Source organism: Paenibacillus sp. 1A_MP2, from assembly GCF_052244825.1.
In the GTDB taxonomy this organism is placed as follows: domain Bacteria; phylum Bacillota; class Bacilli; order Paenibacillales; family Paenibacillaceae; genus Paenibacillus; species Paenibacillus vandeheii.
Genome location: NZ_JBQQCS010000001.1, coordinates 6,687,539 through 6,745,209 on the forward strand (window position 1 = coordinate 6,687,539; position 57,671 = coordinate 6,745,209).

The following is a 57,671-nucleotide window of genomic DNA, read 5'->3' on the forward strand; positions in this document are numbered from 1 at the left end:
GCCGGACAACTCTCCAGCTGCTTCATTGATACCGTGGATGATTCCCTTGAGGGCATCTTCGATTCCAACACTGATGTAGCGCGTCTCAGCAAAATGGGCGGCGGCATCGGCGTTTACCTCGGTAAAGTCAGAGCTCGCGGTTCGGACATCCGGGGTCACAAAAATACAAGCTCTGGCGTAATCCCTTGGATTCGCCAACTAAATAATACTGCGGTCAGCGTAGACCAGCTTGGAACACGTAAAGGTGCGATCGCCGTTTATCTGGACGTTTTCCACAAAGACATCTTGGCCTTCCTCGATCTGAAGCTGAACAATGGTGACGAGAGGATGCGAGCGCATGACGTATTCCACGGCATTTGCCTGCCTGACCTGTTCATGGAGCGAGTAGCCAGCCGCGGCGAATGGAGCCTGTTCTGCCCGCATGAAACGAAAAAAGTGATGGGCTGGAAAGACGAGAACGGTCGTCCACTCGGGCTGGAAGATTTCTATGATGAGTCCGTAGGCGAAGGCGCGTTCCGTCAGAAATATGAGGAAGCGGTGAACCACCCGCTGCTGTCCCGGATCACGGTTCAGGCGATTGACATCATGAAACGTGTCATGAAATCCCAACTAGAAACGGGTACGCCTTACATGTTCTACCGGGATACCGTCAACCGTTCGAACCCGAACAGTGCACACGGCATGGTGTATTCCTCCAACCTTTGTACCGAAATCATGCAGAACCAATCTGCAACGGTAGTTGAAAAGGAAGAGCTCGTAACGAAAGATGGACAAACCCGCATCGTGATTTCCAAAGTGCCGGGCGATTTCGTAGTCTGCAACCTGAACTCCATTCACTTGGCACGTGCCGTGCCTCATGATGTATTGGAGCGTCTGGTACCGATTCAGGTTCGTATGCTGGACAACGTAATCGACATCAACAACATTGAAGTGCTGCAAGCCCAATACACCAACAGTCAATACCGTGCGGTTGGTCTGGGAACATTCGGACTTCATCACCTGCTTGCTCTCGAAGGCATTCGCTGGGAATCGGAAGAAGCAGTCACATATAACGATAATCTGTATGAAAAAATTAACTATCTGCTCGTGAAAGCCAGCATGGAACTGTCCAAGGAAAAAGGACATTATCCGAAATTCCAAGGTTCCGATTGGCAAACAGGCAAATACTTCGACCAACGGGATTACACGTCAGGTGAGCGCGTAGGCGAATTCGTTACAACTGAACAATGGAAAGAACTGCAAGCCCAAGTACAGCAAAACGGTGTACGTAACGCCTGGTTGTTCGCCATTGCACCAAATGGTTCAACGTCCATCATTGCCGGTTCAACAGCCAGCATTGATCCGCTTTACGAACTGTTGTCCTATGAAGAGAAAACGACATACAAGATTGCCAACCCGGCACCTGACCTGTCCGAAAAAACGATCTGGTACTACAAAACAGCGTTCATGGTGGATCAACATGCTTCCATCAATATGGCTGCTGCCCGTCAACGCCACGTCGATCAGGGTCAAAGTTTCAATCTGTATGTTCGTCCCGATATCAAAGCAACGGAATTTCTGGAACTGCACCTGCACGCCTGGAGAGCCGGCATCAAATCAACTTATTATGTCCGCAGTCGGGCATTGACTATTGAAGAATGCGATTCTTGCGCAAGCTAATGTTTATCGTGATGCTGAAAGCTCACTAGATCTACGATGACTACCAGGGCATCCTGTTTTGAATGCAAAATGGCGTTGCCCTGGTACTTTTTTGCCTAAAACACGATCACAACATTATGAGATGTTGATATAGATGCCAGATTACAGCCCCAAATATATAAGTTGAAATATTATTACAGTGTAAATTCATTCAAGGAGTGAACGGATTATGCAATTGCAGAAAATTTTCAATACCGAAGCGCCTAACCAGTCTACCCGTATCATTGAAGGGGAATGCTCAGGCATTCTGAACTGGAACGATATTCGTATGCCTCATATGTACAAGCTGTACAAAGTACTGCTGCTCAACCACTGGATTGCCGATGAGATTCCGATGTCCAAGGACGCTTCCCAATTTGCCCAATTGGACCCGGAAGAACAGCGTACATTTAAAGTAAATATCTCCCTGCTCGCTGTACTGGACTCCATGCAAACGATGTTTGTAGGTGACGTGAAACGTTATTTCACCGATTCATCGCTCGAAGCGATCTCGGCAATTATCGGACAACAGGAAGTTGTACACAACCAATCCTACTCCTACGTCCTGTCCTCCATCGTATCTGATCGGGAGCAAAAGGAAATTTTTGAATACTGGAAACATGATCCAGTGCTGCTTGACCGTAACCGGTTTATCGCCGACATCTACCAAACCTTCCGGGATAATCCGTCTCCACAGACGTTCTTCCAGGCCATGGTAGCTGATTTGGTACTTGAAGGGATCTTCTTCTATAGTACATTTGCCTTCTTCTACAACCTGGCCCGTGACCAGAAAATGATGGCAACCAGCCAAATGATCTCTTATATTCAGCGTGATGAGAACCAACACTGCTACTTCTTCGCTGAAGTGTACAAACAGCTGCTGGTCGATTTCCCTGAACTGAACACACCAGAGAACATGGACTATGTATACAAAACGATCAACCGTGCCGTTGAACTCGAAACCAACTGGGCACACTACACCCTCAGCAACGTACGCGGCATTGACTTGAACGAGTTGGAAGACTACATCAAGTATATTGCTAACAAACGTTTGCGCCTGATGGGTATGGAAAAAGCTTACGAAGGCGTGGATGTGAACTGCATGCCTTGGATCAAACCTTTCTCCGATGAAGCGCTGAATGCTACGAAACAGACTTCTTCGAAGCCAAGTCCCGTAACTACGGCAAAGTCGGCGACGATAACGGATTTGACGATCTGTAAGCTGGACGATCTGTAAGCTGATGAATCAGTGAACACAACCTAAAATAAATACTCAACACTCCCCTTCTTGGAATGCTTAATGGCTTTCTGCTTGTGGGAGTGTTTTTTCTATACGCCTGGATATTAAAACCATCCATCCCGCTAGCTTGTAAGATATAATGGAAAAAGGTTCACATTCCCCTGTCGAAATGAGGCATAGTGATGGCAAACGAACTGCTGGAACAACTAAACAAGTGGCATGAACAGGACGAGTTCGGTCTTATTATTGAACGTATTCAGGATATTCCTGAAGTGGACCGGGATTATGAGCTCATTGGTCAACTAGCCAGAGCGTATAACAATGAAGGACGATACCGTGAGGCTGCCCAACAGTTACTAGCCGTGAATGAGCAAGGAACAAGCGACCCTCTCTGGCAGTACCGTTTGGGTTACGCTTATTATCATATGGCCATGTATGAACAGGCGCTCCATGCGTTTGAGATGGCTAACGAGCTCTTGCCCCATGACGAATCAACCAACGAATTTCTCGAATGGACACGGCCCAAAGCTGAAAAAATGCAGCAGAACCGACTGCGCCACCAAGAGATATTGTTGGAATTGGAGCAGAGTGGCAGGCTAAATCACCTTAGAGCCGCTTCCGGGTCCTACGATCCGGCTTCCTTCTGGGAACAGAGTGAATATGCGTTAGAAAGTTATGTATCTCCACCTTTTGACGAAGAGTTGATCCAAACCATTGAACAGGAGCTAGGCTATCAATTACCTGCCTCCTATATCCAGTTAATGAACACACAGAATGGCGGAATCCCTGCACACACCGTTTTCCCAACCAATGAAGCTACTTCATGGGCTGAGGATCACATCGCCATTACGGGGATAATGGGCATTGGGCGGGATAAATCCAATACACTGGCCGGAGAATTTGGAAGTCGATTCATGATTGAAGATTGGGGATACCCTGATCTCGGTATCGTCATCTGTGATTGCCCTTCTGCAGGACACGATGTGGTGATGCTGGATTATCGATTCTGTGGCCCAGAAGGCGAACCTGCTGTGGTTCATGTGGATCAGGAAGACGATTATGAGATTACATATCTGGCACCTAATTTTGAAGCTTTTATTCGCGGACTGGTTGATGCAGATACATTTGATCTGTCAGGTGAAGAGGACGAAGACTGAAATTGCAGGAGGGGCTTATGACAACCCGTATCTATTTTGGCTCCAATAAACTTGGTGAGATTGAGGAAGCATCGTTGCAAAAGGCGCTTCTTGATTTCAATCTGGGAACGCTTATAGATTATAAGCGAACCGATGAGGGGGTGATGGGCCAGACACTTCTTATTCACTCTTCAGAGGGAGAATATATTCTGAAAGGTAACCCATTATATGCAGGACAACTCCAGGAAGAGCAATTTTTCGTAGAACAGCTCATCAAGCACACCAATATTCCTGTACCTAATCCATATTTGCTGCATGAAGATTCCGACATGCTGGGCTGGAGTTATGCCATCATGCCCCGATTACCCGGAATACACCTGCATGACCCGATATTACAGGCCTCCCTGTCACAGGAGGATCAAGCGAATATCGCTACGATGCTTTCCCATTCCTTAGCAGAACTGCACCGTTGGAAGGTCCCTGACGCCGGAGAGTATGATCCTGTAGCGAAGCAAATCGTTCCCTTTGCGGGCAAATATCTGGACTGGTTGTATGGAACTATCCACCACTGGCTGCAGGATGCTGCAAAATACTCTGTGATTACCGATGAAGATATACAGTGGGTGGACGAGCAATTAAACAATGCTGAATCTGCATTCCAATCGATGCCTGTTCCCGGATTTGTGATGGGAGATTTTAAAGTGGAGAACTTCCTGATTCACAAACGAGATGATCTTGGATCAGAATGGCAGATTAGTGGTCTGTTCGATTTTACGACCGCCTATTTTGGAGACGGCACAGCTGACCTAACCAAAATGACAGCCATGTATATCCGTGAAGGCCAACCCGAGCTTGCCAAACGATTCCTTCAAGGGTACCGGGAACTTGTCTGCACAGCGGATTCAGAGCGATACCAACGCTTCGCTGCACGGCTTAGGGTGCATCTGCTCTATCAGCGCATTTTGTTGTGGGGTGAATGCAAAGCAACAGGCCGAGTGACCTGGGCAGCGGATCTGACTTTTGCACATTGGGCGGAGCAGTACATGGATGCGGTTATTGCTTTGCTGGATTAGTACACCAAAAAACCGCCAGAAAGATGAAGATATCTCTCCTTCTGGCGGTTCTTCTTAAACTATGAATCTATATTTAAATAGTTAATACGCCCATATGCATTACGGTTGTGCGACCGGTGCTTCCTGATGTTTCTGCAAAAACTCCAGCATCCGCCGATAAACGAGAATCTCATTCGTTTTTCTGGAGAAGCCATGACCTTCATCATCCAGAACGATGTATTCCACGTCTACCCCTTTCCCCAGCAACGCAGCCACGATCTGATCCGATTCCGCCTTGACGACCCTTGGATCATTGGCCCCCTGAATGACCAGCATCGGGTTCACCATTTGGTCCAAATACGTAATGGGCGAATCCTTCGTTAAACGTTCGCGGTCACGGACCGGATCACCCAACCAGTTGTCCATCATTGGCTTCCAGTCTTCGGGCACGGATTCCAGGAAGGTAAACAGGTTGCTTGGTCCAAAAATATCAACCGCAGCCCGGAATAATTCGGGGTGACGTCCTGCCAGAAGCAAGGTCATATACCCACCATAACTGCCTCCCACCACGAACAGACGATCCGGTGACGAGATACCCTCGTCAAACAGCCAGTTTATACCGGCAACGCAGTCCAGCCTTGGGCCCTCGCCCCAATCTCTCTCAACCATTTTGACAAATTCGGCGCCATATCCCGTGCTTCCCCGGAAATTGGGTGCAAAAATATGATAGCCCTGCGCCAGCATCAATTGGAACATCGGGCGGAAGAATTTCGCTTCCGATGCCTGCGGCCCGCCATGCGGCCAAAATACTGTGTAGCCATTCGCCTGCTCCGGCTTCGCCTTGAAGAAGAGTGCTTCGATCTCCAGTCCGTCGTAGGAGTTATATCGAATAACATCCGGGTAGACGAGATCGCTTGGATCAAGCCCTGTTACCCGATTAGCGGTCAACGGCTCCCATGACTCACTGCCTGACATTAACCGATAGATATTATGCGGCTGGACGGCTCCACGCCCCAAATATACACATTGCCGGCCTTGGTAACCGTTACATGTTCTACGGTATCCAGTGGCATGTCCACACGCCGAGGCTGCTCCGAATCTTTGTCCAACGCGTACATCCGATTCTCAGGACCTGTAAACGTCCAGAAGTATAACGTCTCTGAATCCTTGTGCCAGCGGATGATCTCCACGTCCTCGCCTTCCATTTTGCACAGAGGACGGAATTCATGAGTGTCCAGTCTGTATTCAGCCACATAGGAGTACGGTTCGTTATCATTCGTAATCATCAGAAGCCGATTATTGTCTGCAAACAGGACATATGGGACCTGACTCTGCCGATCGGAGACCGGAATAATGGATTCTGACTCACCGTTCCGATACACGTATGCTGTCTGGTAGGTATTGGAGTATACATTCAGGATTACGTAGGCTTGTTCATCCGAACTCACAGCAGCCAGATTGCTTGTAACCTCTTCCCCTGATGCAGAAGCTCATCCTCTCCCGTTGCCAGGTTAATCCGGCGTGAATTGAGATAGTTCGGGTTATCCCTGCTTGTCATATAATACAGACGCTGTCCATCCTCGGACAGATGGGAGAAATAACAACGATCATTGGGCTCTGCCGGAACAACAGGAAATGGAACTCCACCTTCCGGTTGAAGTGCATACAGATGATAATTCTCATCACCATCCCGATCAAACGCGGTGAGAATATGACGTCCTTCCGGGTCTGGTTTGATAAACTGGCTGCTCTGATTCAAGTACGTCAAAGGATACGGGTAGCCACCCGGCAGATCCATAGCCCAGATATTGGGCTGGCCATTCAGATTGCTGTCAAAAAACAAACGCTTCTCGTCGGCCGATACGGCAAAATGGGAAATCCAATACGTCTGGAAATACTGTTCAACATCCGGTTTGGGAAACTGAATCATGACAAACCTCCTTAAGTATGAATGAAGTATCAAACAGTGGTAAATTAAGGGTGTATTTGTCCATATTATATGTACATCCATTGTTTGTACAATAGATATGGCATATTTTTTTCCAATTTAGATCTTTCTTCGATTACGTATAAAAGGTCATATGAGGTTTGTCCTCCCGGTAATAATCCAGCCTTTGCTTCATAGTTCCGGTATGCAGCTCGAACAGATGACCATCCGGATCGGTAAAATAAACGGATAATGCATCCTTGGGATCACGTGGTCTTCCGGGAAGAATGTCAGCCCCGGCTGCTCGCAGCTGCTGCACGGACTCATCGAATTCCTCTTCTTTTACGGTAAATGCAATATGTGTATACGTTCGTTCCGTATAGTTGCGAATGACGTCGTCTTCCTGATTTAAAGCGATCCACAGACCGGCAAGTTCGAAATACGCCAGCTTCCGGCCTTTTACTTGAATACGGGCACCGAGAGCCTGCTCATAAAAGGTAATGGACCGATCCAGATTGGATACGGAAAAGCACAGATGATTAATTCCCTGAATATTCATTTGGCTTCTGACACCTCCACAATTTAATGACCTGCTGCAATAGCTACATCCTTATTATGGTATATTTTGCCCTAAAAACAAATGCCCTTCTTCCTCCTGTCGCACCTTCTTCTGGGCGAATGCATAGTTTAGGCGTATGAACGAACGTGCGAGGAGGATGTAAACCAAATGAATCCTGTCTATCCTTTTTACGGTGAGAAGACGGTGTGCAAGGAGAAAAAGCTGGCGTTCCCACCCCAGCATCAGGATCAGCAGCCTGGTCTGGAAACCCTGATGGTACCTGAACCCATCAGCGAAGATCCTGCCTGATATTGGCAGCTGCAAGCTGGAAGGCAAGGTGGCGATTATTACCGGTGGTGACAGTGGAATCGGCAGAGCGGCAGCGATTGCTTTTGCCAAAGAAGGTGCAGATATCACCATCGCTTATCTATATGAACGGACCGACGCCGAAAGGACACGTGATCGCATTGAAGAGCTGGGTCAACGGTGTCTGTTGATCGAGATTGATCTCCGCTTGAAGAAAAACTGCGAGGCGGTCATCCGTACAACCATGGAGACGTTCGGAAAGATCGACGTTCTGGTCAACAATCATGGCGTGCAATACGTACAGCCGAGCATCGTCGATATTACGGAAGAGCAGCTGTACCATACGTTCCAGACGAATGTGTTTGCCTACTTTTTTCTGATTCAAGCGGCTCTCCCGCATCTGTGTAAAGGCGCATCCATCATCAATACGGCTTCCATTACGGCCTACAAAGGTGAAGTGCAGCTGATCGATTACTCTTCCAGCAAAGGGGCTGTAGTCTCTCTGACTCGTGTACTCGCCAAATCGCTCGCAGCTCAGGGTATTCGGGTCAATTGCGTCGCACCCGGTCCGATCTGGACACCGCTTATTCCTTCCAGCTTCTCCGCTGAAGATGTGCAGGTATTTGGAACTGAGACACCGATGGGCCGTGCAGGCCAACCTTATGAACTTGCTCCAGCCTACGTCTATCTCGCTTCCCGCGATTCTTCCTATGTCACAGGAGAGTGCATTCATGTTAATGGCGGGGATATGGTAACCACCTAATCACCTAGAGGTATCTCCATTCAAAGCAACGCAACTCACATAAATATGGGTTTAACCCCCTGTTTGTCAGTCATGTCAGGTTGGATTTCATACGGTCAGCAGGAGAACGCAACTTCGCTGCGAAGAGGGTTAGGAGTAATTGATCCGGCAAGCCGGAACCTGACATCTTGCGACAAGGAGCTGAACAACCTGATGAACTTCGATCCACTCTACCAACCGTATCCGTCATACCGTGTGCCCGTCTACGCCAAACAAGGTATGGTCGCCACTTCACAACCTTTGGCTGCGCAAGCCGGTCTGGATGTGTTAAAAAGGGCGGCAATGCCATTGATGCCGCTATCGCAACTGCTGCTGCACTAACCGTGCTGGAGCCAACGTCCAATGGCATTGGGGGCGATGCCTTTGCCCTCGTCTGGACCGAGGGCAAGCTGCATGGCCTGAATGCCAGTGGGCCTGCGCCTCAGAGTATTTCAATTGAGGCGCTCAAGGCGGCAGGCCATACGGAGATGCCGAAGCTGGGGGTCATTCCGGTGACGGTGCCTGGCGCACCGGCGGGTTGGGCCGAGCTGAGCCGCCGATTTGGACGGCTCACGCTGGCGGAAGCGCTGGAACCGGCTGTCCGCTACGCGGAAGAAGGTTACCCGCTTGCGCCGGGGCTGGCCCGCCATTGGGCACGGGCAGCCGATATCTATGCACGCCAGGGTGATGCGGAAGCCGGGCGAGCATGGTTTGATACATTCGCCCCAGGTGGACGTGTTCCGGCCGTGGGCGAAATGTGGCGTTCGCCGGATAATGCGGCTGCACTGCGCCGGATTGGCGAGAGCGGAGCGCGAGACTTCTACGAAGGTGAACTCGCGGAGCGTATTCATTCTTTTATGGCAGAGCACGGCGGTTATTTGACGAAGAAGATCTGGCCGCATTCCAGCCTGAATGGGTTGATCCGATTTCGGTCTCTTATCGCGGATATGACGTGTGGGAGATCCCACCGAACGGTCAGGGGTTGATTGCTCTGGCAGCGCTCAATCTGTTGAAAGGCTTCGATTTTGACGAGAAAGAATCCGTACTGGGGTACCATCGACAACTGGAAGCCATGAAGCTGGCATTTGCCGATGGTGAGAAATACATTACCGAGGAACGCAAGATGGGCGTAACCGTACAGGAGATATTGTCCGAAGCGTATGCAGACGAACGGCGCAAGCTCATTGGTGATATGGCACTTCCGCCTGAAGCAGGCGATCCGCGGGCAAGCGGAACGGTCTATCTGGCTACAGCGGACGGTGAAGGCAACATGGTTTCTTTCATTCAGAGCAACTATATGGGCTTCGGCTCCGGGCTGGTTGTGCCGGGAACAGGCATTGCCCTGCAAAACCGGGGACATAATTTCTCGCTTGATCCGGATCACGCCAATGCGCTGGAGCCGGGTAAACGGACGTATCATACGATCATTCCGGGCTTCCTCACATGCGGCGATGAAGCGGTCGGTCCATTCGGGGTCATGGGCGGTTTCATGCAGCCCCAGGGTCATGTGCAGGTCGTCATGAATACGGTGGACTTCCACCTCAATCCGCAGGCTGCGCTCGACTCTCCGCGCTGGCAGTGGACCAAAGGCAAAACGATCCTGGTTGAGCCCGGATTCCCTCAGCATATTGCACAGGCACTCGCCCGCAAGGGGCATGATATACAGATCGCCCTCGACCCGTCGATGTTTGGACGCGGTCAGATTATATGGCGAGATCCGGGCAGCGGTGTATTATGCGGTGGCACGGAAAGCCGGGCTGATGGCTCCGTAGCAGCGTGGTAATCCGTTGTATGTGCAGCTAACTAAGAGCGGAAAAACCTGGAGCACTGCATATGCTGGGTGAACGGGGAAAACCATTCATATATATGAATGTATTGATTCATGCGAAAGTGTAGTTCATATGAAATTATGTTTGGATCACAGGCAGAGAAGAGATCAAATCGGTCTCTTCTTTGCCTTTTTTGTCTATCTTTTTTCTCGTTGACCCGCAAGATGCACAGGTACTGTCGAGAATGCATACCCCTTCTAATGTAAATCCAATGTATAATTCATGGTTTTCATTGAAATTTCATTGTATTTTCATAGTATTTTCGTAAATTTTCATCATTCCCCATTACGGAGACTCTGCTCCCGTCCGATATAAATATAGGGGAATTGCTCACCTCATACATCATCTCCATCTTATAGAAAAGAGGTCATAAAGCACATGAAAACACAGTGGAAATACAAACTCGGGTTCACCATGATGATGATTCTGGTTGTCCTGGTGCTGGGAGCGTGTTCGACAACCGATAAGGCCTCCCCCGCAGATCAGCGAACCAAAGTCGGCATCGTTCTTACCGATGTCGGCCTGGGTGATCATTCTTTCAGTGATGCAGCATTTGAGGGTTTGGTACAGGCCAGAAACGAGAACAGCATTGTTTTTGATTACAAGGAACCGGGAAAGGATTTGACATCCGAGGCAGCCTTTGAGCAATTTGCGGCGGATAAAGTCGATTTGATCATTGGTCTGAGCGACACGGTAAAAGCCGATCTGGAGAAGGTTGCTCAGAAATATCCAGATCAACATTTCCTCATCATTGACGGGCATTCCGATCTCCCCAATGTGACCTCCATGTCCTTCAAAGCAGAAGAAGGCAGCTATCTTGCGGGCATTATTGCCGGCTTTGCAACAACCGAAGACCATGTAGGCTTTTTGGGTGGAATGGATATCCCCGTACTCCACAATTTTCAGCAAGGCTTTGAGCAAGGTGTCCAGGCTGCTAATCCGAATGCCACAGTCCATGTCGTGTACGCCGGAGATTTCGGCAATCCTGATCTTGGAGGACAGCTCGCAGCACAGATGATTCAGGAACAGCGTGTTGATGTCATTTACGTCGCTGCCGGACTTACGGGCATAGGTTCACTTTCAGAGATTCAAAAATTAGGGAAATACGCCATTGGCGTGGACCAGGATCAGTTTTTTTTAGCAGAAAAAGCCGTACTCACGTCCATGCTCAAAAATGTAGATATCTCTCTTCATAACGCCATCAATACATTCATTCAGAACCAGCATTCATTCCCGCAAAAAGAAATGCTCTTCGGTCTGGCAGAAAATGGAGTAGGTCTAACCGCTCTACATAACATCACCCTTACGAAGGAACAAGAGCAAACTTTTGATGATTTGAAAGCACAGATTGCTTCCGGCAAAACCAAGATTACCCTAGATCAATAAACCAATTGCTAAAATGGAGGCACGCTTATGAAATTGCAGGGAAAGCTGATATTGAATGCCATAGTTTCGTTACTGTTATGCCTCGCGCTGGTCGCTTATATCATTATTCAATTATTGAGCATGAATGCCAAAAACCAAAACCTGGTGCCTGCCATGCTAAAGGTTACTGAGCTGAACGCAAACCAGATACAGACCGAGCAGGCGCTCGATGTATATTCGTTCTCCATGACAGCTGGTAATCAGGATAACGTAGCCCGATTGCTGAACGAAGGTAAAACGATGGTGAAAGAGCTCACGGAAGGCTTGCTGGATACGGATGAACAGCTTCGTCTAATCCAATCAATCCAAACGAAATTGACAGCTCTGGACAATGGTGCCACGGAGGCCATCACAGCCATGAACAGTTCGGACGCCAAACGTTTCAGCTCACGGGTCAAAGGTATACAAAATGATATCTATATGCTGGATGAGGTGACCCGGGATCGATATGAGCAATATACGGTGGATCTGGAACAAGACATCCAGCGAACCTGGCAAATTGCTCTCGTCGGAGCCATCGTCCTGCTGATTGCTGTCCTGCTGTTCAACATGAACGCTTCACGACAATTGGCAAGACGCATTCGCACCTTGAAGGAAGCGGCAGGACAAATTGCGAACGGTGACCTTACCCAGCAGCTTCCGGAGGCCCGAGGCAAAGATGAACTGGATGACTTAAACCGCTCCTTCCGCCTTATGACGGGTAATATTCGCAGTATCATCCAATCCATCGGTGAGGCAGGAAACCGTGTTGATGGAATGGCACAGGACATTGACCGCGGTAATGATACTGTTCAGGCCATTGTGCAGCAAGTGTCCCGAACGACCGAAGAACTGTCGATTGGCAGTCAGAAAATTGCTGAGGATCTAAGTGACACGGTCATGGTCGTAGATAAGATGCAGCATACGTTCGAAAGCAATCTTCAGGCGACTTCACAATCGGCCATATATGGCAACGAGGTTCTGAGTTCCGTGAAGGAAGGACACATTGCTGTACAGGAACAGCTTCGTCTGGCTGAAGTCAACCGGATTGCCATGTCTGAGGTAGAGCAGACGGTCCAGGAATTAGAGGAGAGCGCCTCCCGGATTGCCACCATGACTGCCTATGTGTCGGGCATCGCTACACAGACCACCCTGCTGTCTCTGAACGCCTCCATTGAAGCGGCACGCGCAGGTGAAGCCGGACGCGGCTTTGCTGTCGTCGCAGGGGAAGTGAAGAAACTGGCCGAGCAATCGGAGCAATCGGTACAGCATATCTTTGCAGCAGTCAGCGAAATTACAACGGCTATGGGCAAAGTAAAAAGCTCGGTGACGCAGAGCATTCAGCTCTTTGCGGAACAGGAGAAGGCTACTGGAAAAACCGGCGAATCCTTCTCCGGAATCCGTCACAGTGTGGAGCGGATCAGTACAAGCATTAACCAGCTTGCGGAAGACATGAAGCAGTCCAGTGAACTTAGCGCACAGGTTCAGCAGGCGATTGAAAACATCAGCGCCATTACGGAGCAATCAGCTGCAAGCAGCGAAGAAATTACCGCTTCAACAGCTGAGCAGCAGCGTTCGTTCAATGAAGCAAGCACCAAGGTGAAGTCTTTGCGGGATATCAGTGCGGAGATGCATCAGGAGCTATTACGGTTCCGGTTGTAGTGGAGGCGTTATAAAGAAGAGGCTGTGCCTGAAGCTGGAAGTGGCCTTCCCTTCTCGGGTCGAAGCGCTAATCCATTCTAACGAATCGACCACACCTTAATTGGAGGGTTTGAGTCGAATGCACAGTTTACGAATTCCAGGCAAGCTATTTGGAGCTAGAATAAAAAGTGGACACCCATTAACGGACAGAAGGATAATAAGACTAACGGAGGTGTGTCCACATGGGAGAACAACGGCAACGATACAATGAAGAATTCAAAAAACAAACGGTCAAGTTTATTCAAGAACAGACGAAGACACTCAGTGATCTGGCAGAAGAGCTTAACATCCCGAAAAGTACGTTACATCAATGGATGAGCCAATATCGTGAGCTCAAAAACGAACCGGCTGCCAGTATGGACCGAGTTAAGGAACTCGAAGCAGAGCTGAAAGAGATGCGTCGCATGCTCCAAGAGAAAGAACATCGACTTGCCGATACGGAAGAGGAACTAGCTATTGTAAAAAAAGCGGTGCACATCTTCAGCAAACCAAAGAACTGAGATTCCAGTTCGTGGAGAATCATCGCTCCGAGTTCCACTTGGAGAAGATGTGCGAAACCCTGCAGGTCTCACGGAGCGGGTACTACAAATGGCGGAAGAACGAAACAAGCATGCAGGAGCTTCGGAAATCCCAGATCATGAAGCGAATTCAGTACCATTTTTCCGACCACAACAAGCGATATGGTAGCCCCAAAATTACACGGTTACTTCATCTGGAGGGGTTTAAGATCACCGAACGTACAGTGAGTGTGTACATGCGCCAAATGAAGCTCCGTTCCGTCGTTAGCCGCATATATCGTGTCCAGACCACGGACTCCAAGCATAACCATCCGGTCGCACCCAACACGCTGAATCAACAGTTTAAAACGCTCAAACCGAACACCGTCTGGGTTACAGACATCACATACATCCCGTGCCGAGGAGGACGCTTGTATCTCGCCAGTGTCCTGGATTTGTGCACGCGTGAAATTGTTGGTTGGCGTTTGTCGAACCATATGGAAACTAGCTTGGTGCTGGATGCTTTGAAGGCTGCTTACACTGCCAAACGACCTGGTAAGGGTTTGCTCCATCACTCGGATCGCGGCTCCCAATACACCTCCAAAGAGTACGTCGAGCAATTAAGTGCCTACGGTATGGAATCCAGCATGAGCCGCCGGGGAAACTGTTACGATAACGCCTGTATCGAGTCTTGGCACAGTATTTTGAAGAAGGAACTCATTTACTGTAATCCGCGCTTTAAAACACCGGAAGAGGCCTACATGGCTATCTACCAATACATTGAGTTTTACTACAACCGCAAACGAATGCATGGCGCACTGGGTACCTTTCCCCTGCCCGTTTTGCACAGCAATTCACCGGAAATTCCGTAGCGTAAGTGTCTACTTTCTTGACAGAGGTCCAATTCTCATTATACGGATACAAACTTGGGCCAGAACCTGCCGAGCAGCGAAAATAACGCCGCTGTGATTCGTTAAAACGCAGATCAATGGAAAATGCAGATCATAGCGTATGCTCGGTTCGTTAAACGGTATTCACACTAAAAAGGGATGTCCACGTCATGTTTGATGACTATGGGACATCCCTTTCTTTATGTTATGAATGATTTATATCATTGTTGTGTCAGAGGCATGCAGCACAGGAAGGACACGTACTCTCTAAATGCACCTATCACACGAACTCAAAGCAACGTAAATTTAGCTTATGAAATAACGAATGTACCCAGAGTGCAGCAACAAGCGTGCCCTTGGTTTACAGGGCATCCATGATATCCCCGGCGAGCAGGGATGCCGGATCACCTCGCAGCAACGCGGCTCTCTCCGCTGCCTGGCCGTGCAGGAACACGCCAAAGGCAGCAGCTTGCTCCGCGCTCAGCCCTTGGGCGAGCAGACCGGCAATGATGCCGGTCAATACGTCTCCCGCACCGCCGGTTGCCATGCCAGCGTGCCCGGTGGTGTTGATGTACGCCTCGCCGGATGGCGTTGCGATGACCGTGCGTGCTCCCTTGAGCACCAGGGTTAGGCCCTGCTCGCGGGCGTACCGTGCAGCGTGTCCAATTCGGTCACGCTGCACTTCGGGGGTCGACATGCCCAGCAGTCGGCCCATTTCCCCGGGGTGCGGCGTCAGAATGGTCGCCGCACTTCGTTTGCCCAGTCGCGAGGCCCGGTTGGGCCAGCGTCTGCAAGCATGTTGAGGGCGTCCGCGTCGATGACGAGCGGGCGATCCGTCTGTTGCCACAGACGGCGCAGCCAGTCTGTGTCGCCCTTGAAGCGGCCGAGGCCCGGGCCGGTCGCGAGCACGTCGCGGCTCTCCGCGAGACGCAGCACGGCGTCGGCGGAAGCCGCGTTCCACTCGCCGCTGTCGCCATCGGCGGCGGCAGCGAGCATGAGCTCGGGCACGGTGCCGATGACATGCGGTAGCAGTGCCGCGGGCAGCGCCCATGTGGCGAGCCCGCAGCCAGCGCGCAGCGCGGCCTTGGCCGAGAGCAGGCCTGCGCCGCTCATGGGCAGACTTCCTGCGGCCAGCAGCACGTGGCCGTAAGTGCCCTTGTGGCCGTCCGGTGCCCGGAGACGGCCCGTGTCCACGCGCAGCGCACCACGCAGCACCTCATCCGTCAGCAGACGGACCGAGGGGCCATGCTCCGGCGCAAGCCGCGCAGGAATGCCGATGGAGCGCACCACGATGCGCCCCGCAGCAGATGCGCCCGGGTACTGAACCAGCCCGCGCTTAAGCAGCGCGAGACATACGGTCACCCGGGCCTGAATGCAGGGCTCATATACCTCCCCAGTGTCGGCATTCAGCCCGCTTGGCACATCGGCGGATACGATCGGCTTGCCGCTATCGTTCGCCGCCTCAATCAGCGCCGCGTATGCTCCGCGCGGCGCCCCACTGGAGCCGGTGCCCAGCAGCGCATCCACGATGCCTGTGCACCGGCTGAAGTCCACGGCTTCGCGCCCGTGGACAAGGGCAGGGATGCCGAGCTGTGCTGCGGCATCCCGCTGCACTGCGGCTTCGCCCCGCAACGCATCAGGCACATCGGCGTATACCAAAGTCACGCCGAGCCCCGCTTCAACCAAATGGCGCGCCGCAACCAGCCCGTCGCCGCCATTATTACCCTTGCCGATCAGCATGTACCACTGCTGATCACCAGGTTGCCCCATCACGAGCGCCGGCTCGGCGATGATGTCGCCACCATGACCTTGCCGATCCCCGGGCCCGGTGTGCGCCCGCTCCCGGTTACCATCGTTCCGGCCGTCCTGCTGCTCCGGACTGCGGCCAACGCCCTCTTTCCGGCCTTCCCGGCACAGCCGGATAACTTCCTCGGCGATGGCTCTGCCTGCGTTCTCCATCAGACTGGCAGCCGGAATGCCAAGCTTGTGAATCGTATGCTTATCCACAGCTCTCATCTGTTCAGCGGTTACGATAAACAATGTTCATCCCTCCCCGGTGAATTTCTCCGAAAATTGCATTTGCGAATAGCTTATACTCTCACGATGATTCTTTAGTTTTCCAAGCTGCTTCGCTTCATTGAATGTTCTCGTCTGTTTTCCCAGCCCTGTAACCTGCAGCTCTTAATAACCTACTGTAAACCGAGATTGAATAAATTGTGGATCATCCAGCTCATCCACCAAAGCCGCTGCAAAATCGCCAACCGAAATGGAGCTCTCACCAAGATCATCGGTGATTACACGATTCATACCAACCCGGAACAGGCCTGTCCGTCGTCCCGTTGTGATTGTAGCCGCAGGACTCATGTAGGTCCAGTGAATATCCGACGCCTCAATCAGGTTATACGCATCTACATGAGCCTTCGCCAGTGGCTTGACTTCCTCTGGGAACCCTGGCGTGTCCATTAGCATTTCTCCAGAATCCGTAATCAAGCTTCCCGCTCCGCCAACCACAACCAGCCGTCCTGCTTTCGAACGACGAACACCCTCGATTAGCGAACGTGTAACTTCCAGCATCTCTTCTTCCGAAACCAAACTTCGGTCCATAAGCACTCACAACGGCTTCCTGTCCTGCTGTAAAATCGGCAACCTGGTCCGGGTTAAGCAAATCCCCTTGTACCACACGCAAACGCTCATGCTCCATCTCCACCTTCGCAGGCTCACGAACAATCGCCGTTACTTCATGTCCTCGGTCCATCAATTCCCACAATATCGTCTTTCCAATCGCTCCGGTTGCTCCAAAAATGGCAACTTTCATATTAAATCCCTCTTTTCAGTAGATATCCTCTTGTCAACTTACCGTTATTTTAATACTTAATCCCATTGTTATATACCTTAAACGGCTCACGCCATCTTAAACCCTCTTCCCCACTTGTAAACCATCGCCATAAAATCTCTTCTATTCATTAATTCAAACAAAAAAGCCGCTATATGCGGCTCACATCAATTCCCTCATAAATTAAATGAGGTTCTGGATATTTCTTCTCTTCACTTTTCGACAACCTGCTACTTTTTGATTCCTATTCTTGCCTCCACCACATGCCTTCCGATTTCGGACTGGTGTAGGTGAAGCCAAATTGGGCGTACAGACGGTCAGCAGGGACATCTGCCAGCAGGCTGACCAATCCACGAGCAGGCACATGTTCACGCAAATAGTTCATGATCTCGCTCATGATCAGTTTGCCATATCCTCTTCCCTGCTGGTCCGGACGCACGGCGATATCCACCACCTGAAAGAAACAACCGCCATCTCCGATGACCCGACCCATGCCTACAATTTCATTTTCTTCACGCAGACAAACGGCAAAAAGACTATTCGGCAGCCCGATTTCGGCCCCCTCCTGGCTCATCGCACTGAGACCCGCGCTCTTTCGTAGCGCAAGATACTCGGCTGCTGAGGGCGGTGTATGTTCAATGTTGATGTGGTCCATGAATCATGCTCCCTTCCTAATTAAACCTACGATTAATTGCAAAATAAAAATTTCATGGGTGATTACATCTTCTTTGCTTAGGCACCTTGGACCTTCTTAAGACCGTAAATTCCTACTGTTCCTGCTTGAATTCACGCAATTCCTGTGTAATAGTGAGAGAAAGCTTAAGTGAACCGTGTTTCATGCTACACTACAGTTTTTGCAAAGGAGGAACTATTTGTGCTTCAACGCTGGATACCTGCTCTGTTCTCATATCCGGGCTTCGGGGCGTTACTACTCGGAATGATCGCTGTACTGCTTGGACTATACATATGGTCTGCGACAGAAGTCAGACGAAGTCGTGACAGGCGAATACAAGCGATACGAGATACATTATACATAAGTACAACCCTGTTGGGACAACTCACCGTAAAAGAACATCGGAATGACGCTCTTACGGAACATGAGCATCATGAATTGTTAACCGCCATGCTGTCCTGCAGAACCGCAGTCCATCTATCTCCTCAGCTTCAGGATCAAATCCGCAGCTGTATCATTGATGTTGATCCAGCTCGGCTCGCATTGATGCACAGGGCTCTGGAACGAGAGAGTGCAGCATTATCGGATGAATTGAATCGGTACGCCCATCCAGACCATTGGGGAAGAGCGGTCTGGAATGTCATTCGTCCAGCTGCCGAACCCGCCGCCGTGGCTGCTTTAGTGTACCTGATCGCTGATTTTGTATTCCGTCAACAAGGTTTGATGTATCCTTTCTGGCACTCCTGGTTCAATGCTTTGCCATGGATACGCTTCGTCTCCTTGATCGTCACGGTGTTCTATGGTTATCTGCTCTGGTCCAGCCCAAAACAGCGTTCATCGGGCACAGTAACCAAAGCCCTAGTCACCCTAATTGCCCTGTGCTCCCTCCTTCATCTGATCGGACTTGCTGCTGCTCCCTACGCATTGGGATTACAACTCATTCTGTTCATCTCTGGCTTCAGCCTGACAGGAACGCCTTCCCGCAGTGATCGCCCCTTCGTGGGACACAGCGATTCGGATAAGGAATGGAATAGCCGTACAGAAGCACAGGAGGATGAGAATGTGGACATGGAGCTAAACCTCTATAAACCACGTACATCCGGAGCAATTTCCGAAAAGTGAACCTCTTTCTGAATTTGGTTGACCTGGTATCAGCAATCTCCGTTCATTCAAAGCCCAAAAAAGAGAAGCCCACAGAATCGTCGGCTTCTCTTTTGGGTTGCACTTATTTCAGCATTTGCTTAATTCAATTTCCGATTTTATAAAAGGTCCGTGCACAATTACAAATTCAATCCCGAATTACATGAAGGATGACGACGCCTATCCCTTCGCACTCGTATTCGATCCGCGCAATGAACGAGGTGAGCTGCTTCGTGCAGTGCTGCCGGATTTGGAGGCGCTGCCGGAGGGCGTATTTTCAAAACGCTTGCGTTCGGTCCGCTCCATCTGCACGATCTGGCCTTCATGTACAACGATGTGCAGCGAGCCAAACTCCATGTCATTCAGTTGTCCGGCGATTCGATCCATCCATACCTCATCCACTTTTAACGGCTTAGCCATAGAGCCGCCTCCTCTTCTCAGGCTACTGCCCGCTATATTCCTCAAGTGTGCTGTCATCCAACCCGATTTATAATTCATTCTTATCCAACCTATATACTTGGTTTATACATTAGCAGGGCTTCCAGTAGCTGTCAATCCGAATTTTCATGAATCGGAGGCAACATCTGTTTTCATTCGGAACCCTCTTAAAAACCAAAATGTTCGGCATGGATTTCGGAGCGTTACTCACCTTTCGGGAATCGTTTTATGACCCAGCCAGCTCTTAAGAAGCAACGTTGCCAGAGCCAAAATGAGCAGCAAGGAGGCGACGGCAAACGAAGCAGAGAATTGATACTCGTTATATAAAATTTCGACATGCAGCGGAAGCGTGTTGGTCTCCCCGCGAATATGACCGGACACGACAGACACAGCTCCGAATTCACCCATGGCCCGCGCATTACACAGAATGATGCCATACAGCAGACCCCACTTGATGTTGGGCAGAGTCACGTTCCAGAAGATCCTCCACCCGGAGGCTCCCAGCGTTACCGCTGCTTCTTCTTCTCTCGTGCCCTGATCCTCCATCAGTGGAATCAGTTCCCTGGCGACGAATGGAAACGTAATGAACAACGTTGCGATAACAATGCCAGGCAGGGAAAAAATAATTTTGATATCATGCTCGGCCAGCCACGGTCCAAACCATCCATTCGAACCAAAGACGAGCACAAAGATCAACCCGCCTACCACCGGCGAGATCGAAAAGGGAGATCAATCAGGGTGATCATGAGCCCTTTTCCCCTGAATTGGAACTTGGTAATGACCCACGCAGCCGCCACACCGAATATCGTATTAAGCGGCACGGTGATCCCGGCAACCAGCAGCGTAAGTTTTAACGCCGACATCGCATCCGGTTCGGTAAGCGCGGCGATGTAGACGCCCAGCCCTGCTTCAACGCCTCCATCAGCACGATCACCAGCGGCAAGATGAGCAGCCAGATCAGCACCAGACTTGCCAAGCCGATTAACAACCATTTGACCCATGTGGCTTCTGTGGTTGCACGGTTGGGACCCGGTCCAGTTCGCACACGGGCAGCAGGCGGTAATGGAACGGAACCCGCCATATTCTGTACCTCCTTTTGGTTTATATAAGTTGAACAAATGATTTTACACTAAACCACTGCGCGGTCAGAACATCTTCCGATTGCTGTTATCCCCGGATTTTTTATGAACCGATCCTAAAAAGGGGAAATCCGGGGATAAAGGCAAACGCTCCGCTTCTCCAGATTTTTCTGTCCTCTCCGTTTATCGTGTAAATGTTAAGTTCAACTTATATAGGTTGGCTTATATACATTAAGCTCTGCCTGCCTTTCGGCTCCAGCGTTGAAGTGAATTAATGATCAATAGCAGGACAAAAGAGACCAACAGCAGCAGCAAGGCTACCGCCGTAGCTCCTGCATAATCGAACTGCTCCAGCTTCGCCATGATCAGCAGGGGGGCGATCTCCGTTTTCATCGGCATATTACCTGAGATAAACACCACTGAGCCATACTCGCCAATACCCGGGCAAAAGCCAACGCAAAGCCGGTCAGCAGCGGCGGAATTAGGTCCGGAAGCAGGATCTTCCGGAATATCCGCCATCTTCCCGCTCCCAGCGTGGCCGCAGCTTCCTCCACCTCAGCCTCCAGCTCCTGCAAAACCGGCTGCACCGTGCGTACCACAAACGGAATCCCGATAAACATCAGCGCCAGAGTAATGCCCGCCTGAGAATAAGCCAGCTTGATACCCAGAGGCTCCACGAACTGCCCAATCCAGCCATTTCCGGCATATAACGCCGTTAAGGCAACCCCCGCAACTGCCGTCGGCAAGGCAAAAGGCAGATCAATGACGGCATCAAACAGCCGCTTCCCCGGAAATTCATAACGAACCAGTACCCATGCCAGAAGCAGCCCGAGGACTAGATCGATCAAGGCCGCTGCGCCTGCGGTCAGAAAACTCACCTGGAAAGAAGCCAGCACCCGGGGATTTGTTGCCACCTCAATCAATGTGGACCAGGTCAACCCTGTGGAGTTAAACAAGAGCGCTGCCAGTGGAGTAAGTACAACCAGGCTCAGGTAAAGCACACTGTAACCCATCGTCAATCCGAATCCCGGCAGTGTACGACTCCGGGCTACCATCACCTTGCTCATGGACGTTCATCCTCTCTGCCTTCAGTCGGTAGGACTGGTTGGCCGCTTACATGATCACGCAACAATATCGATCTTAATAGCATTAGCTGCCCGGAACATAAATCTGGTCAAAGATACCGCCGTCATTGAAATGTTTGGCCTGTGTATCCCGCCATGTGCCAAATACATCACTCAACGTGAACAGCTCAAGCAGCGGGAACTGATCCTTGAACTTTTCCTTCACGCTGTCCAGTGTTGGACGGTAATAGTTCTCGGCAGCAATGGTTTGCCCCTCTTCGCTGTACAAATATTTCAGATAGGCGTCCGCTACTTCGCGGCTGCCCTTTTTGTCTGCATTTTTATCCACGATCGCTACAGGTGGTTCAGCCAGAATGCTGACCGAAGGAACAACGATATCGAATTTGTCCGGACCCAGCTCTTTAACCGATAAGAAAGCCTCATTCTCCCAGGCAAGCAGCACATCACCAATACCACGCTCTACAAACGTAGTTGTTGCTCCACGCGCTCCAGAGTCAAGAACAGGTGCATGTTTGAACAATTCTGCAACGAAAGCCTTGGCCTTCTCTTCATCATTGTTGTTATGCTTGAGCGCATATCCCCATGCCGCCAGATAGTTCCAACGGGCCCCGCCGGACGTTTTGGGATTCGGAGTTATGACCTGCGTATCTCCCTTGATGAGATCATCCCAGTCCTTGATACCTTTCGGGTTGCCTTTGCGTACCAAAAACACAATCGTTGATGTATACGGGGAGCTGTTATGCTCGTATTTATCCTGCCAGCCCGCATTGATCAAACCTTTATCTTCGATGGCATCAATATCGTAACCCAATGCCAGCGTAACCACATCTGCATCCAGTCCATCAATGACTGAACGACTTTGTTTACCTGAACCGCCATGAGATTGCTTAACCGTTACTTCCTGACCTTTCTCTTTCAGCCAATACGCCGCAAACGCCTTGTTATATTGCTCGTAGAGTTCACGTGTCGGATCATAGGATACATTCAGCAGCTCGATCGCTTTTGCTCCTTCTTTGCTGCCTTCCGCTTCCTCAGATGTTCCCGCCGCATTCGTGCCACCACCATCCGATCCGCATGCCGCCAGTACCCCTGTTAATACCAATGCCAGACCAACCAGAATACCCTTATGAATTCTCTTTTTCATAGTTAACACTCCCCCGAATGGATCTGCAAGATTACCTCCACAGGCTGAACAGCATGGAACGCACCGAAAAAAACAGAAAACGGAGGAACCCCGCGCACTTCTCCCTCATAAAGTCATGCCGACCCAAAGGCCGTGTATGCTTCATCCAGAATTCATACGCTACGGTGTTCCTCCGTCTATACGGTGAGAACGTTATTCTGTTCACGTTACGATCTCTCATGTGACTGTAAATGACTGCTTCCGCAATTCAAGCGAAGTCATTTTTATTATTCCTACCTGTTTAGTGAGTTATATACGTATCATAAGGGCAGTGCATATGGCTGTCAAACGTTTTTTTCCGATTTCTACCGAATATCTGTGTAAATGGCAGAAAAAAGAACAACGAACCCCAGTCCGTTGTTCCCTTGTCAGCGGCGTGCTTTATACGCCGTAAAATTATCCCAGGACTTGGCATGAGTCCCTGCCATTTCCCTATCTTTATTTGCCGGCATACCGAATATTCGGCACTGGAGGCGTACTCATGCCATCCCCCAAATAAAAGCCAGTGTGCGGCGGTTGGTTATAGGCTACATTTTGCCAAGCTACGCCAAGACGGTATACTGGATCATGCATCAAGGTATAGATGCGTTTGTCCGTAACGGCTGTTGTCGTGTAGATACGCAGCGCAGAGCTGTCATTGGTCCGCCATACCACTTCTTCTCTCCAGTCTCCAAACAGGTCGGCCTGCAAATTCGGTGTGGATTTCGTTCCATTATTGGAAGAAACGCCGGAAGCGGTCAACAAATTCACCGTTTTGCTATTGGCGTAATCCCATTTATCAATTCGGTTGCTGTCCAGCAGCTCGCGGAGCAAATCACCGTCCCACCAAATTCCAAAATTCGTGGAGGAAGGCAGGGTAGTCCCTATTTTCTGTCCTTTGGCTGTGTACAACCCGCCGTCTGCCCAAACTTCTGCACCCTTATAACGCGGATCGATATCGGCTGCCATACCGCGTCCAATATCCTTCGTTGTAGGTATGCCCCAGATCAATTGACCTGTACGTGCATCGCGGAATTCCACGCCTGCATTGGAGGGTGTCTCATGAACCTGAAATACTTCTAGACCCGCACGATCGGGGTCCAGATCACTTAGATGCATGGCATCCCCATGATGAAGCCCTGTCGTGTAGAGCCCCTTCCCGTTATCATCCACCGCCATCGCTCCGTAAACGATTTCGTCTTTGCCATCGCCATCCACATCCGCCACACTCAGATTATGGTTGCCCTGTCCGGCGTAACCTGAATTACCCGACGTGCTGGAGTCAAACGTCCACTGCTTGGTTAGTTGTCCATCCCTCCAATTGTACGCCACCAGCACAGTCCGGGTATAATAACCACGTGCCATGACCAGACTTGGCCGCTCCCCATCCAAATACGCAATCGCTGCAAGGAATCGATCGACCCGGTTGCCGTAATTGTCTCCCCAATCGGATACATTGCCACGCGCCGGTTCATAGTTTACCGTGGAGAGTGCTTTACCCGTCTGTCCATTGAAGATTGTAAGAAACTCCGGTCCTGACAGAACATACCCGCTGGAATTACGATAATCCTTGCTGGCATCACCTATGACTACTCCCGTACCATCCTTGGAACCATCTGCCGTTTTCATCGCCACCTCGGCCTTGCCGTCACCGTCCAGATCGTACACCATGAACTGGGTGTAATGAGCACCGGCACGGATGTTTTTGCCCAAACTAATGCGCCATAGGCGCGTTCCGTTCAATTTGTAGGCATCGATAAACACCTCGCCCGTGTAGCCACTTTGGGAGTTATCCTTGGAGTTGGACGGGTCCCATTTTACAATTAATTCATACTCCCCGTCCCCATCCAGATCCCCTGCACTTGCATCATTGGCACTGTACGTATAGGCCACTCCATCCGGTGTTGTACCGCCTGCCGGCACACTGAGAGGTACGGACAAGTAATTATTTCCCCAAACGCTCGCTGCGGCTGACGCCGCCTGTTCTGTTCCGCCCACTACGGCCCGAACCGTATATTTGGAACTGCTTGTCCCGCTTGCATCCTGGAGGTTGGTACTGTTCGTTATGGGCGATGCGTTTACTTTGGTTCCATCCCGATAGACGTTAAACGATACATTCGACCCTTCCGTACCCAGCAGCCGCCAACTGACAAATACACCCGTGCCTGTCTTTACCGCAACCACACCACGGTCCAGAAACTCCATCTGACGCGCACCTGCAGCATGCGTGACCGACGTGTTCCCAAGACCGAGCGAAGTAATCAGCAGCGCAGAACTCAGCAGGGATGCCCCCGCAGTCCGCAAAGTGCACTTCCATAACGATCGTTTTCCCATAAAGCCATTGCCTCCCCAATCGAATTGGTAAGCCCGATGCCCTTGGTAGCGCCGTCTTATATGTAAGCGCTTTAATAAATTATTTTAAATTAATCATATAATTCCATCCATAGGTCTAATTTAGTAATTAAATGATTAGTACATAAAAAAAGTCGAAGGATTTTTCCTTCGACTTTATAATATCTTCTTCTTCGATCATAACTAATCCCAAGTCAAACATTATAATGCATAATAAACTCATAAGTCTATACTTCTGATTCGTTAAATAATGTTCTTCCTGCTGATTAATAATAAATAAATGGAGTGGTCTTGTCGCCACAAGGGATAGGTTAATAAATCCGCTCAAGTTCATATCCCTTTTTTTCAAGCTCACCTGGAACACTTGGTTCAATCATAACATGAGCAGCACCGATGATGACAAAATAAGTCTGTCCATCATCCGTTTGTAAAATTTCATCAAGCTTATTGGCCATATGAAAATTCCGAGTATCATTGATTGCCTGTTGATACTTTTCATCAATATCTTCAAAACCTTCAGTTAACTGATTCTTAAAAGCATCGTCATTCCCATGAACCCAATTATATCCCAACTGGTTTAAAAAACTCGCTGTCTCCTCATGATCTGCTATAGAACCTTCTAACATTTGTACTTGGGTTTCCATATTAAAACCAGCTAGCACTTCATATTGCATCTCAATAGTTTCTAACTCAACAATTTCTTTATTGTCTTCTAAAGCACGTTGAAGAAAATACAGATCAACCCCATACTCTGGCGCTAGTTCACTTTCTTCATTACTAATTTGGTTTAATAAAGTTCCCAAAAACCAAGGCTGGAAGTGATTGTAATCAGCTAAAGTCATTTCGTGCGCTTCAAATATTTCTGAAAGCTTGGCATAAGACACCTCCGATAACACGTCATCCAGCGTGGTATCATCCTCAAATAATGCCATCTCGTTTATTTCTTCTTCATTCAAATCCACTTTAAACATATTGATCTCTGGAAGAATGACATCTGCGTCCTCATAAGCTTCTTCAATTCCCGAAGCAAGAGGATAAAAGTCTTGATGGCCCAAATGAATCGTTCCATGCACATACATGATCGTTTCGCCGTGAACCACCTTCCACAGAAATCCCCCATCTCCCTCATAATCAAGAGCCGTTTCACTTATTTGCTGTTCATTATCTTGTCCATTAGCCCCTTCACTCTCGATCATCTCATTATTGGGGCCCGTACACCCTGCTATTACAAGTATTACGATCAACAAGTATATCGACATGAGTCGTTTCATCATCGTAACGTTCACCCTTTCTTCATTTTCATTATTATTGATCCAAATGCGTGCTTTCGATATCAATTAACCAATGGTTTTTGAGCATTAGAGCCCGTTCTGTTCCTGCTATTGCAGCGGCAATACCAATCGTAAAATAAGTCCAAATGGACAGTTGGATCGGCGATTCAAATGCACCTATATTTTCTGAAACCCATGGAATAGCAGAGATGTTTTCCAAAAATTGAGGAATGGTTAAAGCGGTTGATATTAACAAGATCATAATCGCGATCATGCCAATGAATGCGCTGAGGATAGGAAATCGTCGATGCACCCACATTCGAAAACCTCGTATCGAACGTCTATCTGGAGATAGGGAAAAGGTGTCCTCGCTAGCACTAACATAATGAATACCATTAATCCCGGTCGAATTGTTTGTTATTTCGATCACGCCATTCTCGACTGGAAAAGCTGCTGGAAGCTTAGAATAGGCAATATGTTTATTTTCGCGGTATAAATCAACGCGGGGCTCTTCTGCAAAATATTTGGATTTTATGGCATATGAGGTGGTGTTCCTACTACTATGATTAGTTATTTCGATGTGAAATAAGGAGTGAGTAAATATACTCCAAAACCGGTACTTTTTCAAAAGATGACCATCGCCTGCTTTCACTTTTTTCAATTTCTTACGATGTTTACGTTGACGAATGAAATGAAACATGGAATGAACTTACCTCCTTTACTCTTATATTGAATAGACATTTTAAATACTGATCAATCAATCAAATTTAAATTAAAAAAATTTACTACTCTCTTGGTTTATTGAATCATTTTTAAAACGTTCTTTGTTACCTTTTCTGTGTAATCTTTAAAGCTCAATATACTCTCGTTTTGGGGCAGGGACATCGATAGAGAAACAGCCCCTCTGATCATCATGGCAATGACTTTGGGATCAAAATCTTGAAATTCTTTCGCTTGTTGACCTTCGTGAAGAATCTCTTCTAACAGGACGTTTAATTCATCTTCAGGATTGATTTCTAACCGAAAATAAGGAACATTATCTGGTGTGCGAACATTAAACACGATTTCCAATAGTGCCGTGGTGTTCCCACGTTTTATAGCGCGATAGGTGATTCCCGCTTCTATATAGGCCATCAATTTTTCCAGATTGGATGATTTTTTTTCTACTCTCTCGATCATAAAAGCTTTCTCTTGTTCAACCAAATAGAGCAATGTATTGTTCATCAAATCTTCCTTGCCAGAAAAATGATACGAGATGAGTCCCGTACTCGTATTAGCCCTTTTTGCTATTTTGGATAGGCTGGTGCTAAAATATCCAATCTCTGTGAGAACCTCAATCGCAGCATGAATGATTTGTTCTCTGCGGGCATCGGCTATTAAATATTGCTTGTTTTTCATCTTTTCATCTACCTTCATGGAATTGACTGAATGTTTTTTATATTGATCGGTTAATCAGTTATTATGATAATGTTTACTTCCCCTCCTGTCAAGGATGGATAAAAACATGCCCAAGGCAACCTTCTCGGTTGTCGTATATGTGTATGCTCACAAAAAAGGATAGTGTACACGATGGAGTTCTATTTCAATGACCGCCTCTTCAGCACGCCAAACGGACATTTTGAAATGCAGAGGATGCCCGAATTGGTATCATCGATCTGGAGAGCAAGATAATATCAAGTCTCTCGATCTATGGTTCTGATGATGCGCTGCGGTATTTGGGCAAGTTCTGATTCTTCTCTAACAATGGAAAGTGACGGATTCGAGGCTTTCAGGTGAGAATAAACATCTTTCCGTAATGATGTCTATTTTTCTTTCAGCGAACAAAAGATCTAATAACAATTTTATCGTGATAATTGCCACTATTTTCAAGATATTTTTTAAAAATATAAATAAAGCTGCAAAACCATGCATTTATACATGATCTCACAGCTTTTCAGATGCAATGTGCTACTATTATTTCACCATGTCTCACAACAAAATCTTAAACCACTGGCGCAATACATACTGGACGCGGCAGCTCCAGCTTGAACCCGTTATGAGTCAGACGTCCATCTTCGCCATTGATCTGAAAAGCAACAAGGTTGTTGCTGTCCTGATTGGCCACCAGCAGAATACCGTCAGGCAGCAGGTTGAAGTTACGCGGAGTCTGTCCAATGGTGGAGGTCCATTCAACAGCCTCCAGCTCACCGGATTCCTGATCAATGTGAAACAGCACAATACTGTCATCCCCACGGTTGGAAGCATACAGGAAACGCCCACAAGGGGACACGCGGATGTCCGCCGACGTACCTTCTCCACTATGACCTTCAGGCAGTGTGGAGATATGCTGCAGCGTAGTGAACTCTCCTCTACGCTCATCATACATGAACGCTGTAACGGTATTGCTCAATTCATTGACCACATATGCCCATTTCGAGTTTGGGTGGAAGACCAGATGTCTCGGTCCGGAGCCTGGAAGCTGATTCATCTCCCGGTGTGTAACCAGACGGCCTTCTTCGTTACGGTACACAATGATCTGATCCAGACCAAGATCACATACAATAGCATACTGTCCTGAAGGATCTGGCTGAATGGAGTGGGCATGCGGGCCTTCCTGACGGTCATCATTCTGCCCTCTTCCCGTATGTTCAACCAGCGCGCTCATCTCCCCAAGCGTGCCTTGATCCCCCACCGGGAATACATTCACACTGCCACTGCTGTAGTTCGAAGTCAGCACCCATTTGCCGTCCTGCGTCACAGATACATAACAAGGCGAAGCGCCCTTCGTCAACTTGCGATCCATCAAATGCAGTTCACTCGTTGCGGCATCCCGCCGATAGACGAGCACCTCGCCCTCGTCCGTTTCGCTTGCAACATATAGACAAGTCCCATCCGGGCATAAAGCAAGATATGACGGATTGTCCACCCCGTCCATATGATTTACAATCCGCATCTCGCCTGTATCCTTATTCAACGCACATAGAAAAATCCCCGGTTGATCCGCTGATGCATAAGTACCTGTATAGAACAAAACTTCATTGGTTGCTGTCGTTTCCATCATTTCATTCTCTCCCTATTCATTCAAATGGTTGATCTTGCTCTATAATCACATGCCGTTACACGAAACTGTAAACCGTATGTTTAATTCCACTATTATGTATTTACCCAATTCATGTCGCCTTGCTTCAGTGGGTATCCTCCCTCACCATAATACAAAGTATGAAACCTTACAAGAGCTCCACCGCATGGCGAATGTCCCAACGAAATCAAGTATGCAAAAACTCAATGTATTGCCTGATTCATTACCGCAGAAACGGTTGAACGGAGTAGTAACGATCCATTTCATATTAAAATTCAATTGGAAAATTGCAGCAACCTTTTGACGAATAGGGTCGTCTATAGGGGCAAATAGCTTTTATACAAAGGGATAATCCCGGAAAAGTGAGGCGAACCTGATATGAAAAAAATATGTTGGCTACGTTAACCGCCGGAGCTTTACTCACCCTTTCTCTGAGCGCGGGTCCGATTCATGCAGCTCAAGCAGAATTCACTGATATTCAAGGTATTGCAGGCGCGGACAAGATTGAATCCCTGCATCAGGATGGCTTAATCAAAGGAGTGAGTGACAGCTTGTTCAAACCGGAACAGGAACTAAACACGGCTCAGGGCATACAGCTCATTGCAGATGGTCTGCATCTGAATTTGGACACGATTCGTTTTATTAAGCAGCCACTGCCCAGTGACTATTTCTCCAACGTAAAAGATGGCGTATGGTACAGTGATGCTTTTATCCGTGCCCAGTTCAATGGCATTAAGATGTCAAACGATATCGATCCTTCCAAAGCGTTGACCCGTGAACAATATACCCTTTTCTTGATGCAGGGCATTGAAGCCAAAGGCGGCCTGCCGATGATTAACATCAAACCTGTAGATATCACGGACGAAAAAGAGCTTACTCCAGAATATCAAGGCGCTGTCCAACGCTCCCTTGTCTTGAAGATTAACACCCTTGATGCAGACGGCAACTTTAATCCAAAGGAAACGATTACCCGCGCCGAAGCTGCGGTTATGATGTATAACGCGATTGAGTATATGGAAGATTTCAATGCACCAAAAATCCCTGAAACACCAGAGAAATAATGCCCCATTGTTTTTTTTATTTTTTAAAATACCAAACAGCCGCACGTTCCCTCTAAAGGGGACATGCGGCTGTTCCGTTATATCTATAACGACAACTGATCCAAGATCAGTCTTAGAAAGAACCTTTTACAACAACTTCGGACAGCGGGAAACGACCTGCCAGACGAGCTGGTACTGCAGCTTTACCTACAGTAATCAACAACGTTGGCAAATAACGCGCAGGGATGTTGAATGTTTCGATCAATTGTTGCGGGTTGTAACCACCCATTGGGCAAGTATCATATCCCAGGGAACGTGCAGCAAGCATAATGTTCTGTGAAGCAAAAGATGCATTGCGAATCGCTTCGTCACGGGCGATTTGCGGATTTTGGTAAGCACCGTTGATCTGTCCAACCAATGCGTCACGAACTTCAGCCGGGATCGCACCTGCTTCAACAGCCTGATCATAAATCACGGCGTTGCGGTTAGCTTCCAGATCTCCGAGTACAGCAATAGTAACGGAGCTGTCTGTGACTTGACTTTGACCGTAAGCGATTGGCAGCAGCTTGGCTTTGTCCGCTTCGGATTCGATCACGAGGAATTTCCAGTGTTGCAGGTTCCATGATGATGGTGCTTCGGAAGCAGCAGTCAGGATAGCATTCAGATCTGCTTCAGGCATAACAAAACCACTTTCGTACTTTTTGACAGCGTGACGTTCATTAATCACGCGAAGTGTTTCATTGTTTTCAATGCTGGACATGCGTTCCACTCCCCAAGTTCTTTTTTTATTTTTTTACGTTCGCAAGGGCAAACTCTACCGAGTACTCACCTTCCGAAAATAACATCAGCGCAGACGATCGCTTCCATCTGTGTTCACGTTATGCCCGGAATCGCCTGAAACATCTTCGGATCATACAACCGGAGCAAACGCCCTTATATAGCCTCTCCAACATGTTTGGTAACATCCGTGCAGGTCTAGATCATGAAGAGCTGGTAATGATCAAATCTGTCATGAACTATCCTTCATTGACAAGGGTTCCATGGACAAGGAACATTCTTTCCCATTACCGATACGATGCTTCACATCCTCAATAGATATGCGGTCAAAATAAGCGCTTAGCGCTACTTCTCCTCCATCGTAGATGCTTCCCATCACATCCTGCATATTGGAAGAAACGACGCATGTGGAGCCGGATTCTCCCGAACACCAGCTGGGTCCAAGTGATCCACCTGCTACCAGCCTGTACAAGTCTCCAAGCTTGATTTCTTCACTCGGACGGCTGAGCAGATATCCACCATGGGCACCTTCCTTGGTTGTCAGGTATCCGTGCTTCCGCAGAACACTAAGTACCTTGCGTACCCTGGCTGGGTGCGTACCAACACTTTGGGACAAATCTTCACTATTGGCCATACACTCATCCTTCATGGACAAAAAGACCAGACAGTGCACAGCAATGGTAAATTCACTGTTCATTACTTACTCCCTTCCCGGCCTATCCTTCACCGATGAAAATTCAATCCAGGTAAGTATAACTGTCATTATAGGAATAACAGTTATGTTTGTCAATACTCTCAGCCAAGGGGTTCGAAAGCCTGAATTCCCCTGTCATTCCAGTATATACAGGCCTTTCATAGGTTAATTGAAATGGTTGAGTTCTATATGTGTTTTGGGCAACAGAACAAAAAAAGTGAGCCGATCGCTTCGCGAAAGGCTCCAATAAGATAGACATATGAAAGGGCTTACGAGATTATTATAATCGGTTATTCCTATTTTGAAAACGCTTTTTTTGTAAAGTGGCTTCGGTTCTGAAAATATCCTATTTTTTAAGCAAATCAACATGGGTATTGCAAAAACTAATGACATTAGTTATATTACTAACAACATTAGTTTTAAGGAGGATTCAATGATGCGAATTACACGTGAGCATGATGTTGTCCAAGTTTCATTCCTTCCGCGTCTTTTCCCTGTGAACGTATATCTCGTTGAAGAAGAAGACGGGTTTACCCTTATCGATGCCGGAATGCCATTCAGTCTCAAGGGGATTCTGGCTACCGCACAATCCCTAGGCAAACCGATTACCAGAATCATTCTGACTCACGCCCATGGCGACCATGTTGGTGCACTGGATGGTCTTAAGGATGCGTTGCCTAAAGCCGAGGTCTGCATCTCCAGAAGAGATGCCCCGCTGCTGGCCGGAGATGCTTCCCTGCTTCCCGGCGAACCACAGACACCAGTACGCGGCAGTGTGCCCAAAGCGATCCGCACCCGGCCGGACCGCTTGCTCGATGACGGCGACCGGATCGGCTCCCTGGTCGCCATTGCTACCCCAGGCCATACGCCAGGCCACATGGCCTTCATGGATACGCGCAGCCGCGTGATCATCGCTGGCGACGCATACCAGCTGCACGGCGGCCTCGCCGTATCCGGCCGCCTGCGCCCGCTCTTTCCGTTCCCCGCGCTGGCGACGTGGAACCGAGAACTTGCTCTTGCCAGCGCCAAGCGTCTGGCTGAGCTGGAACCGTCCGTGCTCGCTGTAGGGCACGGACGAACGCTGCGTCAGCCCGCCGCGGCCATGCGCGCAGCTACGGCAGACGCGGAGCAGCGGCTGCGCCCTGCCGGGGGGCGCCTGTGAGCCCCCGCCAAGGGCTGGATCGCGGCGCTTTGTTAAGCGCCGCCGCCCAGCTTGCCGACAGCGACGGATTCCACTCGCTGACACTGGCCGCTCTGGCCCAGCGGCTGGATGTGCGCTCCCCGTCGCTCTACAACCACATCAACGGTCTTCCCGGGCTTCGCCAGGAATTGGCGTTGATGTCCGCCCAGCAGCTCAGCCGTGCGTTAACCGAGGCTTCCGCTGGCCGTTCGGGCGATGAAGCCATTCAGGAGGTCGCTGCCGCGTATATCGGCTTCGTCCGCAAGCATCCAGGGCTGTACGAAGCCTTCTTCCATGCGCCGGACCGTAAGGAACCGCAGCTCGTTGTCGCCAGCACAGCTGCCCTGGATCTGCTGCTGCGTTTGTTGCAGCCCTATCCGCTAAGTGAAGCGGAAGCGCTGCATGCCGTTCGCGGTTTACGCAGTCTTTGCCATGGCTTCGCCTCCATGGGTGAGAAGGGCGGCTTCGGCATGAGCTTCGACCCGGATGAGAGCCTACAGCTGACCGTGACTGCTTTCCTGAATGGATTGCAACATCTTCATACAACCTGATATATATATCTTGATTCCAAATGGGAAGAGGGCTGCAGATCATCTGCAGCCCTCCTTATGTATCCTACCGTCCCGCTACCGAAGGAACGGTTACTCTATCGCCAGGGTACTCGCCCTGTTTGGATTTCCTGCAAAATCTTCTTCATTACGGGAACGTATACTTTCCAGTAAAAACGATCCGGAACACCCTCTTGATCGGGTGTAAGCTTCGTTTTCACGACATCCCATCCCTTGATACGGCGCCAGAATGAGTAATGTTCCAGCTCTCCGAATGACCCTGCCATATAATAAGTCCGGTTGTAGCCCTCATGCCGAATAAGAGCAGCGAATTCCGCCGGGATACCTGCGTCCATTAGTTTCTGCTGACCATTCTCCGTCAGATCCGTCTTATACCATGCCAGTACAGAAGCCTGTTGTTCAGGCACGACGATGTCAAACCATTCGCTGTAATGGATGTCCCTGGTAATGCCACTCCATTTCTTCCCTTCCTGTGTGAAGGCAAGTTTTATATTACCCGTCTTTACATCCCGGCCTTGCTTCAGTACAATCACCCGTCCGTCCTCATGAATCAGTACAATGCCCGCACCTTGAAACAACCAATTCTTCTTCTCCCGAAGCTCATAGTTCATCCGTACCTTCTGGGGCACTTCATCTGTGCTTTGCAGATCCAATACGGATTTTCCCTGCCATCCGCTGCTTCTCATTCCCAGAATCGGATACAATTGCTCTCTTGTCATGTTTGAAGCAGCGTTCGACAAGGCGCTATATTCGACCACAACCGTTACACCTTTGGTTGCAGCTTCGTTAATTTTGTGCGCATCGTATATCGTAAGGCCCTCATATGCTTTGCCTTGTATCCGTTCATTCGGATCTGTCGATGAAATATTTAGATTCGCCGTCAGGTAAATCAAGTCCGTGTCGGTTACCTCATCCGGTAATGTCCGCTCACTACGAGAGATCCCATCTTGTATATGATTTCCGTAGTAGTCTTCTTCATACCGATAATGCTCCCCTGTCTGTTGGACAATCTTTTGCTGATTCAGAATCCATACCAGTCCCTTATGCCCCGCATAGGCGAAGTCCGGTTTACCTTTATCGACAATCATGATATTAAGCGGTATCGGAGCCTGTGACTGCCACAAAATCCAGGGGATAACCAGGACCACTGATACTACGGTGAGGGAAGCCAATGCCCATACCGTGAGCGGCCTGTGATTTCTATTCATGAAGCGTATTCCTCCTTGCTCTGTTCCAAGGTATTTCTATGATCGGCATATTACCCCTTTCCGCTCTTATGGTCCTTCTTCATCCCATACTTCACCAAACGCCAGAACCGATCCTATTCATTCAACAAGCACACGGGTTCGCAGCTGACTCCATGTCTCTGGTACTTTGATACAATAGATCGGATCGGGATGTATATAATACGTCCACGCTCTTTCATCTGTTTCACGTGTTTGTATAGCCGCATAACAGGCCCGATTCAATCAGATACCTGCATATCCATCTTGGAACCGCCGATTTCCTTGATCCTGCTGCATTCGTAAGTTCATTTCCTGATTTGCCCTTACTCGAATAAACCGCTTCACACGGGGCACAATAATACAAATTTTTCAAATGAACCCTGTTTATACAATCCGGATAAATGATACACTAAGCATTCTATCGGCTTTCTTCGTTTGTGATATAATAGGAACAGAAAATTCCGGTAATTCGTAGCATGTTCCGGATGTCCGGATAACATCTTATTCCAGAGAGAGGGCGTTTTACGTGGCTCAAATCAGTCCGTTTTACCTTCAGATCGGTGCAACCGTGGGTATGCTCATCATGGCCCTGCTTGCCATCTTCATTCGAATGAAAGCCAGTCATCGTCCGGTAACCATTCGCAAAATACTTATTCCTCCTCTGGGGATGAGCACAGGTTTCCTCATGTTTGTTGTACCGGAGACTCATGTTCCGCTGCTATGGGCACTTATTGCGCTGTTGGTGGGCTGGTTTATCTTCTCGTATCCCCTCATTCGCAGTACACGGTTTGAACGAGTTAACGAAGAAATTTTTGCCACACGTTCACGGAGCTTTGCTTTCATTCTGCTTGGATTGCTGGCTATACGTCTAATCCTGCATGAAGTCATTCAGCGTTATGTAAGCATTCCTCAAACGGGTGGATTATTCTTCCTTCTGGCCTTCGGCATGATCGTGCGCTGGCGGGTATATATGTACAAACATTACAAGGAAGTTGTTGCTGCCGAATCCTAGCAACACCCTAATAACAGAAAAGACACGTTCTGGCACTTCACTTCACCGTGCAGAACGTGTCTTTTTTGTGGGTTAGGCGTATTTTTCAAATGGAAGAAGGCAGAAGTTACCCATAATTGAAATCCATGCGAATTCGAATATCCATATGGTCCGCTCCATCTTTCACCAACATCAGCAGAGCCTACATCTTCCTTTCGTCATAAAATGGAATTGTCACGCAATAGCCCAATACGCATCGCTTCTGTTATCGCTTCGGAGCGGGAGCGTACGCCGAGTTTCTCGAAGACGCGGGTCAGACTGTACTCAACCGTACGTTGACTCATGAGTAGCTTTGCAGCGATTTCTTTGTTACTACGGCCACTTGCAACTTCCTGCAAAATCTCTTGTTCACGCTCTGTGATGGATACCTTATTCAAGGTCTGATCTTTACGTTTACTCAAATGAATCTCACTCCGACGCAATTGACGGAGCAAATGAACCGGAATAACTGCTTCATCACGCATCGCACAGCGAATTGCAGTCAGAAGCTGCTCACGGGTTGCTGTCTTACTCACAAAACCTGTCACCCCTGAGTCAATAAGGATGTTGAAGTTGGGACTTATGTCATAACCGGTGTAGATCAATATTCGATTTTCCGGATCGAGCGAGATTACCCGTTTAGTCAACTCCAATCCACTGATCCCAGGCATATTCAGATCAAAAAGCAATAGGTCAAAGTTCTCGATTTGCAATCGTTCCAACGCCTCCATGGGAAGTGTAAGCGCCGTCACTTGAATCTCCGGGTCTTGCTCCAGCAGAAGCTTCGTTCCTTCTCCTACTGATGGGTGATCATCTACCAGCAATATACGAATCATTGGATTCTCTCCTTCTTCCCACATTTACTTTATCCTTCATCTGCTCTGGTTACTGCATGACTACGGATCGGCAACCGGATTACGGCGAATAGTCCTTTTCCAGGCTCTGAGTACCAATCCAGGCTTCCCTCAAAGCTACGGACGCGCTCTTTTATTCCCGATATCCCCATATGACTAAATGAGTCCTCTGCCGCCGACTCTTGCATCCCTATGCCATTGTCACGATATGTATAATGTAGCACCCCCTCCTCCAATCTAATGCCAATCTCAACTCTCGCAGCCCGCGAATGCTTGGCTGCGTTTCGAAGCAGCTCCTGAGTGATTCTATAGATGGCTAGCGTCTGTTCATCATCAAGCAGCCCATCAACGGATTCTGTCGAGAAGTCTACCACGTAATCCATGCGTGTCTGAGCTTCAACAAACAACTGTTCCAAAGCTTGAGTAAGTCCCATTTCCATTAAAAGTGGAGGGCGCAATTCATTACAGGTCTCGCGGATCTGATGAATGACATCAAGCAGCCCTTCCTTAATCTGTTCCAGTTCATTACGCAAACCATCAGACATCTCTTCATCAAGAATAGCTGTCTCTAACCGCCGAAGCCAGATGATCTGATCCTGCAAGGCAGAGTCATGCAGATCTGAAGCCAAGCGTCGTCGCTCATTCTCAGACAAGTTGAAGATTAGTCGAAGCACCCAGGATGGAGCATGACTGTGCTTTTGTATTTCCGTCTCCATATCCACGATTAGCCCTTCAATTAAGTAAAGATTTTCATAAACAATAGCGCTATAATTGGCTAACGTACTGAGCCAGTTCCGTTCGTCCGGGTTAAATCGCGTATGATTTGCTTTGTCGTCAATCCAGAGTATATACAAAGAATCCTGACGCTTTCCAATAACAAGACAAATGCCACGAGACATGGTCAACAGATATCCTGGAGCGATTCGATTCATTTTTTTCCGTAACTCACTTGCCAGTTCAGTACGCTCTGTCTTACTCAATTGATCAATCCGCACTTCGGTTTGATGCATATCCCAATCGAAGAAAGCCATATCTAACACAGGAAGCGAAGAATTTATTTCCTGCTCCAATGCTTTCTCAAGGTCAGAGCGTTTCATGACACGCGATACATTGTGAGAGAATCGTTCAAAACTGTCCCTTATATCCAGACGACTACCCAATTTTTTCTTCACTCGACGATCCATATATTCCTTGACAAACAGCGTAATAACCAGAAGGAAATAAAACAAGAGAAACATACGGATGCCATCAATCCCGTTCGGCCCTCCGCTATTGGCTATCCACATCCCAAGCGTGGCCATCAACGCAGAAGGTATTATGGCAAGAAGAGCATGATAAATAAAGCGGTTTAGTATAAAATCAACATCAAACATCCTTCTCGTTGTCAGCATATATATATAAATAATCGGCAATGTTAACAAGAAGGCTGCAGCCACATCGTTAGATACAATTGGATAATTGATCAGTGATGGCAGGCTGTACAGACAGACAAACGGGAGAAAGGCCAGCGTATGTGCAATTAACGTCAATTTGAACAACGAATGCAAATGATCCAAGCGATGTTTGCGATACTTGTGAATTAGCTTCGCGACAATTAGAATGTTGGGTATCGCAAAAAATAAAATAAGTAATGTCGATCCATAAGAGTAGAATTCCACGTCAATGAGTTCACGGATCGACCTCATGACTATGTGGAACACGATGCAGATATAAAACAGAACAAGCCAGGGTTTGGATATAAACCGTTCTTCAAACTTTCTTAGATAGCTATTCATAAAGTGAATAAATAGAATCGGTACCATTAGAAAGGATAAATAGAAAAAAGACGTCCAAAAGGTTCGTATCGGTCTGTAGTATAACCACCCAGATAGGCTAGAACTGTGAACAGAAAGAAGAGCGCCAAAAGAAATGCCGATGAATCTTTCCGTCGGTAGCGCCCCATTACGGCGACGAAAAAGAAAAAGTACAGACGCACTCAGTGGACCTTTAATGGAAAGTAGTGATACGTGCAAAGGCAGCTTCTGGATCGTCAGAAGCTGCTCCTTTCCATCTGCCCCTATTTTGGTAATCGACTCAGCTCGTTCAATCCTTCCGTAATGTTGAACAGTGAAATTTCTCGCTGGTGAAGCCCCGTCGATGGCAATCACGACGTCTCCTGGCTCCATATAAGCTCGACCCCATCCCTCATCGCCAACAGAGCTCACTTTATAATACCCTGTTACATCTGTCTCAACTTCAATATGAATTAAAGGTGACCCAACAACGAGGAGGATATCATATACGACAATGACGATGTATATCAAAACTGCGGCTAGCCAATTCCCTTTCCTCAATTCAAAATCCTCCAACCTATTTTATGTATGATTTAATCGCCCCAGTTTGAAATCTGCTGACTGGTGATGGAGCGACCTTCCGATCGAAAAGTGAACACATCCAGTAATGCTCGGTGTTCGATCTCCCCTAGTCCGGCGAAAAACAATTGTCCACTTTTCAAACTGTTACACGCATTTTTTTCCTTCATCAACATCTCAATAGCTTCCTTCAACATTCCAGTCAGCCTCCTGTATCGTAGTTTAGTTTGATGAGCATTAAATCCCATTCCTAATATATTCTACGCCGGCTGCATACGAGTATGAGATGATCTTCTGATGTATGAACTGCGGTTGTCCGGCTTGTTTTTACTATATCAGTACAACAAAGAACATGAAACGACAACCCACATTGTAATTCCCGCAAAAGAATTTGCGCTCTGTTGCGTGATCTGCAACTTTACCTGCAATCCTCTTTACACAGGCATCAGGATTCTATCACAGCAGATAAACGTTTCTTGAACCCATCTTGAATGGGCAACTGCTCAACCAACCGGAGATAACGATAATAAGCGATGCGCATATGAACAGAAGCATATGTTAATGCACCGGAATTCTCCAATAACTCTAGTAGCTCGTTTATTCTGTTGCAAACTTGTTTGTACGTTAATCGACCTTCAAAATAATCAATCACCCAGTGGGATTGCCCATTCAGATGCGCGATTAAAGCAAGCACAGGAAGGGTTTTTTTTCGATTCCAAAAGTCGTTCTTCCCTTCCCGATTCATCACATCCAAAATATCATTTTTGATCTGAGCGGCTAAACCCAACTGCTCGGCGTATTCTTCTACTTCCACACGGCTCTCTCCACATGCGAGAACCGTACCTATTTGACAAGCCATCACAATCAAGGATGCTGATTTGTCGACAACTGTTTGTATATACTCACTTTCGCTGAGAATCCGGCTTGTCAAATCCATCATCTGACCGTTTACCGCTTTTATAGCCTGGGTGTTCAGCAGAGCGGCAGCCTTATATTTTCTCGTGGTCTCAAAGTCGCTATCCAGCAAGAGATGTTGGGACAAGAATACGAAACCAAGCGCAATATTTAGTACACACTCTTGTGGAATGGAGCTCCAAACGGCCACTGTATTATCACGATCTTGAAGATCATCGATCATGTCTAGCGCGAGCAAAAGCAATTCGACGGCAGCGACCGCCCTATAAATCGCTTTGCCTTCACCACCATAGATTTGATAGTGCAAACTTGTCAGATTTCCGATTTTAGTTCCACCTTGCAACTTGTACAAGACACATTCCACTGCTTGCTTGCAAAGTACCTCATCTGTAAATTCTTTCTCTATAGCCTGGCACAATATCTGTTCGATCTTCATGTCTTCCACCATAACACATCCTCCTTATTCTCTTTTTTCCATTTTGAATATATTTTCCAATAAGATATCATATTTATCTTTTTTAGATCAACTTCCTAATAATTAAAGACAAAAAAACTCCTCTGGCTATATAGTAGCCAGAAGAGCTCCACTTAAGATTTATTCAGAAGTCTACCTTGTTCTAAAGTCTTTAGGCGCTGTTCTTCAAAACTGAGTAATGCGCCGTAAGGATGCAACGGGGAATACATACTTCGAATATAACTCAAGTATGAATCCGCTCTTTCATCCGAACAATGGGTAAAAGCCTCCACTTTGAGTAAAGACAATGGATCCAGTACCTGCTTGTTGAGCAGAAGATGTAAGAGAATGTCCGCCCCCTATGGTCACTCACTTCTTTCAATCGAATGACCTCTTCAGACAGAATCATTGCTACTGTATTCTGGTGTAAGGGGGTTGTCCTTATTTCTTGCCAAAATTCGACTAAATTCTTTATCAGCCTGGTGACTAAAATATCTTCATGATTTCTTTCACCCTGCATCGCTGTATAAAAATATAAAACGTTCAGATTGTGCAGATCTTTGCTCCATTTAGTATCATTTCTCTCTGCTACTTCATACAGATACCGCCGTGAATCCTTAAGCAGAAAATCCAGCTTCCTGACGTCCATAGCGCTAGCAGTAATCAACGCATTCCAAGCAAAGAAAAGTGAATAGTTGCGTCTACCGAGCAAAAGAGCGTTTGTTCCATCTGTAAATAACGTACCGATACCGAGGGCGACTGACAAAAGACCAATCAGCCCCCACAGGCTGAGAAAATCGGATGAGAGCTTCAGAGCAAGCAGACCGAGAAGCAAACTAAACGTCGGACCAGCCGAAGAAATTACGCGTTGAGCTCGTATTGATGAGGCAAATGTGCGCTCGTCCTCATAAGCAGCGACTTCAGCTTTCATTGCTCCAAAAAAGTAGGCTTGTTTCCATTTCCATTCGAGGTGAAACGGTGAAAATGAAAACAGAAATGGTCCAAATATCAGATGGGTAACTCGGTTGCCCATAAACAGTGCACCGAGGATATGACCGAATTCATGTAACATAATAGCTATTACCAGTGCAATTGCAATAATGAGCAAGAGGGTAAGAAGCGACAAAACTCCCCCCACCCTCCTAGTGTTGGTATACCTTCTGTATCCCCCAGCAAAAACGAAGTAGCCAGAGCGACAACAATCGTCACTCCAACAAAAACCAGCAGGTTCTTTTTCAAAACACTTCCTCCTACGCCATGGGGCTGTCTTCCCCTGAATCTCCAAACATAACGTCCATCTCTTGAGTTCCTACTAGTATTTCAAACGCATTCATCTCCAGAAATAGTCTTTCAAGCATATTCATTCTCTCATGAATCAACTGCTCCATATACTTTTCATAAAGAGCTTTTCTTGCTTGAATTCGCCCGTTCATGGGTTCAACCGCATTAGTGCTGCGTATACATTCACACCCCCTACACCGAATACTTCATCCGCTCCAGGTTCCCCATAATCAGTTGCCGTCTCAAATAATATATCTTTCACCGCAGATGGACTCAGTGTGTAACCCTGCTCTTTCGCTTCAGCGATCAGTAGCCCCGCTGAAGCAGCCACCTTAGGAGCAGACAGACTGGTCCCTATCATAAATTCATAACCGACTGGCAGACCCACCAGCTTGCTTAGTTCTGACTGCGGAAGATGGGTAGGATATGTCGTCAAGCACATACTCGTTAAGTTCAGCTCACCTTTGGTGAACCAGGTACTCCCATAATCCCCACCCGGAGATGCAATCATATCACGCAAACCATAATTCGAATAAAAAGATTTTTCATGCTGACGATTGTAGGCAGAGACAGTGATGACACCAGCTAAACCGCCAGGTGCATGAACGGCAGCCTCAAATGCATCCCATTTGAGCGCTTGGGCAAGACTGGATGGATCACCAATATTAAGCCCATCTGTACCAGAGGAAGCTACCACAGTCACCCCTTTTAATTGAGCATATGCCAACGCTCGTTCATAAGCGAGTAGCGCTGCTTGGTCATCAGGCTTCAATAAAGACTTGTAAGTCCCTAAACTGAGATTAATCACATCGACGCTATCGTTTACCGCCTCTACTATGGCCTCAACGACCCAAGAACTATCCGCCTTTCCCGTATCGAATACTTTATAAGGAACCAATCCAAGCCCAGGTCCCACACCAAGCAGCTTTCCATCCGCAGAGATCGTTCCAGCAATCATCGTCCCGTGTCCAAGGTTATCATCAGTGGACTCTATGCCAGGCACAAATGATTTCCCGGTTCCGATAAGGCTATCCTTTAAATCAGGATGAGAAGCATCGATTCCACTATCCACCACAGCGATAACCACATCCCGGCTTCCGCGTTGAATATCATAACTTTTCCAATCATCAGTTACTTCTTTGATGTCCCAGCCCCATTTCTCATATAATAGCTCCTCTGCCCTAACTGTTTCTTCGCTACGATTAGCATTTAATCCTTCGAAATCCATTGTTTTGAATATTGACTTATCTAATTTCGGGCTCTCTCCCATATCTTGAATATCTGCTAGATTTTGTTGCACAGCCTGTGGATTGAGCGCAGCAGCAATCACTTCTGAATCGTCCAATTTAAGTTCCAGTTTCGGATCACTGCCAGTGTACTCCACCACATCTGTGAATGCTTGTAGAACAGCTAACTCCGCTTCTCTCACGAGTGTGGGGGAGGACCCACTCAACCGTAATAGCCCTGTTTCTGGCACTATAGTAGCTTGGATATCTTTCCATCCCTCTAAAAGAGTAGCTGCTTGCTCTGGAAACATACCTTCCTTGAATAAGATAAGTCTACTGTATGAATCCCCTGTTACACTAAGCTCCATGGCCGCAGAGGCATCAGCTACTCCCGTCACTGCTACGCCTGATATTCCTACTAATCCTGCTGACAAGGCCATAGATAAGGACAAAACGCAAACCTTCAAATTATTAACTTTAGACTGCCAGTTCATGCTCTTTTTCCCCTTATTCATATAAAGTTGGTAATATAACCCTTTCTGACTGATTAGCTGCATATGGCTGCCACTTTCCACGATGCATCCTCTGTCCATTACAACGATTCTGTCGGCATCAATCACTGTACTCAAACGATGGGCAATAACGATCCGTGTACAGTTCATCTGCGACAAAGCTTCTTCAATTCTGGCTTGGGATAAATTATCGAGTGCACTGGTCGCTTCATCCAGCAGCAGAATATGAGGCTCAGTTACAATAGCTCTAGCCAGAAGTAACCGCTGTCTCTGTCCACCCGATAGGTTTGCACCACTTTCAGACACCATCGTCGAATAACCAAGCGGGAGCTTGAGAATTTCCTCATGGATATTCGCCTTGATGGCGGCCTGTACGACCTGTTCCAATGTTATTGAGTCGTTCAGCATACGTATGTTTTCTTCCACAGTTCGTTGGAACAGTCGTGTGTCCTGCAAAATCGAACCCACACGTTTTCGTAGCGACTGCAAATCCATGTTTTTTAACGAACGCCCGTCATAACGTACCTCGCCTTCGGTCGGCATATAGAAGCCAAGCAATAGTTTGGCCAGTGTTGTTTTGCCTGAACCGGAAGGACCAACGATCGCAATTTTCTGACCAGGTTCGATCTGAAAATCCAGTTGTTGCACTGCTTCGGCTGAAAAAGGGGTGTATCGGTAAGAGACATGATCCAATTCGATCCGGCCACTCAAACGTTCTACGACTTCGCCATTTTCTTCTTGCTCAGGCTTCGCTTCAATTACATCGTAGATGCGCTGCAAATAAGAACTGACCGTAAGCAACTGTGTATAAGCTGAGCCCAGTGAGACGATGGGGATCATGAAAGCCATCGCAAGTGCGTTAAATCCCAGTAGACTGCCAAGTGTCATCTGTCCACTCCACACAGCTTGGCTTCCGGCCCACAGCAGCAGCAACGGCAGAATGAACTGAATTCCCGTCGAAAAGGACTCGAGCAATGAGACCCAAACATTGCGCTTTTGTGTCACCGCCAATTGCCCCGTAAACAACCCGCGCCACGAATTGAAAATCCGATCTTCTGCACCTGCAAGCTTGATATCGGTGATCCCGTAGATACATTCAGCGAGAAAACTTTGTGTCCGACTTTGCTCGGTGATTTCGCGACTGGAGAACTTCCTGGTCACTAGTGTCGTCAAGACCAATACCATGAATATTCCAATTCCCACACCGATGACCAATAATGCGAGTGAACTCGATTCCACCAGCATCAGCACAGCATAAGATATCAGCAAAATGAAGTCGATTACGACCGTCACCATGCGATTCGACAGAATCTGCCGTATGTATACGTTCGCATTAGTTCGAAACATCAACTCGCCGCCTGTGCGGGATTCAAAAAAAGAATAAGGAAGTCGGAACAATCGTCCAATGAAAGTCTGCATCATACTCAAATCCATTACACTCTGAAGTCTGGCGACAGACCAACCTCTCAACATACAAAAAGCTTCGTAGAAGACAAACAGCGAAAGAAGAGCAAATCCGATCAAGGAAGTCTGATCTCGATCCATATCCATCAAAAGACTGTCTGTGATATAGGCAGTCAGCTTAGGTGCAATCAGACCAAAACTTTGCAGAATAAGAGACACACACAGAATTCCGATTAACCATTTCGGTTGTTTAAATGCAAGCTTGATGAAAAATCCCCAATTATTTCTCCCTTTTCGCTGCTCAAACCCATTATCTGGTGCTAAACAAAGTAAATGTCCACTATACTTTTCACGCATTTCTACCAAAGAGAGCGTCCTGCGTCCAAATGAAGGATCTACAATCGTGACCTTGTGTTTGCCTACTTTTTCGATTACGACAAAATGCTTATTTTCCCAATGGGCAATTGCCGGGAGTGGCAGTTTGCGTAGCTCGTCAACGTCAGCTCGATATGCTTTACTCTTCATGGAATAGCCGGAAGAAATCGTGATCAGTTGCAGAAGTGAACTCCCACCACGAACAACGCCGAAGCGTTCCCTGATCTCGTGTAACGAAACACGGCAACCGTAACTTGCCATAATCATTGCGACACAGGCAATTCCGCATTCTGAATCTTCCATCTGCTCAATAAAAGGGACCCTTAATCTAGGCATAAGTCAACCCCCGCTTGTGTTGTCGTACCTCATTATAGAGAGCATCTACAGGTGGGCAGACCCATCCAAGATGGCAAGCAAGGATGCCGATTTGTACCCGGGAGATAATCTCCCATTTGACTTTAATGGAGAAGATAATCTCACCTACACGTCTACGACTGATAAATAAGCGCTGTGCAATTTCTATGTCCTTCATACCCTGTGCAACCAAAATCGCAACTTCCTTTTCTTTCTCACTTAGATGCATAGCCATTTCACTCCTATCGTTTATTGAGGTGCTTGAGCTTCATCATAGAGGCTCCTGCGTGGTTTCGCACCGAAAACAACCTCTGCAGATTACGCCATTTTCTTGCGATATGAACTGCGGGTCGTCAGGCTCCTGTTGCGTTGTACAAAGCAAGTTAATTTCTGCCATTTTGCGTAGTACCGCGAAATGCTCATGCCCAGTAAGATTAAGCCATGAACAACAAACCAAGCACGAGAGGAGGTGATCGGATATGAATCGTGAACATGCACTTCGTTTTCTTGAAACCCAAAGTCCAGTGGGAGAGACTCTGGTAGAGCTGAGTCAGGAAGAATTGATGCGAGTACACGGCGGCGCCGATGTACAACCGGAAACTACGCCATTATGCGGATTCCTCGTAGGTGTGGGAATCGGAGTTATTCTCTCGGTGACAAGTTGTTAATGAGATCATGCCTTCCTTACTTTGTTACTAAAAAACAAAATAAAAAATATGGAGGAATTTAAAATGAAAAGAGAAGACGTCCTGAACGCCCTAGAAAGTGCGAATCCGGCAGGAGAAGCATTAGTTGAACTGAGTCATGCTGAACTGTCTCGTGTGTTTGGCGGCGGTGATGTACAACCAGAGACAACTCCTGTATGTGCGGTTGCTGCAACCGTTGCTGCGTCTTCAGCAACTTGCGCAGCTGTAGGTGGCGGGATCGCGGTAGGTGTTACAATCGTTCTAACAATCAAAAGCTGTTAAATCATCACGAAGATTCTCATAAGATTATAACGATTCATTTTGAGTTCTTGCGAAGTGTACAACCACTGGGTTGTACACTTTTTGGCGTTGCTCTGAATTCTTGATTATGAATCATAAATTGCTATTTTGCGAAGTGCAATTTCTGATTCATTCTTGTTATGATGAACCCATCATATGAATCGGGGGGAATTATGATGTCAACTCTAACGACTCAATCGCACGATTCCAAATATAGTGCTCTGAATGCTTCAGCTCTCTTTTTTGAAGAGCGGAAAGACTTTTTGGACACATTGGACCAGTCTGAGAATCAAGCAGAAGCGCGTAAAACAGCAATAGACCATTGGAGGAATGAAGCTCTACTACTAGATGATAACCAATATCAGGCTCGCCTGAATGCGTCGGGCTTAAGTGAAGAAGAGTTTGGTAATCTGCTTCTGCTTTCGTTGAATACCAAAGCACTGAGCACAAATAATCCGGTAGCAAAAGAGCAAGTGCGAATCGGACTTAAAGAATGGGAAGAGGCGTTGCTTCTGAATCGCTCCATCCCTCTGCAAAGTGGAGCTCCGACCAAGCTGATTTCAGCATTCCGTCCTTTCCTGCTTTGGGCAGCTCGACAATGGGATACCTTCGTGGACGAATGCACAGAAGTACGCTTGATTGCAGATGTGGATCGTTTAAGAGAGAAGCTTCTTCAAGATCTAGCGGAGTGTCTATTACAGTTTGGGGCGCGAACGTTCGTCCTGGAACTGCATGTAGCCAAGCAGATGGGTGAGCTATACGGGGCACCCCCGAAGAACGATTTCGCAGTTTCGTGGAAAGAAAGTTGTGGGATACAGCTCAGATCGAATTTTTGTACAATGAGTATCCTATGCTCGCCCGTATGTTGATGATCCGAACGATATTTATCGTCAACGCAACATTGGAAGCGATAGAGCGTTTTACCGCAGACCGCCCCAAATTGATCCTGACACTTGGGCTGCCACAAGATTGTGGTCGCTTGCAATCGTTTGTAGCCGGTATGGGCGATGCACACCAGAAGGGTCGTTCCGTCATTCGCATGCAATTGGAAGATGGTACCGAACTGGTCTATAAGCCAAAACCACTCGGAGCCTCGAAACACTTCAGTGATTTTCTTGGTTGGATGAACAGTCAAGGATTCCATCCCGAATTCAAACCGATGCGGGTGCTAGATCAGGAAAACTACGGGTGGGAAGAGTTTATCGTGCAGACGGGCTGTACGAATTCAGACGAGGTAGAACGCTATTACACTCGGCTTGGTGGCTTGCTCGCAATACTATACAGTATGCGCGGCACTGATTTCCACATGGAGAACGTGATTGCATCCGGCGAACACCCGACCCCAATCGACCTGGAAACGGTGTTTCACAATACACCTACACTTCATTTCCCGGATACAGCCGATGTGGAAGCCAAGAAAAAGATCGTCGATTCGGTCATCGGCACGGGGCTACTCCCACTACTACTGTATCAGAACGAGGAAGGATTCGGAGTCGAAATGAGCGGTATAGGTGGTGGTGAGCAAGTACTTCCATTCCCGGTACTTCAAGTCGAAAACGACGAAACTGACGAGATGCGTTTCGTACGCAAGGCCAAGTCTACCAAGGGATCAGAAAACATCCCTATGCTGAATAATATTCCAACACATGCAGCCAAGTATGTGGATCATATTGTGGAAGGTTTCCGACAAGCATGTTCAATTTTTCGTCGTAATCGGACGCTGCTACTTGACAAGAATAATGGTCCACTCGCACCTTTCGCAAACGACACCGTGAGAATTATTTTGAGAGCTACACAGTTCTATGCGAACTTTTTGATGGAATCGGGACATCCGAATTATACACGCGATGCTTTTAAACGCGAACTCCTAATGGACCGTCTCTGGTTTACAGTACTCGATCCACGTGCTATTGCTTCGGAACGACAGGATCTGCTATATGGCGACATTCCCTACTTCACTACGACCCCTTCTTCACTTGATCTGTTCGATAGCCGAGGCCAACGTATTCCTGAATTCTTTGCCTCTTCTAGCTATGATCTAGCTTTAAAGCGTCTACTTTCCTTAGACGACGAAGAAGATCGACAGGTGGACTGGATCATATCCTCCATTCTTGGCTCAGCTGACTGGCGTACAACAGAAAAGGAATACTGCAACAAGGATAAAATCTTGGTAAATCTTGAAGAAACGGACGCATCCGACGACCAGCTAGTAGAATCCATTGATCAGAATTATAATTTTCTGGAACAGGCTTCGGAAATAGGCGACTACCTGCTTCGAGAAGCAATCTTTAGCGTTGGAAGACATGACGCCACATGGGTTGGAGTCGGTATGAACTATAGGGGGCAATGGAACGTAGCAGCGATGAAAGGTGGTCTATATGACGGAGCTGCGGGGCCATCTCTTTTTCTAGCGCAGCTAGGACGTCTCACAGGCCAACATAAATACAGTGACCTCGCTCAACGTTCTATGCGAACATCCATTGCATCACTGCCCTATAACACTAGCTTCGGATCGGCGTTCTATGGACAAGCTTCCGTGCTTTACAGCATGCTTCAATTGTCCAATTTAGGTTTAAGTGAAAAAAACTGGAGCGAAAAACAGCGCTGATCCTGAATCATCTACGTATGGGTGTGCCATTCGACAACTGCTATGACGTGCTGGGTGGGGGTGCAGGTATCATACCGGTGCTATTAGATCTCTACCATGAGCAAGGAGTAGAAGAAGCACTGGACACGGCCATCCTCTATGGTGACCGACTGCTGGAATATGCGATACCTGTAGGAGACGGGCTCGGCTGGCCTTCTCCCTTGAAAAGTAAACAACCCTTGGGAGGCTTCGCACATGGCTCGGCTGGCATAGCTTGGTCGCTTAATCGACTCGCCAGAATTATTGGCGATCCACGTTATCTGGAAGCAGCCGAAGCTGCACTGAGGTATGACCGCTCGCTATACGATTCGGCGAAAAAAAACTGGACGGATCTGCGGAAATTGGAGGCTCCAGAAGCCCACTCGTCTAAGTTCTGGTGCCATGGTTCCACGGGAATCGGGCTGAGTCGTTTACTCCTGCTTCAAGATAGTGAGTCCTTTGGCGGCCGCACTGTGATGCTGGACGAAATCGAAACTGCCATCCACTCATCGCTGAATGGAGGCATCGGAGCAAGCCACTGTCTATGTCACGGTGATATGGGCATTCAGGAGTTTCTACTCCAATCCGGGCTGATCCTAGGACGTCAAGAAGACTTGAAAAAAGCCCGACTACTTGCTCAGCATGTGATCCGCGAGAAAAAATTGACTGGTCATTGGCAGACTGGCGTGCCCCGTGCAATAGCCACGCCGGGATTTTTCCTTGGCTATTCAGGGATAGGATACCAGCTTCTACGGACTGTCGATCCGACAGGCGTGCCTTCGGTCTTATCGCTTGCACGGCCTGCACTCTCTTAACATCACTATCAAATTAAATCCGCCTCAACTAACCGACACTTGTAACTTTTTGTTATAGTTGATAGGATAGCAAACGTTTGCACCGCACACAACTCTGTCGCGGTGCTTCGTTGTGTTACAGGAAGACTTATTGACTACACAGCCCGATTTACTCGGGGTCAGCAACCTTTACAAGCTGTTTGCCCAGGTTATCCCCGGAGAAAAGGCCCATAAAGGCTTCCGGCGTGCGCTCAAAACCATCCACGATGTTCTCTTCGTATTGAATATGGCCTTCCTTTACCCATTTCGCTAATTTGGCCCGGCCTTCCTTAAAGGATTTGGCATAGTCGCCTACCAAAAAGCCTTTCATCAGTGCTGTATTGGTTAACAGCACCGTCTGCGGGCGCATACCGATGTCCGGCTTCTCCAAATTATATGACGAAATCTGTCCACAAATTGGAATACGCGCATTCCGATTAATATGGCGCAATACCGCATCAGAGATTTCACCGCCAACGTTGTCGAAATACACGTCTACGCCAGCCGGGCAAGCCCGTTCAATGGCAGCAGACATATCTTCTTCACGCTTATAATTCAACACCACGTCGAATCCCAGTTTTTCTTTCAGATAAGCACATTTTTCGTCAGAACCCGCAATTCCGATGACTCGTGCACCTACAATCTTGGCGATCTGCCCCGCTATCATACCTACCGCTCCGGCTGCTCCCGATACCACCACCGTTTCGCCGTCCTTTGGCTTGCCGATATCTTCCATGCCAAAATAAGCGGTCAACCCGGTCATGCCAAGCGCACCCAGGTAAGCTGTAAGTGGAGCCTCTCCTGTATCAATCAGGGAAATGTCTCCCGTATTAACGGCTGCATACTGCTGCCAGCCCCACATTCCGGATACCAAATCCCCTTTGCGCAGATTGGGCTCCGAAGACTCCACCACCTGACCAATTGTTCCGCCCTTAATCACTTCATTCAATGCATAGGGGGAGCATAAGATTTCGTATCTTTCATGCGGCCCCGCATGTACGGGTCTACAGACAAATATAGCGTACGTACCAGGACTTGTCCTGCATCCGGTTCAGGAAGCGGTGCATCAATGAATTTAAAGTCCTCTCTGGATGGGGCACCTTCGGGACGAGACGCAAGTACGATCTGTTTATTTTCAGACACCAAAATGACCTCCTTCTTGCCAGTGGACCAGGGTTAACCCTCAGTCAGCTGATATCATTCACCACTGGCTCTATGTGAATCGCCTCTAAATAGTTTAAACCGAAACAGGCGGATCACAAACGTGGGCCGCCTGGAAATATGCAAATATCATCCCATTGAAGACACCGGGAGCCATTATTGGGCAGTCAGAATCACAGGACCATCTGCTGTAATCGCAATCGTATGCTCATATTGGGCAGACAGACTTCCATCCTGGGTACGCGCTGTCCAGCCATCCGAGTCCAGCTTGCTGCGGTACGTACCAATGTTCAGCATGGGCTCGATCGTAATTACCATACCTTCCTTGAGACGTGGACCACGGTGTGGTGGGCCGTAGTGAGGCACCTGCGGTTCCTCATGCATCTTCTCACCGATGCCGTGACCGATAAATTCACGGACGACAGATAGACCTTCACCTTCCGCATATGTCTGAATCGCATTGGAGATATCCCCGATCCGGTTGCCGACCACGGCCAGTTCAATCCCTTTGTAGAGGGAGGTTTTGGTGACATCCAGCAGGTGCTGTGCTTCCGGAGTCACTTGACCCACCGCGTACGACCACGCGGAATCGGCCAACCAGCCGTTCAGATTCACGACCATATCAATCGTAACGATGTCGCCATCCTTCAGTACATATTTTCCCGGGAACCCGTGACAGATCACATCATTAACTGACGCACATGTCGCATATTGGTACCCGTTGTATCCTTTTTGTTCCGGCGTAGCGCCATTTTTCTTCATAAAAGCTTCTGCAAACTGATCGATTTCCTGTGTTGTGATCCCTGGATGGATCATTCCTGCGATTTCTCTATGGCATGCGGCAAGGATTTCTCCGGCCTTCTTCATATATTCTATTTGTTCTTTAGTCTTCAACGTAATCATTACAGATTCTCCTTGTCCGTTAAAATCTTATCCTGTCTTCTATTGTAACGCGAAATGCTCCAAATAAAAAATTCCGTGTAATCCTCAACATCCTATTATACGCCAAGCTCCTGTCCAATGAATACTATTCCCCTTTAAAAAATTCGAAACCCGCTTCGACGGAGCCCCGTATATGCTTAAAACGGCTGAAGTCGAAAGGAGGGAAACCTCATGCTCAGGAAAATGTTAGGCAAACTTCTGGATTCCAAATCTTCTTCGCACCGTAAGCGATATAGCAGTTCCTCCGGCAAACGCAACTACAGACGATATTCATCTTCAGATGCAAAACACCGGGATAGCCGCCACGGCTCCGGTTATTATAAAAGCAGAAAACATAGCTCCAGCTAAGTGGGTATTCATTTTTTGAACCAGAAGTTCATACCAGCCTAGACTGGCGCTTAATCCGCATATGTATTGAAAGGGGTGATCTGCAACCGTCCTCACGGTTAGCAGATCACCCCTTATTTTTGGATTGATCATCGCAATTTCATCAGCACACGCTCAATATCCGCCTGTAATTCCGGCGCCCCGCCTTCGTATCCTGGACGGAGTCCAAGAAGTCGTTCCAGCATATCGTGAACTTCTGGCGTGAGCCTGAGTTCTTCCTGCCAACTGGCTGGTTTTCGACCTTTCTCCGGCTCATAAGATGAATACAGCATGAACAAAAGAAAATGACCGAGATCCTGCAAATCCTGGTCAGGTGCAGCCAGTTCATCCTCTGGCTCGGGCAATTCACGCATCCGGCGTTTCAGCTCAGGCAACAACGGCTCCCCCATGCGCCGCGCCAGGCCAAAATCAATCAAATGCACCTGCCCGTTACGTAAAATGACGTTCGGAATACGCACATCCCCATGAATAAATCCCTGCTCATGAACATGCACAATGGGAGCCAGCAGTTGTCTTGCCAGCTCCAGGCATTGCCGTTCCGTATATTTGAGACCTTGATCGAATATGCACTGTTCTAGTGTCTCCCCAAGGATATACTCGGTGACGATGTAACTGCGGGCCCGGTATGTGAACACATCCAGCAACTCAGGGATGGCTGGATGATCCATCCGATTCATCACATCCGCCTCCCTGTCCAGCAGGCGTGCAGCGAGTCTGCCCTTGCTGGGTTTGGATTCTTTTAAAGCCACATCCTTACCAGTATGTTCATCTGTACACAAATATGTCAGTCCATAGCTTCCCATGCCGAGCAACCCATTTATCGTATATCGCCCGGCGATCTCCGTACATTCCCGCCGGGGACGATCAGTCCATAGGCCGAGCAGTCTTTGCCAGCTTCGTCGCAGTTCCACAGATCCTCCCACGCCAGCCATCTGATTTCTCCCTGTTCTCCGGTTGTGCAGAGCAGATCAGCAGCCAGTCTTCTTCTTGTTGTTGTATGGGCTCATTATATCAAGCGATCTGCGCAAAATCACGACGAGGTTGGACCTTGTCCTTAAGCTTCTTTATGCTTTTTCGGCAGCAGCCCGAACAACATTCGGAGCGACGTTCCTTTGGGTTTGCGTTTTCTTCCCTGGAAGCTGCGCAGATTGGTGACCAGTTCACGGTCCCGCTCCTCTTCCAGCTTCTCATTCATCCACAGGCGCTGCTTCTCCATCTGCTCCTGGAGAGCAAGATGGGTGTCCGCCAGATGCTGCAGCGTTAACTCCAGTTCGTCTACCCGGTGCTGCAGCAGCTGGACCTGGTCATCCTGCTGTTCTACAGCGCCGAACGTCACTTCACTCACCAGCTGCCCCAAACCTTCATAGGATCTCAGAGTACCTGTTGGTTCAGGTTCCTCAGGAAATATTGCGGGCATCACTGTTGCCGCACACTCCGCCCCCAAAGCCTCCTCCATTGCCATCACAGGCACGTTTGGAGTCAGTACGGTCACCACAGCGTCTGCAAGTGGCAGGTTATGCTCCCTAAGTTCTGTCATCAGGCGTTCAATGCACTCAATATCGTCTGATTTGAACAACCTCGATTTGTTGGCGGAACGTTCGAATCGGTATCCCTGTTCCTCAAGTGCTGCCGCATATTTACGAAGAGTACTGGCACCAATGCCCAGGCTCTTGGCCGTTTCCGTCGTTGCTCCTGCTTCTTCAATCATTATTATTCCCTCCCGGAATGAAGTCTTTTTGAATACAAGGTAGTGGCTTCAGCGTTCCCTTCTGGAACTGTCATCGGATCGGGTCAACCTGTCTCATGGATCAAGTACGCATGTTTCATTTGCTTGTCCGTATGTATTCGTCGGCCTCCTTGCGGATCCCTTTGACGCTTTTCTTCTGTTTCTGCGGATTCATAAGAACTTTTGTCAGATGGCTCATTCGTAAAAATAACCCTTCATCCGACAAGGATCACGAATGTTGTCATGTCGAAATTCGTTGGTGCAAACGCCGTCATTTTTTATGAAATGGAAATATTCATGTCAATTTTGTTAACTCCGTCGCTCCAATACGCTCCCGCGACAGAGGAAATCATTGCTGCGCAGCTTTTCCATGTGTTATCTTATGTAACGTAGAAGCAATAGTTGCCATAAAATAAAGGACTATACTTAACATAAGTACCATGAAGAACGGATAAATCAAATGTAAACGGGGGCTGAACGGCAGTGTTAGGCAAATCAGGTAAAGTAGCGGTGATCGGGGCGGGACTTGTCGGTTCAAGTTGTGCGTATTCCATGATTAATCAATCGATATGCAGAGAAATTATGATGGTTGACCGGACGTATGACCGTGCTGTTGCACAGGCGCTGGATTTTTCCCATTGCATGGACTTCACACATAATCGCACGAAGGTATATGCTGGAACTTATGCAGATTGCGGCAGCATGGACGTCATTGTGCTGACTGCCGGAGCGAATCCGAAGCCAGGACAGACTCGTCTTGACATTCTGGAGGAAGCTGAGTCCATTGCCAAGGATATCGTTGTTCCCATTATGGACAGCGGATTCCGGGGGATTTTTGTCATCGCGGCCAATCCGGTTGACATAGTAACTTATATGGTATGGAAGTTGTCTGGCCTTCCGCGTGAACGAGTGATCGGTACAGGTACATCTATTGATTCATCCCGCCTCAAAACACTGCTGTCAGAGGTCTTCTCCATCGATCCACGCAGCGTGCACGGATATGCTCTCGGAGAGCATGGGGAATCCCAGTTCGTGGCATGGTCGCATGTCACCATTGGAGGCAAACCGATTATGCACATTATGGAACAGCACAAGGAACGCTTTAAACATCTGGATCTGGAGGATATCGCCCGCAAAACGAAAGATGCCGGATGGGAAATTTTCACTCGCAAAGGGTCCACTCAATTCGGAATCGGTAACGCCCTCGCGCATATTACCCGTTCGATCCTCAATGATGAACACAAAATCATTGCAGTCTCGGCGATCCTTGAGGGAGAGTACGGACAGCGCAACGTCTGTGCAGGTGTCCCGGCCATTATTGGCGGGAATGGGATTCAGGAGATTATTGAATTGAATCTGGATGCATCTGAACGTGAGAAATTCGAGCGGTCCTGTGAGGTTTTGTCAGGCAGCATCAATCGCCTTACCCTGGTCTAACCCTTCCCTTCATTCGAAGACGTTTATAACCAGGTGACCATACAATATAAATACGCCAATGACGCTCCTTGATAGGATAGGAGGTTATTGGCGTATTTTGTGTTCGTCGTTGATTGGTTCAGACGACGGCTCAGCTTGGTGCAAGCTGAGGTTCATCTGCCGGCCCCCATTGCTGCAATACCCGCTTTAGTTCGCTCAGCATGATCGGTTTGCTTATAAAGTCACGCATGCCCAACTCCAGGCAAGCTTCCTTGTCTTCCCGTTTGGCATTTCCGGTTACCGCAATAATAGCCGGAATCCGCTCCTGCGGGATTAAGCGGTGTACAAGGTCTGTCGCTTTCAGTCCATCCATAACAGGCATCTGAAGATCCATCAGGACAATATCATAGGCATTTTGCGAAATGGCTTCAATAGCCTCGACTCCATTTGCGCATACATCCGCCTGATAGCCGAGCTTCTCCAGATACTCTGTTAAAATCTTTCGATTTACTGGATGATCCTCGGCAACCAGAATACGTATCGCCACTTTATCTCCCTGGCGTGTGCGGTCATGACTAAATTGACGTGCAGATTGCTCTGCCTCTGCGGTCGCATCTACACTTGTGGCAGGCACAGCGAAGCGGAAGGTTGATCCCTCTCCATCTTTACTCTCCACACTGATACTGCCTCCCATAATCTCCACAAGCCGCTTCGAAATCACCAATCCAAGGCCTGTCCCGCCATATTTGCGGTTAATCACAGGATGCAGTTGAGAGAAGGACTGGAACAGCTGATCCAGCTTATCTTCCGGAATGCCGATTCCCGTATCCTTCACCGCAAAATCCAGTACACTCGCTTCCGGTCTATTGCCGCGAATAATATCCACCGTAACATCGATGCTCCCATGATCCGTAAACTTCAAGGCATTACTCACCAGATTAACGAGTATTTGCTGAATACGCATTGCATCACCGACCATATATTCAGGAATATCGGGATTAAGTCGATATCGGATCTTCAGCTGCTTCTCTTTCGCTCTAGGGGAGAAAAGCTCCGCAACCTGTTCCAGCATGATGCGCAGCGAGAACGGTTCGTAGGCCAGAGCCATTTTCCCGGACTCCAATTTACTGAAATCAAGGATGTCATTCAAAATATTTAATAGGGCATCGCCGCTCTCACGAATGATCTCAGCGTATTCCCGCTGTTCGTCCGATAAATCCGTGCCGATCAGCAATTCAGTCATGCCTACAATTCCATTCATC

The 57,671-nt window shown here is 48.1% G+C and carries 43 protein-coding genes and 9 pseudogenes (2 of these 52 running past the window's edge); 22 read left to right on the top strand and 30 right to left on the bottom strand.

Annotated elements, in window-relative coordinates:
• From ACTWJ7_RS32865 to ACTWJ7_RS32880, 4 genes and pseudogenes are all read left to right on the top strand, one after another.
• On the top strand, positions 1 to 1,659 hold the 3' portion of the coding sequence (locus ACTWJ7_RS32865) for a ribonucleoside-diphosphate reductase subunit alpha (RefSeq protein ID WP_301881858.1). It extends 675 nt beyond the left edge of the window; only the last 1,659 of its 2,334 coding nucleotides appear in the window; its start codon lies beyond the left edge, outside the window; it ends in the stop codon at positions 1,657 to 1,659.
• Positions 1,660 to 1,867: 208 nt separating this feature from the next.
• A pseudogene (locus ACTWJ7_RS32870) lies at positions 1,868 to 2,898 on the top strand (ribonucleotide-diphosphate reductase subunit beta).
• A gap of 201 nt (positions 2,899 to 3,099) precedes the next feature.
• Positions 3,100 to 4,074 (top strand): SMI1/KNR4 family protein, encoded by a 975-nt coding sequence (locus ACTWJ7_RS32875; RefSeq protein WP_301881860.1) that lies wholly within the window; start codon positions 3,100 to 3,102, stop codon positions 4,072 to 4,074.
• Between the two features lie 17 nt (positions 4,075 to 4,091).
• Entirely contained in the window at positions 4,092 to 5,126 is a 1,035-nt protein-coding gene (locus ACTWJ7_RS32880) for a phosphotransferase family protein (protein WP_301881861.1), read from the top strand.
• Between the two features lie 99 nt (positions 5,127 to 5,225).
• Here ACTWJ7_RS32880 and ACTWJ7_RS32885 read toward each other — a convergent pair.
• A pseudogene (locus ACTWJ7_RS32885) lies at positions 5,226 to 7,035 on the bottom strand (S9 family peptidase).
• A gap of 133 nt (positions 7,036 to 7,168) precedes the next feature.
• A complete protein-coding gene (gene fosB / locus ACTWJ7_RS32890; protein ID WP_301881864.1) occupies positions 7,169 to 7,591 on the bottom strand; it encodes a metallothiol transferase FosB in 423 nt (140 codons plus the stop codon).
• A 168-nt stretch (positions 7,592 to 7,759) separates the two neighbouring features.
• Here fosB and ACTWJ7_RS32895 point away from each other — a divergent pair.
• From ACTWJ7_RS32895 to ACTWJ7_RS32920, 6 genes and pseudogenes are all read left to right on the top strand, one after another.
• Positions 7,760 to 8,660, top strand: a pseudogene (locus tag ACTWJ7_RS32895) (glucose 1-dehydrogenase).
• 192 nt (positions 8,661 to 8,852) lie between these two features.
• Positions 8,853 to 10,461, top strand: a pseudogene (locus tag ACTWJ7_RS32900) (gamma-glutamyltransferase family protein).
• A 424-nt stretch (positions 10,462 to 10,885) separates the two neighbouring features.
• Positions 10,886 to 11,893, top strand: coding sequence for a BMP family lipoprotein (locus tag ACTWJ7_RS32905; protein ID WP_301881867.1), 1,008 nt, complete (start codon positions 10,886 to 10,888; stop codon positions 11,891 to 11,893).
• A 27-nt stretch (positions 11,894 to 11,920) separates the two neighbouring features.
• The gene (locus ACTWJ7_RS32910) at positions 11,921 to 13,573 is read left to right on the top strand and encodes a methyl-accepting chemotaxis protein (RefSeq protein ID WP_301881868.1); all 1,653 of its coding nucleotides are present in this window, start codon (positions 11,921 to 11,923) and stop codon (positions 13,571 to 13,573) included.
• Between the two features lie 221 nt (positions 13,574 to 13,794).
• Positions 13,795 to 14,112 (top strand): transposase, encoded by a 318-nt coding sequence (locus ACTWJ7_RS32915; protein WP_301249069.1) that lies wholly within the window; start codon positions 13,795 to 13,797, stop codon positions 14,110 to 14,112.
• Between the two features lie 11 nt (positions 14,113 to 14,123).
• On the top strand, positions 14,124 to 14,981 hold the full coding sequence (locus ACTWJ7_RS32920) for an IS3 family transposase (protein ID WP_443145090.1): 858 nt from the start codon (positions 14,124 to 14,126) through the stop codon (positions 14,979 to 14,981).
• A gap of 379 nt (positions 14,982 to 15,360) precedes the next feature.
• On the opposite strand, the pseudogene ACTWJ7_RS32925 reads toward ACTWJ7_RS32920, so the two are convergent.
• The 3 genes and pseudogenes from ACTWJ7_RS32925 to ACTWJ7_RS32935 form a co-directional block, all read right to left on the bottom strand.
• Positions 15,361 to 17,039: pseudogene (locus ACTWJ7_RS32925) on the bottom strand (NAD(P)H-hydrate dehydratase).
• A gap of 141 nt (positions 17,040 to 17,180) precedes the next feature.
• A pseudogene (locus tag ACTWJ7_RS32930) lies at positions 17,181 to 17,814 on the bottom strand (NAD(P)-dependent oxidoreductase).
• A 262-nt stretch (positions 17,815 to 18,076) separates the two neighbouring features.
• Entirely contained in the window at positions 18,077 to 18,487 is a 411-nt protein-coding gene (locus tag ACTWJ7_RS32935) for a GNAT family N-acetyltransferase (RefSeq protein ID WP_079348768.1), read from the bottom strand.
• Between the two features lie 219 nt (positions 18,488 to 18,706).
• On the opposite strand from ACTWJ7_RS32935, the gene ACTWJ7_RS32940 reads away from it, so the two are divergent.
• A complete protein-coding gene (locus tag ACTWJ7_RS32940; protein ID WP_301881873.1) occupies positions 18,707 to 19,627 on the top strand; it encodes a hypothetical protein in 921 nt (306 codons plus the stop codon).
• A 198-nt stretch (positions 19,628 to 19,825) separates the two neighbouring features.
• Here ACTWJ7_RS32940 and ACTWJ7_RS32945 read toward each other — a convergent pair whose 3' ends face one another.
• The 9 genes and pseudogenes from ACTWJ7_RS32945 to ACTWJ7_RS32985 all read right to left on the bottom strand — a co-directional run bounded on the left by ACTWJ7_RS32945 (position 19,826) and on the right by ACTWJ7_RS32985 (position 30,072).
• Positions 19,826 to 20,065, bottom strand: a complete 240-nt coding sequence (locus ACTWJ7_RS32945; RefSeq protein WP_053779771.1) for a YezD family protein — start codon at positions 20,063 to 20,065, stop codon at positions 19,826 to 19,828.
• A 225-nt stretch (positions 20,066 to 20,290) separates the two neighbouring features.
• Positions 20,291 to 21,164, bottom strand: a pseudogene (cysW, locus tag ACTWJ7_RS32950) (sulfate ABC transporter permease subunit CysW).
• Positions 21,165 to 21,393: 229 nt separating this feature from the next.
• A pseudogene (cysT, locus tag ACTWJ7_RS32955) lies at positions 21,394 to 22,229 on the bottom strand (sulfate ABC transporter permease subunit CysT).
• Positions 22,230 to 22,311: 82 nt separating this feature from the next.
• Entirely contained in the window at positions 22,312 to 23,391 is a 1,080-nt protein-coding gene (locus ACTWJ7_RS32960; RefSeq protein WP_301881877.1) for a sulfate ABC transporter substrate-binding protein, read from the bottom strand.
• 477 nt (positions 23,392 to 23,868) lie between these two features.
• Complete coding sequence (locus ACTWJ7_RS32965; protein ID WP_301881878.1) at positions 23,869 to 25,743, bottom strand: rhamnogalacturonan lyase; 1,875 nt, start codon at positions 25,741 to 25,743, stop codon at positions 23,869 to 23,871.
• Positions 25,744 to 26,072: 329 nt separating this feature from the next.
• Positions 26,073 to 27,035: a TraB/GumN family protein gene (locus ACTWJ7_RS32970; protein WP_301881880.1), complete on the bottom strand. Its 963-nt coding sequence runs from the start codon at positions 27,033 to 27,035 to the stop codon at positions 26,073 to 26,075.
• A 31-nt stretch (positions 27,036 to 27,066) separates the two neighbouring features.
• Positions 27,067 to 27,732 (bottom strand): hypothetical protein, encoded by a 666-nt coding sequence (locus ACTWJ7_RS32975; RefSeq protein WP_079348759.1) that lies wholly within the window; start codon positions 27,730 to 27,732, stop codon positions 27,067 to 27,069.
• A gap of 98 nt (positions 27,733 to 27,830) precedes the next feature.
• Positions 27,831 to 28,430, bottom strand: a complete 600-nt coding sequence (locus ACTWJ7_RS32980; protein ID WP_079348758.1) for a TetR/AcrR family transcriptional regulator — start codon at positions 28,428 to 28,430, stop codon at positions 27,831 to 27,833.
• 583 nt (positions 28,431 to 29,013) lie between these two features.
• On the bottom strand, positions 29,014 to 30,072 hold the full coding sequence (locus tag ACTWJ7_RS32985; RefSeq protein WP_301881883.1) for a lactonase family protein: 1,059 nt from the start codon (positions 30,070 to 30,072) through the stop codon (positions 29,014 to 29,016).
• A gap of 407 nt (positions 30,073 to 30,479) precedes the next feature.
• Between ACTWJ7_RS32985 and ACTWJ7_RS32990 the strand changes: the two genes are divergently transcribed.
• On the top strand, positions 30,480 to 31,151 hold the full coding sequence (locus tag ACTWJ7_RS32990) for an S-layer homology domain-containing protein (RefSeq protein ID WP_443146271.1): 672 nt from the start codon (positions 30,480 to 30,482) through the stop codon (positions 31,149 to 31,151).
• A gap of 112 nt (positions 31,152 to 31,263) precedes the next feature.
• On the opposite strand, the gene ACTWJ7_RS32995 is transcribed toward ACTWJ7_RS32990, so the two are convergent.
• Together ACTWJ7_RS32995 and ACTWJ7_RS33000 are read right to left on the bottom strand one after the other, a co-directional pair.
• Entirely contained in the window at positions 31,264 to 31,890 is a 627-nt protein-coding gene (locus ACTWJ7_RS32995) for a nitroreductase family protein (protein WP_301881884.1), read from the bottom strand.
• Positions 31,891 to 32,139: 249 nt separating this feature from the next.
• Positions 32,140 to 32,604 (bottom strand): Rrf2 family transcriptional regulator, encoded by a 465-nt coding sequence (locus tag ACTWJ7_RS33000; protein ID WP_301881886.1) that lies wholly within the window; start codon positions 32,602 to 32,604, stop codon positions 32,140 to 32,142.
• Positions 32,605 to 33,037: 433 nt separating this feature from the next.
• Between ACTWJ7_RS33000 and ACTWJ7_RS33005 the strand changes: the two genes are divergently transcribed.
• Together ACTWJ7_RS33005 and ACTWJ7_RS33010 are read left to right on the top strand one after the other, a co-directional pair.
• A complete protein-coding gene (locus ACTWJ7_RS33005; RefSeq protein ID WP_443146450.1) occupies positions 33,038 to 33,763 on the top strand; it encodes an MBL fold metallo-hydrolase in 726 nt (241 codons plus the stop codon).
• A complete protein-coding gene (locus ACTWJ7_RS33010) occupies positions 33,760 to 34,332 on the top strand; it encodes a TetR-like C-terminal domain-containing protein (RefSeq protein WP_301881887.1) in 573 nt (190 codons plus the stop codon). The genes ACTWJ7_RS33005 and ACTWJ7_RS33010 overlap by 4 nt, the downstream gene beginning before the upstream one ends.
• A 95-nt stretch (positions 34,333 to 34,427) precedes the next feature.
• Here ACTWJ7_RS33010 and ACTWJ7_RS33015 read toward each other — a convergent pair whose 3' ends face one another.
• A complete protein-coding gene (locus ACTWJ7_RS33015; protein WP_301881890.1) occupies positions 34,428 to 35,558 on the bottom strand; it encodes a hypothetical protein in 1,131 nt (376 codons plus the stop codon).
• Between the two features lie 544 nt (positions 35,559 to 36,102).
• Here ACTWJ7_RS33015 and ACTWJ7_RS33020 point away from each other — a divergent pair.
• Positions 36,103 to 36,588: a CcdC family protein gene (locus tag ACTWJ7_RS33020; protein WP_285079057.1), complete on the top strand. Its 486-nt coding sequence runs from the start codon at positions 36,103 to 36,105 to the stop codon at positions 36,586 to 36,588.
• A 197-nt stretch (positions 36,589 to 36,785) separates the two neighbouring features.
• Here ACTWJ7_RS33020 and ACTWJ7_RS33025 read toward each other — a convergent pair whose 3' ends face one another.
• From ACTWJ7_RS33025 to ACTWJ7_RS33060, 8 genes are all read right to left on the bottom strand, one after another.
• Complete coding sequence (locus tag ACTWJ7_RS33025; RefSeq protein WP_094938118.1) at positions 36,786 to 37,442, bottom strand: response regulator transcription factor; 657 nt, start codon at positions 37,440 to 37,442, stop codon at positions 36,786 to 36,788.
• Positions 37,443 to 37,471: 29 nt separating this feature from the next.
• Entirely contained in the window at positions 37,472 to 39,793 is a 2,322-nt protein-coding gene (locus tag ACTWJ7_RS33030) for a sensor histidine kinase (protein WP_443146272.1), read from the bottom strand.
• A 32-nt stretch (positions 39,794 to 39,825) separates the two neighbouring features.
• On the bottom strand, positions 39,826 to 40,008 hold the full coding sequence (gene comX, locus ACTWJ7_RS33035) for a competence pheromone ComX (RefSeq protein WP_094938120.1): 183 nt from the start codon (positions 40,006 to 40,008) through the stop codon (positions 39,826 to 39,828).
• A gap of 248 nt (positions 40,009 to 40,256) precedes the next feature.
• A complete protein-coding gene (locus ACTWJ7_RS33040) occupies positions 40,257 to 41,174 on the bottom strand; it encodes a polyprenyl synthetase family protein (RefSeq protein ID WP_094938121.1) in 918 nt (305 codons plus the stop codon).
• 250 nt (positions 41,175 to 41,424) lie between these two features.
• Positions 41,425 to 42,306 carry a site-2 protease family protein gene (locus ACTWJ7_RS33045; protein WP_443146273.1) on the bottom strand — a complete coding sequence of 294 codons (882 nt, stop codon included), beginning with the start codon at positions 42,304 to 42,306 and terminating at the stop codon, positions 41,425 to 41,427.
• A 124-nt stretch (positions 42,307 to 42,430) separates the two neighbouring features.
• Positions 42,431 to 42,613: a hypothetical protein gene (locus ACTWJ7_RS33050; RefSeq protein ID WP_301881909.1), complete on the bottom strand. Its 183-nt coding sequence runs from the start codon at positions 42,611 to 42,613 to the stop codon at positions 42,431 to 42,433.
• On the bottom strand, positions 42,610 to 46,314 hold the full coding sequence (locus ACTWJ7_RS33055) for a S8 family serine peptidase (RefSeq protein ID WP_443146274.1): 3,705 nt from the start codon (positions 46,312 to 46,314) through the stop codon (positions 42,610 to 42,612). The genes ACTWJ7_RS33050 and ACTWJ7_RS33055 overlap by 4 nt, the downstream gene beginning before the upstream one ends.
• The gene (locus tag ACTWJ7_RS33060) at positions 46,307 to 46,567 is read right to left on the bottom strand and encodes a helix-turn-helix domain-containing protein (RefSeq protein ID WP_301881915.1); all 261 of its coding nucleotides are present in this window, start codon (positions 46,565 to 46,567) and stop codon (positions 46,307 to 46,309) included. The genes ACTWJ7_RS33055 and ACTWJ7_RS33060 overlap by 8 nt, the downstream gene beginning before the upstream one ends.
• A 244-nt stretch (positions 46,568 to 46,811) precedes the next feature.
• On the opposite strand from ACTWJ7_RS33060, the gene ACTWJ7_RS33065 reads away from it, so the two are divergent.
• From ACTWJ7_RS33065 to ACTWJ7_RS33085, 5 genes are all read left to right on the top strand, one after another.
• Complete coding sequence (locus ACTWJ7_RS33065; RefSeq protein WP_094938127.1) at positions 46,812 to 47,000, top strand: mersacidin family lantibiotic; 189 nt, start codon at positions 46,812 to 46,814, stop codon at positions 46,998 to 47,000.
• A gap of 63 nt (positions 47,001 to 47,063) precedes the next feature.
• The gene (locus tag ACTWJ7_RS33070) at positions 47,064 to 47,300 is read left to right on the top strand and encodes a mersacidin family lantibiotic (RefSeq protein WP_094938128.1); all 237 of its coding nucleotides are present in this window, start codon (positions 47,064 to 47,066) and stop codon (positions 47,298 to 47,300) included.
• Between the two features lie 191 nt (positions 47,301 to 47,491).
• Positions 47,492 to 48,187, top strand: a complete 696-nt coding sequence (locus ACTWJ7_RS33075; RefSeq protein WP_443146275.1) for a hypothetical protein — start codon at positions 47,492 to 47,494, stop codon at positions 48,185 to 48,187.
• Positions 48,112 to 49,926 carry a type 2 lanthipeptide synthetase LanM gene (gene lanM, locus ACTWJ7_RS33080; protein WP_443146276.1) on the top strand — a complete coding sequence of 605 codons (1,815 nt, stop codon included), beginning with the start codon at positions 48,112 to 48,114 and terminating at the stop codon, positions 49,924 to 49,926. Before ACTWJ7_RS33075 ends, lanM begins: the two co-directional genes overlap by 76 nt.
• 17 nt (positions 49,927 to 49,943) lie before the next feature.
• Positions 49,944 to 50,759: a lanthionine synthetase LanC family protein gene (locus tag ACTWJ7_RS33085; protein WP_443146277.1), complete on the top strand. Its 816-nt coding sequence runs from the start codon at positions 49,944 to 49,946 to the stop codon at positions 50,757 to 50,759.
• A 148-nt stretch (positions 50,760 to 50,907) separates the two neighbouring features.
• On the opposite strand, the pseudogene ACTWJ7_RS33090 reads toward ACTWJ7_RS33085, so the two are convergent.
• Both ACTWJ7_RS33090 and map read right to left on the bottom strand, forming a co-directional pair.
• A pseudogene (locus tag ACTWJ7_RS33090) lies at positions 50,908 to 51,923 on the bottom strand (NADP-dependent oxidoreductase).
• A 171-nt stretch (positions 51,924 to 52,094) separates the two neighbouring features.
• Positions 52,095 to 52,841, bottom strand: coding sequence for a type I methionyl aminopeptidase (gene map / locus ACTWJ7_RS33095; RefSeq protein ID WP_301881924.1), 747 nt, complete (start codon positions 52,839 to 52,841; stop codon positions 52,095 to 52,097).
• A 210-nt stretch (positions 52,842 to 53,051) separates the two neighbouring features.
• Between map and ACTWJ7_RS33100 the strand changes: the two genes are divergently transcribed.
• Positions 53,052 to 53,228 (top strand): hypothetical protein, encoded by a 177-nt coding sequence (locus tag ACTWJ7_RS33100; protein ID WP_301247370.1) that lies wholly within the window; start codon positions 53,052 to 53,054, stop codon positions 53,226 to 53,228.
• A 128-nt stretch (positions 53,229 to 53,356) separates the two neighbouring features.
• Here the strand turns inward: ACTWJ7_RS33100 and ACTWJ7_RS33105 are convergent, their stop codons facing one another.
• Together ACTWJ7_RS33105 and ACTWJ7_RS33110 are read right to left on the bottom strand one after the other, a co-directional pair.
• Positions 53,357 to 54,199: a serine/threonine protein kinase gene (locus ACTWJ7_RS33105; protein WP_301881930.1), complete on the bottom strand. Its 843-nt coding sequence runs from the start codon at positions 54,197 to 54,199 to the stop codon at positions 53,357 to 53,359.
• A 122-nt stretch (positions 54,200 to 54,321) separates the two neighbouring features.
• Positions 54,322 to 54,975 carry a hypothetical protein gene (locus ACTWJ7_RS33110; RefSeq protein WP_301881932.1) on the bottom strand — a complete coding sequence of 218 codons (654 nt, stop codon included), beginning with the start codon at positions 54,973 to 54,975 and terminating at the stop codon, positions 54,322 to 54,324.
• A 501-nt stretch (positions 54,976 to 55,476) separates the two neighbouring features.
• Between ACTWJ7_RS33110 and ACTWJ7_RS33115 the strand changes: the two genes are divergently transcribed.
• Positions 55,477 to 56,430: an L-lactate dehydrogenase gene (locus ACTWJ7_RS33115; protein WP_301881934.1), complete on the top strand. Its 954-nt coding sequence runs from the start codon at positions 55,477 to 55,479 to the stop codon at positions 56,428 to 56,430.
• 130 nt (positions 56,431 to 56,560) lie between these two features.
• On the opposite strand, the gene ACTWJ7_RS33120 is transcribed toward ACTWJ7_RS33115, so the two are convergent.
• Positions 56,561 to 57,671, bottom strand: the end of a protein-coding gene (locus ACTWJ7_RS33120; RefSeq protein ID WP_443146278.1) for a PAS domain S-box protein. Its footprint extends 1,604 nt past the window's final position; the window shows 1,111 of its 2,715 coding nt (coding positions 1,605–2,715); its start codon lies beyond the right edge, outside the window; the stop codon is at positions 56,561 to 56,563.

Excerpts from the sequence above, each read along its gene's own strand:
- ACTWJ7_RS33070 (WP_094938128.1), top strand. The coding sequence starts at position 47,064 with ATGAAAAGAGAAGACGTCCTGAACGCCCTAGAAAGTGCGAATCCGGCA.
- ACTWJ7_RS33100 (WP_301247370.1), top strand. The coding sequence starts at position 53,052 with ATGCTCAGGAAAATGTTAGGCAAACTTCTGGATTCCAAATCTTCTTCG.
- ACTWJ7_RS33025 (WP_094938118.1), bottom strand. The coding sequence starts at position 37,442 with ATGATTCGTATATTGCTGGTAGATGATCACCCATCAGTAGGAGAAGGA.
- comX (WP_094938120.1), bottom strand. The coding sequence starts at position 40,008 with ATGTTGAAGGAAGCTATTGAGATGTTGATGAAGGAAAAAAATGCGTGT.
- ACTWJ7_RS32995 (WP_301881884.1), bottom strand. The coding sequence starts at position 31,890 with ATGTCCAGCATTGAAAACAATGAAACACTTCGCGTGATTAATGAACGT.
- map (WP_301881924.1), bottom strand. The coding sequence starts at position 52,841 with ATGATTACGTTGAAGACTAAAGAACAAATAGAATATATGAAGAAGGCC.
- ACTWJ7_RS33050 (WP_301881909.1), bottom strand. The coding sequence starts at position 42,613 with ATGAACGGGCGAATTCAAGCAAGAAAAGCTCTTTATGAAAAGTATATG.
- ACTWJ7_RS32905 (WP_301881867.1), top strand. The coding sequence starts at position 10,886 with ATGAAAACACAGTGGAAATACAAACTCGGGTTCACCATGATGATGATT.
- ACTWJ7_RS33075 (WP_443146275.1), top strand. The coding sequence starts at position 47,492 with ATGATGTCAACTCTAACGACTCAATCGCACGATTCCAAATATAGTGCT.
- ACTWJ7_RS32980 (WP_079348758.1), bottom strand. The coding sequence starts at position 28,430 with ATGAAAAACAAGCAATATTTAATAGCCGATGCCCGCAGAGAACAAATC.
- ACTWJ7_RS32945 (WP_053779771.1), bottom strand. The coding sequence starts at position 20,065 with ATGGCTAAGCCGTTAAAAGTGGATGAGGTATGGATGGATCGAATCGCC.
- ACTWJ7_RS33060 (WP_301881915.1), bottom strand. The coding sequence starts at position 46,567 with ATGGCTATGCATCTAAGTGAGAAAGAAAAGGAAGTTGCGATTTTGGTT.
- ACTWJ7_RS33105 (WP_301881930.1), bottom strand. The coding sequence starts at position 54,199 with ATGGCTGGCGTGGGAGGATCTGTGGAACTGCGACGAAGCTGGCAAAGA.
- ACTWJ7_RS33110 (WP_301881932.1), bottom strand. The coding sequence starts at position 54,975 with ATGATTGAAGAAGCAGGAGCAACGACGGAAACGGCCAAGAGCCTGGGC.
- ACTWJ7_RS32975 (WP_079348759.1), bottom strand. The coding sequence starts at position 27,732 with ATGTTTCATTTCATTCGTCAACGTAAACATCGTAAGAAATTGAAAAAA.
- ACTWJ7_RS33055 (WP_443146274.1), bottom strand. The coding sequence starts at position 46,314 with ATGCCTAGATTAAGGGTCCCTTTTATTGAGCAGATGGAAGATTCAGAA.
- fosB (WP_301881864.1), bottom strand. The coding sequence starts at position 7,591 with ATGAATATTCAGGGAATTAATCATCTGTGCTTTTCCGTATCCAATCTG.
- ACTWJ7_RS33040 (WP_094938121.1), bottom strand. The coding sequence starts at position 41,174 with ATGGTGGAAGACATGAAGATCGAACAGATATTGTGCCAGGCTATAGAG.
- ACTWJ7_RS32970 (WP_301881880.1), bottom strand. The coding sequence starts at position 27,035 with ATGATGAAACGACTCATGTCGATATACTTGTTGATCGTAATACTTGTA.
- ACTWJ7_RS32985 (WP_301881883.1), bottom strand. The coding sequence starts at position 30,072 with ATGATGGAAACGACAGCAACCAATGAAGTTTTGTTCTATACAGGTACT.
- ACTWJ7_RS33005 (WP_443146450.1), top strand. The coding sequence starts at position 33,038 with ATGCGAATTACACGTGAGCATGATGTTGTCCAAGTTTCATTCCTTCCG.
- ACTWJ7_RS32910 (WP_301881868.1), top strand. The coding sequence starts at position 11,921 with ATGAAATTGCAGGGAAAGCTGATATTGAATGCCATAGTTTCGTTACTG.
- ACTWJ7_RS32960 (WP_301881877.1), bottom strand. The coding sequence starts at position 23,391 with ATGAAAAAGAGAATTCATAAGGGTATTCTGGTTGGTCTGGCATTGGTA.
- ACTWJ7_RS32990 (WP_443146271.1), top strand. The coding sequence starts at position 30,480 with ATGTTGGCTACGTTAACCGCCGGAGCTTTACTCACCCTTTCTCTGAGC.
- ACTWJ7_RS33015 (WP_301881890.1), bottom strand. The coding sequence starts at position 35,558 with ATGAATAGAAATCACAGGCCGCTCACGGTATGGGCATTGGCTTCCCTC.
- ACTWJ7_RS32880 (WP_301881861.1), top strand. The coding sequence starts at position 4,092 with ATGACAACCCGTATCTATTTTGGCTCCAATAAACTTGGTGAGATTGAG.
- ACTWJ7_RS33065 (WP_094938127.1), top strand. The coding sequence starts at position 46,812 with ATGAATCGTGAACATGCACTTCGTTTTCTTGAAACCCAAAGTCCAGTG.
- ACTWJ7_RS32965 (WP_301881878.1), bottom strand. The coding sequence starts at position 25,743 with ATGGGAAAACGATCGTTATGGAAGTGCACTTTGCGGACTGCGGGGGCA.
- ACTWJ7_RS33000 (WP_301881886.1), bottom strand. The coding sequence starts at position 32,604 with ATGAACAGTGAATTTACCATTGCTGTGCACTGTCTGGTCTTTTTGTCC.
- ACTWJ7_RS32935 (WP_079348768.1), bottom strand. The coding sequence starts at position 18,487 with ATGGACCACATCAACATTGAACATACACCGCCCTCAGCAGCCGAGTAT.
- ACTWJ7_RS32915 (WP_301249069.1), top strand. The coding sequence starts at position 13,795 with ATGGGAGAACAACGGCAACGATACAATGAAGAATTCAAAAAACAAACG.
- ACTWJ7_RS32875 (WP_301881860.1), top strand. The coding sequence starts at position 3,100 with ATGGCAAACGAACTGCTGGAACAACTAAACAAGTGGCATGAACAGGAC.
- ACTWJ7_RS33085 (WP_443146277.1), top strand. The coding sequence starts at position 49,944 with ATGGGTGTGCCATTCGACAACTGCTATGACGTGCTGGGTGGGGGTGCA.